This is a genomic window from Pyxidicoccus sp. M15 (assembly GCF_056858435.1).
This window is the reverse complement of the sequence record NZ_CM166495.1, coordinates 6,878,014-6,935,684: the sequence shown is the minus strand read 5'-3', so window position 1 is coordinate 6,935,684 and position 57,671 is coordinate 6,878,014. Positions and strand designations below refer to the sequence as shown.

Annotated in this window: 33 protein-coding genes and 3 pseudogenes (1 of these 36 running past the window's edge); 18 read left to right on the top strand and 18 right to left on the bottom strand. The window is 69.4% G+C overall.

Features of this window, described 5'->3' with window-relative positions:
* Nucleotides 1-24: 24 nt before the first annotated feature.
* The 3 genes from ACX9TP_RS25540 to ACX9TP_RS25530 all read right to left on the bottom strand — a co-directional run bounded on the left by ACX9TP_RS25540 (nucleotide 25) and on the right by ACX9TP_RS25530 (nucleotide 3,085).
* A complete protein-coding gene (locus ACX9TP_RS25540) occupies nucleotides 25-405 on the bottom strand; it encodes a very short patch repair endonuclease (protein ID WP_482973222.1) in 381 nt (126 codons plus the stop codon).
* 62 nt (nucleotides 406-467) lie between these two features.
* Nucleotides 468-1,655: an McrC family protein gene (locus ACX9TP_RS25535; protein WP_482973221.1), complete on the bottom strand. Its 1,188-nt coding sequence runs from the start codon at nucleotides 1,653-1,655 to the stop codon at nucleotides 468-470.
* A gap of 8 nt (nucleotides 1,656-1,663) precedes the next feature.
* Nucleotides 1,664-3,085, bottom strand: a complete 1,422-nt coding sequence (locus ACX9TP_RS25530) for an McrB family protein (RefSeq protein WP_482973220.1) — start codon at nucleotides 3,083-3,085, stop codon at nucleotides 1,664-1,666.
* Nucleotides 3,086-3,549: 464 nt separating this feature from the next.
* Here ACX9TP_RS25530 and ACX9TP_RS25525 point away from each other — a divergent pair.
* From ACX9TP_RS25525 to ACX9TP_RS25505, 5 genes and pseudogenes are all read left to right on the top strand, one after another.
* Nucleotides 3,550-4,789, top strand: a pseudogene (locus ACX9TP_RS25525) (IS3 family transposase).
* A gap of 146 nt (nucleotides 4,790-4,935) precedes the next feature.
* Nucleotides 4,936-5,046 (top strand): annotated as a pseudogene (gene deoD / locus ACX9TP_RS25520) (purine-nucleoside phosphorylase); the annotation flags it as partial.
* A gap of 286 nt (nucleotides 5,047-5,332) precedes the next feature.
* Nucleotides 5,333-7,417, top strand: coding sequence for a Z1 domain-containing protein (locus ACX9TP_RS25515; RefSeq protein WP_482973219.1), 2,085 nt, complete (start codon nucleotides 5,333-5,335; stop codon nucleotides 7,415-7,417).
* On the top strand, nucleotides 7,414-8,400 hold the full coding sequence (locus ACX9TP_RS25510) for a PD-(D/E)XK motif protein (protein WP_482973218.1): 987 nt from the start codon (nucleotides 7,414-7,416) through the stop codon (nucleotides 8,398-8,400). Before ACX9TP_RS25515 ends, ACX9TP_RS25510 begins: the two co-directional genes overlap by 4 nt.
* 11 nt (nucleotides 8,401-8,411) lie before the next feature.
* Nucleotides 8,412-9,740, top strand: coding sequence for an SAP domain-containing protein (locus ACX9TP_RS25505; RefSeq protein WP_482973217.1), 1,329 nt, complete (start codon nucleotides 8,412-8,414; stop codon nucleotides 9,738-9,740).
* Between the two features lie 133 nt (nucleotides 9,741-9,873).
* On the opposite strand, the pseudogene ACX9TP_RS25500 reads toward ACX9TP_RS25505, so the two are convergent.
* Nucleotides 9,874-10,074, bottom strand: a pseudogene (locus tag ACX9TP_RS25500) (DNA polymerase beta superfamily protein); the annotation flags it as partial.
* Nucleotides 10,075-10,178: 104 nt separating this feature from the next.
* Complete coding sequence (locus ACX9TP_RS25495; RefSeq protein ID WP_482973216.1) at nucleotides 10,179-14,921, bottom strand: metallophosphoesterase; 4,743 nt, start codon at nucleotides 14,919-14,921, stop codon at nucleotides 10,179-10,181.
* A gap of 92 nt (nucleotides 14,922-15,013) precedes the next feature.
* On the opposite strand from ACX9TP_RS25495, the gene ACX9TP_RS25490 reads away from it, so the two are divergent.
* Nucleotides 15,014-15,145, top strand: a complete 132-nt coding sequence (locus ACX9TP_RS25490) for a DUF5953 family protein (protein ID WP_482973215.1) — start codon at nucleotides 15,014-15,016, stop codon at nucleotides 15,143-15,145.
* Between the two features lie 404 nt (nucleotides 15,146-15,549).
* Nucleotides 15,550-15,939 (top strand): hypothetical protein, encoded by a 390-nt coding sequence (locus ACX9TP_RS25485; protein ID WP_482973214.1) that lies wholly within the window; start codon nucleotides 15,550-15,552, stop codon nucleotides 15,937-15,939.
* A gap of 25 nt (nucleotides 15,940-15,964) precedes the next feature.
* Here the strand turns inward: ACX9TP_RS25485 and ACX9TP_RS25480 are convergent, their stop codons facing one another.
* Nucleotides 15,965-16,888 (bottom strand): helix-turn-helix domain-containing protein, encoded by a 924-nt coding sequence (locus ACX9TP_RS25480; protein ID WP_482973213.1) that lies wholly within the window; start codon nucleotides 16,886-16,888, stop codon nucleotides 15,965-15,967.
* Nucleotides 16,889-17,128: 240 nt separating this feature from the next.
* Here ACX9TP_RS25480 and ACX9TP_RS25475 point away from each other — a divergent pair, with 240 nt between their 5' ends.
* Both ACX9TP_RS25475 and ACX9TP_RS25470 read left to right on the top strand, forming a co-directional pair.
* Nucleotides 17,129-28,519 carry a PKD domain-containing protein gene (locus tag ACX9TP_RS25475; protein ID WP_482973212.1) on the top strand — a complete coding sequence of 3,797 codons (11,391 nt, stop codon included), beginning with the start codon at nucleotides 17,129-17,131 and terminating at the stop codon, nucleotides 28,517-28,519.
* A complete protein-coding gene (locus tag ACX9TP_RS25470) occupies nucleotides 28,516-29,076 on the top strand; it encodes a hypothetical protein (protein ID WP_482973211.1) in 561 nt (186 codons plus the stop codon). The genes ACX9TP_RS25475 and ACX9TP_RS25470 overlap by 4 nt, the downstream gene beginning before the upstream one ends.
* A gap of 47 nt (nucleotides 29,077-29,123) precedes the next feature.
* On the opposite strand, the gene ACX9TP_RS25465 is transcribed toward ACX9TP_RS25470, so the two are convergent.
* Entirely contained in the window at nucleotides 29,124-31,058 is a 1,935-nt protein-coding gene (locus ACX9TP_RS25465; RefSeq protein WP_482973210.1) for a serine hydrolase domain-containing protein, read from the bottom strand.
* 399 nt (nucleotides 31,059-31,457) lie between these two features.
* Nucleotides 31,458-32,234, bottom strand: coding sequence for a glucosaminidase domain-containing protein (locus ACX9TP_RS25460; RefSeq protein WP_482973209.1), 777 nt, complete (start codon nucleotides 32,232-32,234; stop codon nucleotides 31,458-31,460).
* A 485-nt stretch (nucleotides 32,235-32,719) separates the two neighbouring features.
* On the opposite strand from ACX9TP_RS25460, the gene ACX9TP_RS25455 reads away from it, so the two are divergent.
* Entirely contained in the window at nucleotides 32,720-33,190 is a 471-nt protein-coding gene (locus tag ACX9TP_RS25455; protein WP_482973208.1) for a hypothetical protein, read from the top strand.
* On the opposite strand, the gene ACX9TP_RS25450 is transcribed toward ACX9TP_RS25455, so the two are convergent.
* Nucleotides 33,155-33,730, bottom strand: a complete 576-nt coding sequence (locus tag ACX9TP_RS25450; RefSeq protein WP_482973207.1) for a hypothetical protein — start codon at nucleotides 33,728-33,730, stop codon at nucleotides 33,155-33,157. The two genes, ACX9TP_RS25455 and ACX9TP_RS25450, sit on opposite strands and share 36 nt — an antisense overlap.
* 971 nt (nucleotides 33,731-34,701) lie before the next feature.
* Here ACX9TP_RS25450 and ACX9TP_RS25445 point away from each other — a divergent pair.
* Nucleotides 34,702-36,576 (top strand): GNAT family N-acetyltransferase, encoded by a 1,875-nt coding sequence (locus ACX9TP_RS25445; protein WP_482973206.1) that lies wholly within the window; start codon nucleotides 34,702-34,704, stop codon nucleotides 36,574-36,576.
* 6 nt (nucleotides 36,577-36,582) lie between these two features.
* Here the strand turns inward: ACX9TP_RS25445 and ACX9TP_RS25440 are convergent, their stop codons facing one another.
* Entirely contained in the window at nucleotides 36,583-37,710 is a 1,128-nt protein-coding gene (locus ACX9TP_RS25440; protein ID WP_482973205.1) for a hypothetical protein, read from the bottom strand.
* 134 nt (nucleotides 37,711-37,844) lie between these two features.
* Here ACX9TP_RS25440 and ACX9TP_RS25435 point away from each other — a divergent pair, with 134 nt between their 5' ends.
* From ACX9TP_RS25435 to ACX9TP_RS25410, 6 genes are all read left to right on the top strand, one after another.
* Nucleotides 37,845-40,601, top strand: coding sequence for a cation-translocating P-type ATPase (locus ACX9TP_RS25435; protein ID WP_482973204.1), 2,757 nt, complete (start codon nucleotides 37,845-37,847; stop codon nucleotides 40,599-40,601).
* Nucleotides 40,602-40,762: 161 nt separating this feature from the next.
* On the top strand, nucleotides 40,763-42,370 hold the full coding sequence (locus tag ACX9TP_RS25430) for a phytoene desaturase family protein (protein ID WP_482973203.1): 1,608 nt from the start codon (nucleotides 40,763-40,765) through the stop codon (nucleotides 42,368-42,370).
* Between the two features lie 111 nt (nucleotides 42,371-42,481).
* Nucleotides 42,482-43,333 carry a caspase family protein gene (locus ACX9TP_RS25425; RefSeq protein ID WP_482973202.1) on the top strand — a complete coding sequence of 284 codons (852 nt, stop codon included), beginning with the start codon at nucleotides 42,482-42,484 and terminating at the stop codon, nucleotides 43,331-43,333.
* Between the two features lie 23 nt (nucleotides 43,334-43,356).
* On the top strand, nucleotides 43,357-43,848 hold the full coding sequence (locus ACX9TP_RS25420; protein ID WP_482973201.1) for a hypothetical protein: 492 nt from the start codon (nucleotides 43,357-43,359) through the stop codon (nucleotides 43,846-43,848).
* 71 nt (nucleotides 43,849-43,919) lie between these two features.
* On the top strand, nucleotides 43,920-45,119 hold the full coding sequence (locus tag ACX9TP_RS25415) for a hypothetical protein (protein WP_482973200.1): 1,200 nt from the start codon (nucleotides 43,920-43,922) through the stop codon (nucleotides 45,117-45,119).
* Complete coding sequence (locus tag ACX9TP_RS25410) at nucleotides 45,119-45,739, top strand: hypothetical protein (RefSeq protein ID WP_482973199.1); 621 nt, start codon at nucleotides 45,119-45,121, stop codon at nucleotides 45,737-45,739. The genes ACX9TP_RS25415 and ACX9TP_RS25410 overlap by 1 nt, the downstream gene beginning before the upstream one ends.
* 18 nt (nucleotides 45,740-45,757) lie before the next feature.
* Here ACX9TP_RS25410 and ACX9TP_RS25405 read toward each other — a convergent pair whose 3' ends face one another.
* From ACX9TP_RS25405 to ACX9TP_RS25380, 6 genes are all read right to left on the bottom strand, one after another.
* On the bottom strand, nucleotides 45,758-49,171 hold the full coding sequence (locus ACX9TP_RS25405; protein ID WP_482973198.1) for an nSTAND1 domain-containing NTPase: 3,414 nt from the start codon (nucleotides 49,169-49,171) through the stop codon (nucleotides 45,758-45,760).
* The gene (locus tag ACX9TP_RS25400) at nucleotides 49,168-51,165 is read right to left on the bottom strand and encodes a CHAT domain-containing protein (protein WP_482973197.1); all 1,998 of its coding nucleotides are present in this window, start codon (nucleotides 51,163-51,165) and stop codon (nucleotides 49,168-49,170) included. The genes ACX9TP_RS25405 and ACX9TP_RS25400 overlap by 4 nt, the downstream gene beginning before the upstream one ends.
* A gap of 23 nt (nucleotides 51,166-51,188) precedes the next feature.
* Entirely contained in the window at nucleotides 51,189-52,091 is a 903-nt protein-coding gene (locus tag ACX9TP_RS25395; protein ID WP_482973196.1) for a hypothetical protein, read from the bottom strand.
* Nucleotides 52,092-52,106: 15 nt separating this feature from the next.
* Nucleotides 52,107-53,162 carry a zinc-binding dehydrogenase gene (locus ACX9TP_RS25390; protein WP_482973195.1) on the bottom strand — a complete coding sequence of 352 codons (1,056 nt, stop codon included), beginning with the start codon at nucleotides 53,160-53,162 and terminating at the stop codon, nucleotides 52,107-52,109.
* Between the two features lie 257 nt (nucleotides 53,163-53,419).
* Nucleotides 53,420-53,959: a flavodoxin domain-containing protein gene (locus ACX9TP_RS25385; RefSeq protein ID WP_482973194.1), complete on the bottom strand. Its 540-nt coding sequence runs from the start codon at nucleotides 53,957-53,959 to the stop codon at nucleotides 53,420-53,422.
* A gap of 160 nt (nucleotides 53,960-54,119) precedes the next feature.
* Entirely contained in the window at nucleotides 54,120-55,565 is a 1,446-nt protein-coding gene (locus tag ACX9TP_RS25380) for an ELWxxDGT repeat protein (protein WP_482973193.1), read from the bottom strand.
* Nucleotides 55,566-55,893: 328 nt separating this feature from the next.
* On the opposite strand from ACX9TP_RS25380, the gene ACX9TP_RS25375 reads away from it, so the two are divergent.
* Complete coding sequence (locus tag ACX9TP_RS25375) at nucleotides 55,894-56,892, top strand: patatin-like phospholipase family protein (RefSeq protein WP_482973192.1); 999 nt, start codon at nucleotides 55,894-55,896, stop codon at nucleotides 56,890-56,892.
* 250 nt (nucleotides 56,893-57,142) lie between these two features.
* Here ACX9TP_RS25375 and ACX9TP_RS25370 read toward each other — a convergent pair whose 3' ends face one another.
* A complete protein-coding gene (locus tag ACX9TP_RS25370) occupies nucleotides 57,143-57,379 on the bottom strand; it encodes a hypothetical protein (RefSeq protein ID WP_482973191.1) in 237 nt (78 codons plus the stop codon).
* 51 nt (nucleotides 57,380-57,430) lie between these two features.
* Nucleotides 57,431-57,671, bottom strand: the 3' portion of a protein-coding gene (locus ACX9TP_RS25365) for an ELWxxDGT repeat protein (RefSeq protein WP_482973190.1). 1,214 nt of this gene lie beyond the right edge of the window; only the last 241 of its 1,455 coding nucleotides appear in the window; its start codon lies off the right edge, out of view; the stop codon is at nucleotides 57,431-57,433.

Here is a 57,671-nt window from a genome sequence, read left to right as displayed (position 1 = left end):
CCCGAGACCGAGAAGGCGTCTAATTCAACGGCTGCTTCGGCGTCCACGTACCAAGCCGGCGACTCGCCCCGCGGCCTCCTCCATCGGCTCGTGCTCCCAAACTCGCACTGGCAGCCAATCTGCTTCCCGGAGGCTCGCGTCCGTGCGCTGGTCGCGCTCCTGATTCGCGGCGAGCTTCGCACGCCAGAAATCCGCGTTCGCCTTGGGGTAGGTTCCATGGAGCGGACAGGCGTGCCAGAAGCAGCCGTCCACGAAGACTGCCACACGCTCCTTGGCGAAGACGACGTCCGCCCTCCGGCGCGTCCCCACGACGGGTTGCCCCACTCGGAAACGGAGCCCCAGCCGATGGAGCGCGGAGCGCAGTTCGAGTTCGGGCCTGGTGTCCTGCCTCTTCTGTCGCTTCATCCGCTGCTCCGCTTCCGGGGAGGAGGGAGCGGGAACCCCTGCGGGGCGGAGCCGCGTCGTTGTCACGCGGCTACCCTGTCCGAGACGACGAGCCCGGCGAGGCGGTCCGCGAGCTGGCGCGCCCGTTCTCTCAACTCGGCCGGCTCCCCATTCGGGTCGAGGCGAACGATGTGGAGCGCGACACCTGCGGCCGAGACATGATGGATGGCCTCCAGGGTCTCCGCGTAGACGAGGACCCCCGTCCTGAGCCCGAGCGCGGTGCAGTAGGCGAGCGCCTGGTAGAGGTCCGCGTGCGTGCCCTGGTGGGAGGCCTTGTACTTCGCGTCCACGACGAGCCGAGGCGTACCGCGGGCCGAGCTCCAGAGGATGTCTGGCTCCAGCTTCACTCTGCGGGCCTGATCGAGGTACACGTCCACGGGGTGGCGCTCCCACCGACCTCGTGACGCGAGCACCTCTCCGAGGGCGGTGAAGACGAAGCTCTCATAGAGCGTCTCCATGTCCACGAGGAGGCCGGTCGTGCTGACGTCTCCCTCCCGTAGCTCGATGGAGGAGTTGCGCAACACCAGGTCGGCGAGGTCGAGCGCATCGTCGAAGGATGCGTAGCGCCGGTCAGGAGGGAGTCGCCGCATTCCCGGCCCGTAATGCACGAGGCGAACGCCCTCCAGCCGCCGGACGAGCTCACGCAGCCTTCGCGCTAGGTCCTGCCGGCCGCCGGGAAGAATCGCCAAGCGCACGGCCGCTGCCAGCAGCCGGCGGTTCGGCTCCGTGTCGCTTGTGAGCTCGTCGAAAGCGCAAGGGAGGGGAGGGACGACTCCGAATCTGCGGAGCACCAGGGTGCCTACGTCCAGGCGCCCGCGCACCACGGACAACTCCTCCTCGTGCGATACGTACCCACGGACGAGGCCCGTCCTCAGGGCACGCTCCAGGGCGTTCGCGTAGAGGAGTTGCATGACCTCGGTGAGCTCGGCCGCCTCTCCGAGAGTGGTCTTCTCGTCAAGCTGGAGAGCCCCCCGCACGTACCCGAGCAGGTAGAGGACCCGTCGCACCGGGAGCTTGGGCTGGATGAGGAGGCGCAACGTGGGCCCGACGAGCGTGCCCACCACTTGGCTTGCTTCGAGGTCGTACACCCCCGCCTTTCCGGACGCGAGCACACTGACGCCGGCGCGGGAGTTCCGGAGGAAGCGCACCTCCTCCGCGGAGAGTTCGACCTCGTAGGTGGTCCCGCGCTCGACGAGGGAAATGGTCCGCATCTCGGTCCTCATTCCTCGCGTGCGCGCTCGCGGGCCTCCTCGATGAGACGCGGGAGGGCGAAGTCGTCGAGCCTCTGGCGGTTCGAGAAGAATTGGTCCTCCAGCGTGGGGAGGATGTTGTGGCGCCACACGCGGCCGAGGACGGCCTCGGAGAGGTCATTCCGCATGAAGTGGCTCGGCCCGACGGCGCTGTTGCGGTCGTCCAGCTTCTCGTTCACTAGGTCGAGCAGGTCCGCCACCCATCCCATCTCCGGCACTCTGCGCGACAGGAAGGTGCGCAGCATCCTGTCGACAGGGGGCTCACCTGGGAAGAGGGAGATGAACGCGAAGCGGCGCCGCAGCGCCTGGTCGAGGAGGACGATGGATCGGTCGGCCGTGTTCATCGCCCCGAGGACGACGAGGTTTGCGGGCAGCTTGAAGGGCTCGTCGGGTGAGTACATGAGCGAAACGCTCTCTTCGCGGTACTCCAGCAGGAAGAAGAGTTCGCCGAACACCTTCGGCAGATTGCCCCGGTTCATCTCGTCGAGCACGAGCACCACCGTCTCCGATGGGTTCTTCTCGGCCTGCTCGACGAGCTTGCGGAGCGGTCCCGGTCTCTTGGCGAGCGAGATGCCCCTGGTGCTCGGCACAGGCCGATAGCCCTCGAAGAGGTCCTCGTAGCCGTAACTCGGATGGAGTTGGACGAAGGCGCGGAGCTCGGGACGGGGCTGGAGGGACTCGGCAAGTCGGCGAGCGATGAACGTCTTGCCCGTGCCCGGGGGCCCGTAGAAAACGAGCGCCTTCTTCTCCTGGAGGCTGGCGCGCACTTCCTCCAGCCAGGGGGGAGGGACACCGAGCGCGTCCGCAAGCGCAGTCATATCCGAGCGGCCCCCGAGCGCGCGCGGTGCCACTTCGCCTGCCTGCGGAAGCGGAAGCCCGTGCTGAGCCGCTGCGGTGTAGTCCACCTTCCCGTCCCGGGCGGTTGCCTGGGGGCCCGCCGCGGCGGGGCGGTGGACTTCCAGCCCAGGGAAAAGGGGACGCAGCCGCTTCTCGAAGGGGCCACCCTCCGGCTCGACTAGGCCGGCGACGCGCCAGGGCGGCTCGTCGAGGGCCCCGACCAGGACGAGAGCGCCCATGGAGTGCTCGGCGCCGGAGCCGACCTCGAACTGGACACGCTCGAAGCAAGCCTCCAACTCGTGGAGCCGCCCGAGCACGGCAATGGTGAGCCGGGGACGAGTCCTCTGGATGCCCGGCGTGAGGAGCCGGGGGCCTACCTGCTTTCCGCCACTGATGAAGGTGGCCTTCATCGCATCCTCGGGAATGCCGAGCGCGCGGGAGAACCAGCCCTTCAGGTCATCGTAGCGCGATTCAGTCCGGGCGCTGTGGTCCGGAACTGCGCGCAGGATGCGGTCGAGCTCAGCCTGTTCCTTCCCTGCCACGTTGCGAGTCACGCGAGAGCGCCTCCAGCTTCAGCATACGTTGAGGTGCGCTTCGACCGCGTCCAGAAAACCGGGCTCGAAATGAAGGCCGCTCTTCCGGGCCTGCGACAGGAAACCGACGGTCGCCCGAGCGGATAAGGGGCTGGGCTCGTACTTGATGAAGCAACCGAGGCCGGCCCCATGATAGCCACCGGCCACTTGGAGAGCAGGCATCCTACCACCTTGCCGTTCTCTCCCCAGGTCGCACGCGGTCACTTGAGTCCTTTCACTGGCACTTCCCGACTCGGGTCGTACGTTTCTGGCTCGCGCAGCCGCTTGTCGACCCACTCCGCCACAGGGCCACTTACCGCGTTGCCCACGAGCTTCCAGTGAGGACTGCTCTTCTTCTCGGGATTATCCATCGAGGGGGCGCGGGTCTCCTCCACCCCAGGATTTCTTGAGACACCTCTCTGGGGGAATAACCTCCCCCTCGTGAGGTGGATGTGAAGAAGCAGCAGAAGCAGGACAGGACGGCGGAGCGCGGTCGGTTCTCGGCGAAGCGGAAGAAGGAGGCCGTACTCGGACTGCTCAAGGGCGAAGAACTCGACGCGCTGTCTCGGGAGCTGGGCGTCACCGCGGCGGTGCTGAGCGAGTGGCGGGAGAAGTTCCTGGCTGGGGCCGAGGCCAACCTCAAGAGCCGTGAGCCGGAGCAAGCGGACGATGAGGTGCTGCGGCTCAAGGCCATGGTGGGCGAGCTGATGATGAAGAACGAGCTGCTCGCCGAGAAGGCGCGGCTGCTGGAGGGCAACGCCCCGGTTTTCCCTGGAGGAAGTCGAGAGGATGAGCGCCAGTCTCTCGCCTTCCAGCGGCAAGCCGTACGGACTGGCGCTCGTGACGGCCACCTGGCGCGTGCCTCGCGCCACGGTGTACCGGCATCGCGCCCGTCGGCAGACATCGCTCCCTCCGGCGGCCCGGCGCGGTCCCAAGACGGCACTGACGGATGAGGCGCTGCTGGAGGCCATCCGTGGCGTGCTGACCCGCTCGCCTTTCCTGGGCGAGGGGCACCGCAAGGTATGGGCTCGGCTGCGCGCTCAGGCCGTGCGCACCTCGAAGGCCCGCTGCCTGCGGCTGATGCGCCAGGCGGGGCTACTGGCACCGGGCCGTGCCCGCCGGGTGCTCGGGCCGCGCTACCACGACGGCACCATCACCACCGACAAGCCTGACGTCATGTGGGGCACCGACGCCACCTGCACCGTAACCGCGCTGGAAGGCCAAGCGACCGTCTTCATTGCCATCGGCCACGGGACCGCCGAGTGCGTCGGCATCCACGCGGCCAATGTAGGCACCCGTTTCGAGGCCCTCGAGCCCATCCGCCAGGGCGTCAAGGCTCGCTTCGGTGCGTACGGCCGGGGCGTGGCAACGGGGCTGTCCATCCGCCACGACAACGGCAGCCAGTACACCTGCGATGCCTTCCAGAACGACCTGCGCTTCCTGGGAGCCGAATCCAGTCCGTCCTTCGTCCGCAGCCCCGAGGGCAACGGCTGCGCCGAGCGCTTCATCCGCACCCTCAAGGAGCAGCTGCTTTGGGTGCGCACCTTCTCCACCGTGGAGGAACTCCGGAAGGCCCTGCTGGAGTGGGCCCACCGGTACAACGAGCACTGGCTGCTGGAGCACCACAACTTCCTCTCGCCGAGTCAGGCCCGGCGAGAGCTGATGCAGTCGAAGCGAGCGGCCTGATTACGACCAATCTGGTGTCTCAACAATCCGGTGCGGTACAGCCTGCTGGGTGACCTCTGCCAGGAGTAAGAAGCAGGTCTCCTCCTGGGCCTGGATGGAGCGATGGAGCACACCGCCGTCGGCCTCTTCCTTCGTGGTGCGCCCAAATGTCGGACCAGATCCGCACCCACGAGGCGCTGTCTCAGGCGGAGCGCCAGACGTCCTTCAACGAGATGATCGAACTCGCGCTGGACGTCGCCGTGGCGGAGAGCGCCTAGCAACCCCCATCACTTGCTTGCCTTGCTGAACTGGAGATAATCGCTCTCAGGGGGCGAGAGCGCATCCTGTCCACGGATCCCCACAATGTAGGCTCGTTCGTGGGGAGCTGAGCGTGCTTTCCAAGGAGAGACAACGGTGAGTGGAGCGATTGGTACGGCCACGGTCAATGCAGCGGAGCCCACGCTCTTGCCTCGCATCGACGGGCCGGTCCTCTTGGAGACCCTGGGCGCGCTGAGGGCAGGAGCAGGCGACTCTCAGGGGATGCCTGAGGAGACGCTTGAGCGCGTGAAGCAGCAGGTCACGCGGCTGATGACCTCAATCCTACAGCACTACGAGGCCAATGTGGGCCGCGGCGAGGTGGGGCCCGCCAACACCGGGCGAGCCTCGGCCGCCCCTCCTTTGCGTGAGGGCTATCCCACGGGATTGCTGTACGGCCGGGTCCAGAGCGGCAAGACGCTCGCAATGATCACCACCGCCGCCATGGCGATCGACAACGGCTTCCGGGTCATCGTCGTGCTCACGTCGGACAACGTGAGCCTCGTGAAGCAGACCGCCAATCGGTTTGGCATCCTCCAGGGCGTGGTGGTGAAGGAGTCGACCGACATCGGCTCCTGGCTCTCCGACGCCGCTCACGTGCGCGCGTCGATTGCCGAAGCGGGGCTGGTGCTGATCACCGCGAAGAACACCTCTCACCTCTCTACTTTCGTCGAGTTCCTCCGGGAGGTGGGAGCGGCGAACTACCCGGCGTTGATCCTCGACGACGAGGCGGACCAGGCCTCGCTCGACACCAGCGTTGCCGCACGCTCTCGCGCGCGCGCAGCCGGTAAGGCAACGGAGCCACCTGCGAGTGCGATCTACTCCAAGACGAACATCAACGAGCGTGTTGGGGAGCAGGGGCTCTCTATCCGCCAGACGCTTCGTCACCATCTCTACCTGCAGGTGACCGCGACACCGTACGCGCTGCTCCTCCAGAACACGGACAGTCCGCTGCGCCCGCTTTTCACCGAGGTGCTTGAGCCAGGGCAGGGCTACACGGGCGGTGAGTTCTTCTTCAAGAAAGACGTGGTCGACGAAGGGCGCGCGCCCCTCGTCTACCTGGCGACCGACGAAGCCGACCGGCTCGGCAACGGCGAGACGCCCGAGGGCTTGCGCAACTCGCTGTACTACTTCCTCGTTGCGGCGGCGGCCCAGGGACTGGCCGATGGGAAGTCCAAGTTCAGCGCTCAGAACTACCTCTGTCACACCAGCGTCCGGAAGGACGACCACAAGATCGCCGCCACCCGGGTGCGCGAACTGCTCATGGAGATCTATGACTCCCTCCGGGGAGATGGGAAGGTCGCCCGAGTAGCCTTGCAGCGGGGTCTCCAGGAGCTGTCACGCAGCGTCTCCTCCCTGCCTTCCCTGGAGAGCGTCGAGGGATATGTACGGCACCGGCTGCGCAACCGCGAGGTGAAGGTCGTCAACTCGGAGCAGGACGACGCGAACTTCGGGCCGAAGCTCAACTTCATCGTTGGTGGGAACATCCTGGGGCGCGGCCTCACCATCGACAACCTGCTGGTCACCTACTACCTGCGCTCCGCGAAGATCGCGCAGATGGACACGATGCTCCAGCATGCGCGGATGTTCGGCTATCGCGCTGCGGGGAGTCCCTTCCTGCGGGTGTTCGTCCCTGAGCTCCAGGCTCTGCGCTTCCATCAGATCTGCGCTGCCGAGGAGCGGCTCCGGGAGCTGCTGGGGAGCAACAGCACGCGCGCCAAGGTGCCGGTCCAGGTCGCGGGGAAGCTACGCGCGACTCGAACCGCCGTGATCGATACGTCTCACGTCGAGGCGTACATGCCCGGTGAGCACCTCTATCCCGCCGCTCCCATGTTCCGCGAGAAGAACGCAGCCGCAGAGCACAAGAAGGCCCTTGAGAGAGTCGGGGCGCTTTTCCCGAAAGGAAAGTTCGAGGAGATCGAGATCGATGCGCTCCACTCCATCAGTCTCAAGGAGATCATCGCCGCGCTGGACTACCTGCCCTACGAAAACTTTGGGACGAGGCAGTGGGATCCAAAAGCGATCAAGAGCGTTCTGGAGAGTTCCGCACCGATCTTCGACAACCGAGGGTATTTGTACGCACGTACCGCCAAGCGCAAGAGGCTGACCGAAGGCATGGTGGGTGGTGAAGAACTCAGGAAGCTGCGTGCGGCGGGTCTCCCCGTCCTCTGCATCTTCAAGGACGACTCGCAGAAACTGGAGATGATTGGGAAGACCGTTCCAGTCAATATCGGCTTCCCATACATCTTTCCGGAGCTCATCCTGCCCGAGCGCGAGGATCTCCCAGCGCACGTGTTCAATGACGGCGACGACGGCGCTGGCTCGGACGAATGAGCTGGGCGGCTTCGGACTTTCGGCGCCTGCTCGGAGCGGCAGTTGCTGCGACACCTTGCTCGGGCGACAAGACCTACCATGTCGTCGACAAGGTCGCGGTAGGCCCGGCCCGGATGTTGGTCGCACTCAGCCCTGCCAAGGACGCCACGATCCTGGTCACGGATCTCCCGGGCAAGCCCATCGAAGGCTTCGTGACGCGTGCCCTTAGGGTCAACGAGCATCCTTCTGTGGACTTCGATCTCGGCGGGCAGCAGTTCTCCGCAGGGGCCCTGTCCATTGCCTGCTCCGAGGGCCGCTTTCTGGACGTGTTCGCATCGCTCGGCGCGGAGCTGGCCAGTTTGCTCTCATCGGCGACGGCACCTAGCACCGAGCTCGTCATCTCGTTGCTGCAACGATGGAACCGGTTCTTCGCGCCTCCACGTCCCTTGAATGAACTGGAGGAGCTGGGGCTGTGGGGTGAACTCTGGACGCTGACTCAGAGTTCCAAGGCGGATGCTCTCGCGCGAGGATGGCGGGGGAGCGATGGGGGAACCTTCGACTTCTTCGTCGAGGATAGAAGGCTGGAAGTGAAGGCCTCGCGCCGGCCCGGCGTCCACCATGTCTCGGTCACCCAAGGCTCTGCTTTCGACGACGCGGGGTTTCTGCTCTCGATTACCGCTGAGCGTCACGCCGCGGGTCAGAGCGTCGCCGAGCTCGTGCAGGTGCTCGTCGGCCAGCTTTCGGATGCGGCGCCGCTTCTCGATGCGCTGGCTCGGCATGGAATGTCGTTGGCTACTGTCCAGGCCGCATCGAATCGGTACAGAGTGCTGCTCTCGCCGATGCTCTTCCTCGTCTCGAAAGTCCCGCGGATCCACGGAATGGATCCCGGTGTGTCGGCGGTCCGGTACGAAGTCCACCTCCACGACACACCTCATCTCGAAGGCGAAGCCTTGCTGAGCGCATTGGGACGATTTGGTCTCGGTACGCTTGCCGATACCATTTGAGGACAGCCCCCATGCGACTCGTGGATCTTCTCACCGGTCTGGATCAGGACACGCTCGACGGCCTCGCGCACGAACACCTGGAGGTGGGTGAAGCGGAGAACCGTGCCGTGATGTGCGTAAACCTTGAGAACGTGCTGCGCAGTCCCAAGCACGTCCGGGAGACCATCTACAATCTCCAGCCGCCTACCTTCCGGATCCTTGAGCGGCTCCTGGAAGCCGAGGGGCACGCCATTCCGCTCGACGGCCTCAAGGAGAGTGCCCTGAAGGACACGCTGGACCTTGCTCGGCAGGTCAGCAGCGGACAAATCCTGGCCAGGGACAACGGCATCTCCATCTACCGGCGGGTTCTGCTTGAGGCACGCAGAAACGAGCTTGAGATCGATCCATCCGAGGCGCAGCTGCTCGGAGTGCTCCGCCGAGAGCTCAAGATCCGCCAGGTGGAACATTTCCTCATCGAGCACCACGAGGAGTTCCATTCGTTCTGGAATACGGATCACGCCTTCCTGGCGGCATCCACCGGACTGCGCTCGGGTGGGCTGGCTTACGTTGCCAAGCAATGGCTGATGTTCCCGGAAGATCTCGTCGCGATCGCCCGGCAAGTACTGGGGCTTGAGGCCAGTGCCTCTGCCCGGAGACGACTCTACGAGCGACTGAGCGGCAACGATACGAGTGCCGCTCTTTCCGCTGCGGAGCTTCGGGCGACAGGGACGAAGGACGAGAAGTCTCAGCGGTTGGTGGACAACTACGTACAGCCGTCCGAAGTCCTTGCGGCCATGTCGCTCCCGTCGCTGCGCGAGCTGTGTCGTGACCTCGGGCTGAGTGCCACCGGTGCGAAGGAGGAGCTCATCACGCGGCTCGTGCGCTCTTTCGCGCTTGACCATGACATCCGGCCGAAGCCGGCCGAGCCGCCACCACCGCCGCGTGAGCCCCGCGTTCTGACGCAGGACGCCTTCGAAGCTCTCTTTGGAGCCTTTCGCAGCCAGGACCTGACAGACATCCTTTCTGGGATCGACGCGAGTCGCGTGACGGGCTCGAAGGAGCAACTCGTGCAGTTGCTCTGGGACTCGCTCCACGGCGAGGTGTCACTGCTCATGAAGCTCGACTTGAAGCAGCTCGAAGCGGTTCTGACCAAGAGCCGGCTGAAGACGGGTGGGCCGAAGCGGGAGAAGATTCAACGGCTTCTGGATCTGTTCGCCAAACCGCCACAGGCACTGGCGAACACGCACGGGCAGCAGTTGGGGGCAGCGGCCCTACATCCCCCAGACAGAGCAGACGCCGATACCCATGCTCCCGTCGAGCCCGGGGTCGCGGGAAGCCCCCCGAAGGGCCCCCATCACTGAGCTCCGACGAACTCGACCACGGTGGAGCTGTTCTCTCCGGCTCGCCCTCCGGATCTCCAGAGGCATAGTCGTGGGACTCGGGCGCATAGCGGCCGAAGCGGCCGAAGCTGTTGCGCGAGACGAAGGCCTCGCGCTCGGCCAGCAGCCATTCACCGAGGACATCCTTGGCGCGCACCAACGGTACGGAGAGCAGCTCCAGCGTGTTCGGATCCGCGCGGAGCGCTTGGTCGATGACCTTGCGGAACTCCCTGTAGGTGGTGCTGCCATCGGCGCTGGCGAGCTCCCTCGGCGCTTCATCCATCCCCCACGTCCAGGACGGCGGCAGGGCGAACACGCCGCGCGAGTCCGTGTCCGAGCCCTCGTGGGCGAAACGTTGAGCAACGTGTCGGACGGCGTCACGGCCGTGGGCATCCCGGCGAAAGTCGTCGGCAAGCCCAGTCAGGGCAGCTCCACGTCGTAGTACGTGCGCCTCTCGTCCCGAGTTGGTCCCGGCCAGACGGCCCAACCTTCCCAGGCCCCAGCCTGCTTCCGTAGGCAGCGGGTGCGAACCCGGAGCTGACGCAGGTCCCTGCTCACCTCCAGGAGGTTGACCAAGCGCGGCACCGACTCCGGACGCTGGTACGTAGGGGCGCCGAAACTGCCAGCTCCCACGATGTGGATCTTCCGCTTTGGGTGGAGGTGGTTGACCATGGCCGTTCGGTCCTCGTGGACGTGGCCGTGCAAACAGACACGCACATCCTGCTGCGCCAACTGCTCCATGAAGGCGTCACTCTGGATCTTCTCGTTGCCCGTGATGGGGTGATGCCAGACGGCGATGCGCAGCACCTTGGCATCAGCGAGTGTACCCTTCTCGCACGCGCTCTGGATCTGCTGCCGCGCGGTCTGGATCCCTCGGGCCAAGGCTCCGGGATGCATGCTGGAGCGCTCCTGGAAGTACTCGTCAATCTCCCAGGCCGAGTTCATCGCCAGGAACTGCAGACGCGTCTCGCTGAACAAAGAGGGGATGCACTGCTGCTCGGGATGCAGTGGGTACTCCTTCTGGATCAGCGGATGATAGAAGTGCTGAGAGAAGTTCCGGAAGCGCTCCGGGTATCGGGCCTCGTCGCGGATGAGGTAACCGTCCTCTTGCTCGTGATACCGGCCCGGCTTCAGCTCAGCCGCACTCACTAGCCGCTTCTTCTTGTAGGTATAGGCTCCCTCGGTGTCCCAGTGCAGATCGTGGTTGCCTGGAACGATGATGCACCGCTCGGACGTCACCCCGAACTCCTCGTTGAGCTTGGAGACCAGCTCGCGCGCCCGCTCGAACTCCTCGGGCGTCGCCCGGTTGGTGATGTCCCCGGAGATGACCAAGTAGTCCAGCCGCTCCACTCCCAGGCCGTCTTGTACATCGCGCAGGTCGGATTTCAGCGGCTCAAGCAGCGACATCGCGTCGTCCCCGGCCCCCACGTGTAGATCACTCAGGTGGAGGATGCGGATGGGCGTGTCCTGCCGCAGGGGCACCCGCTGCGCCTCTGTCATGCTCACCTTCGTCTCCGCGATGCTCTGGGAGCGCTGATCACGGATGTGGGTACGAAGCGCCCGGAGCTGACCGACGAGCTCCGGGTTGCGCGCCTGCGCCTGCTGTGCGCCCAGGGTCAGCGGTGTCCGGTGCTCACAGGCCGGGCAGATGATATCCGCCTTCCTCGCGTCGAAGCGGGCCTGGACGATGTCCTCCGCGAACACCCGCCCGCATACACAGGTGATGTCCAGCTTCTCCATCAGGTCCACGCCTTGCTCACGCAGGTGCTCCTCGATGAAGCTCACGAAGAGATCCCTCGTGGACTGGGGCGTGTTGGCGGCGAAGTAGACGTCGAGCCGCGCCTGTCCCCGGGCTCCTTGGCCGGCCTGTTGGACCCGGCGCACGCCCGAGGCATCATCCCCCGCGCGCCCGAACTCGGCGCGGTTCTTCCACATCCGCAGTGAACCGAAGCGCTGGCTGATGGCCAGCGAGGTGACGAGCGAGGCATAGACGTTGTCGATGGCCCCGGAGAAGTCGTACAGGAGCGAGACGGCATGCGGGAAGTCGGTTCCTGTCTCTTCCTGGGTGGGCTGGAAGAGCGTGGGGAAGATCAGCAGCCCCTCGTGCCTCAAGCACAGCCCGTGCTCGAGCAGCAGCTGTGTGACGCAGTCGAGTACAATAAGCTCCTGGTCACGGCGCAACCTCGCCTCCTGCTTGATGCGCGGGAAGTGCGTCGTGGTGGACTGCATCTTCGCCATGTCGATGGCGGGGACCCCGTGGGGGTTGTCCCGTGCGGCCAGGATGAGAGAGCCCGCGTAGCGCTCCACCTGCTCCACCTCAAGGATCAGCGCTCGCGTGCCGTCCGCCATCCGAGTGTCGGCGACCAGTCCCTGCCGCGCCAGCTGAGCCACCACGGCGCGCAGCGCCAGCGGATCGAACAACTCCTTGTCCTCGCGGCGCAGCTCGTCCTCCAGATCGGGGAAGGTGAGCACCACCCGCTTGGCCTCGCGCAACCGCTGGATGTGCTCTCGCAGGCGTTGAAAGAGCTTGGGCTGGCTGATCTTCTCCATGTCCTCCCAGTTGATGGCCCGAGACAGGGCGGCCTTCAGCTCGGGGATGCCCCGGCCGGTCCGTGCGCTGGTCAGCACGTAGTTCACTAACTGGTGCTGCTTCACGAAGCGCTGAATGGACAGCTCGTGCACCGGTGCATGCTCATCATCCACCTTGGTGCCGACCAGGATTTTACGGACGGTCCGCTCGCGCGTCTGCTCCACCAGGTGCTGGTTCCAGCCCTCCAGCTCGTCCAGGGCGGCCTGGCCACGCCCGGGCTCCATCACCATCAGGGCCGCAGTCGAGTCCCTCAGGAAGAGCTGGTGCACGAGCCGGTACTCCGCCTGTCCGCCCATGTCCCACAGGATGAGCTCGTGCTGCATCCCGTCCGGAGCGCCCCCCTCGGAGTGAGGTGCCTCCGCTGGGAGCGTCCAGAACTGCATCCCATGCGTGGAGTCCAGCGCCTGGTACTCGTCCTGGGCCATGCGCAGCGCCAGGCAGCTCTTGCCAGCACGCCCCTCTCCCACCAGCACGACCTTGGCGCTCACGGTATGGACGGTGGTGGACTTCGGACGATGGGTGAGCAGGACCTCGACGTCGAGGTCCCAGAGCCGCACCGCGCGGCCACCCGCCCCCATCGTGGCCAGCAGGTGGCTCGTGGGAGAGAAGGCAACCCCTCTCCGGAGCAGTATTGGCGAAACCGGATCCTCGAACTGAGCGACCTCCTCCCAGATATCCGTCCGAAAGAGGCGCACCGTCCCATCGAGCGACTTGGAGGCAAGCAGCCGTCCATCAAAAGAGAACGAGACGCCGAGGACCGCATCCGTGTGGGCCTGTAGCATCGCCACCTGCTTGGAGTGCTGGGTATCCCAGATGCGCAAGGACCGGTCCCGGCCAGCCGTGGCAAGAAGAGGGGATGCTGGCATCCAGGCCATGTCGAGAATCTTTCCCTCATGGCCCAGATGGTTCATCCGCACCTGGCCGCTGCCATCTGCCTTGGCACTGGCAGCCCAGAGCATCAGCCTGGGGCCAACTCCTTCACAGACCGCCAGAGTGCGTCCGTCCGGTGCCCAGGCCATGCAAGAGAGTTTGCTCAAATTGGTATCGAGGGTCAGGTTGATACGCCGCTCTTGGGTGGATGTCTCCAGGAATTGGATGACTCCGTCCTGTCCACCCACGGCCAGTGTGTCGCTGGGCGCCCATGCCAAGGTGCCGCCCTGGTTTTTGGCCAGAGAGCGGACGTGGATCTCCTCACCATTCTTGGTGGACCAGAGGCGAGTCTGGTCGCGAGAGATGGACGCCACTTCCTGACCATTGCGCAAGAAGCAGAGGTCCAGGATCCCCGACGTATGAGCCTGAATCGTCCATCGGGGAGTCTCGTCTCCCGGTTTCCAGTACACGAGGCGCCCATCGGACAGGCCCGCCGCGAGCGCGTCTCCAGAGGGGGACCAGGCCAATGCACGCACCCCTTCTCGACCGGTGCGCAACATCCTCTGAAAGCTCACCCCGGCGGCACTCTGGTTCTGCTCCGGTGTCCTCTCGACGACCCGGAAATCCGTACTGTCCGCAACGTTCAAGCCTTGGCCGGTGGGAGGGGGCTCTTCGTTAATGACTTCCGGCTCTTCCGCGCGGAAAAGGCTCAGGGGCATCACGTACGCCTCGTCCTCATCCAGCGCCCCTGAAGGATCCGGTGCCACGATGACTGCGCCCGCTGATTCCGAGGCCCACCCACTGCGAGGAAAGAACCGGATCCGCCCTTCCCGGTGAGAGTCCTCGAGGTCCACGGCTCCTGCGGAATAGCCCCAGAGACCTGAGGCGCCTTTCTCTTCGCCCTCCAGCCCGAAGAGGGACCTGACGGGGAGCGGGAGTGTCCGCCTCGCCATCTCAAGAGGCCAGGTCGAGCGTTGCCCCCCTCCGCTACACAGGTGCAGGGCAAAGCCGGACGTCGGCACCACCGTGTCCAGGAGCTGCTTCAGTGAGTGGCGTTGGAGGCCAGCCGGAGGCTGATGCGTCAGCAGCAGCAGCAGGTCATGCCCATCGGCCCAGTCTTGAGCCCCATGCTCCATGGCCGCCTCAAGCTGCTTCAGGTCAATCCCATGCATACTTTCCTGAGGGTCCCCGGGGCCGATTCGGAACAGGGAGTTGAGGCCCACCACGCCCACTTTCAGCTTCTCCGCGCTCAAGGTAGCGAAGAAATCTCCTGGCAGCAGGCCTTGGTGGAAGGCTTGGAGCCTGGGGGAGGAGTGGTCCTGCCGCCACTTGGAGGACCAGTCTGAAAAGGACGCGAGTCCGCCCTCGACGACCTGCTTGAGATGGTCGGCTCCTTCGCCCTGGAACGCCCCTCTCACCTGGGCGAACCAGAACGGGTGCCCTAGCTCGCCCAGCGGCCTCAAGGAAGAACGGGGCCCCTGGAAGTCACTGCCGCCGGGCACCACGAACAAAGTGGGATCCGAGCCCAGGCTGTTCAGATACTTCCAGAGCGAGTCCAGCGTGGAGTCCAGTAAGCCAAACTCGCGCAAGCTTCCTGTCCGCGTGAGGTTGCCCGAGATGAGCACCACGTCCCAAGGCCCCGATTTCGAGTGCAGCCCTCGCAGATCCTGCTCGAAGGCATCGCGGTACTCGGGCTGAAGCAACCGTGAGCCACGAGGTCCAATCAGAAGATCCGAAAGATGAAGCCAGCCCAGCCGAGCCACGTTGACCCCAGGAGAGAGCGCTAGGCCCAAGCATGCATCGGTGGACTCCGGGCGCAAAATTCGACGAAGTCCCGCTGGAACTCAACAAGCTCGCGCACCTGGACGTGCTTCTGCGCGCCTATGAGCACTTCCCGGCTATTGGCGGGCGCCTCTCTTCGCGCTGAAGGGAGCGGCTCAGCGAGCCTTCGCGGGGCTGGAAGTAGGCAACTCCTTCCGGCGAGGTTCGAGGACGGGGGTGTAGCACTTGCCCTTGCGGAGCACGTAGCCGCTTTCTGAGCACGCCTCTGCGATCATCAAGGGTTGCTCCACCCAGCAGCCTCCGTCGAAGGCCACCTGAGTGCTCCCCAAGTGGGAGCGGAGGAGACGAGCGTGGCGCCCAAAGCAGCGGCCAGCAAGGAGCCGATGAAACAGAAGACGCGCGAGTAGGCTGGGCCCAGTTGCTCAGGAGGGCGTTCGACTTCGACGTGTTCGCCTGCGTGAGGTGTGGCGGCAGGCTTTAATATGCTTGGTGGCGCACCACATCGACTATGACCACGCGGAGGGGATGGATACTGAGGAGGGAGAGCGCGTGGTCAAGCAGACCCTGAAGGTCATCCGCCGGTGGGGAGAGGAGGGCGTGGCTGCCTTGCTGAGCCTAATAGAGGCCAATGAGGTCGAAGACCACTACGACTTCTTGGAGGTGGTGAAGGATACGGCCCGGCGCAGCGAGTCCTTCCGTGAGCTGCTGGGGAAGCGGGCGGCCGGGAGTTGTGGGCCAGCCCAGCGCGCCTACACGGAGATGTGCGAGGACTTGGAGCGCACGGACCTGCATGGGCTGGCAGTTCGTCTCTCCGCCGAGGTGTTCCCGGAAGGCTGGCCGATGATGCCCCCATCGCTCGGTCGGGCTGAAGATTCGTCGTGGGTAGAGGCTCTTGCTGCCTGCCGGTTCCAAGAGCGCGATTTCCTCCGGCTTGGTTGAAGCAACAGGGACTAACCTACGGCACTTACTCTGTGTGCTTCCGCAGGAACTGATCTAAGGTTTCCACGCTGACTCGAATCGAGTTGGAGACGCTGATGTGGGGTAGTGTGCCCTGTTCGCACAGGCGGTACACGGTGGCCCTGCACACGCCCAACCGTTCCGCGACCTCCCGTATGGTCAGCAGCCGACCTGAACCGGAGGTCACCGGTAGCGCCGAGGCAGAGCCCAGCAGCAAGATCGCAGCAAAATTTTTGGGATCCTGGAGTACTGGATGGGACGGCTGGACAGTCCCAGGCGAAGAAATCCGAGTAATTGCGAAGGGTTGTGAACCGCTGGTGACGTCTGGACGGCCTTCGAGGTTGCTTGGGGGGCAAGTGGTCGCAGGTTCAAATCCTGTCGCCCCGACCAACTGAAGGCCCTGGAGTTTCCGGTGAAAGCCGGTGACTCCAGGGCCTTCGACTTTTGGGCTCCCGGACTGCAGCAGCAAACCAGCAGCAAGCGGAGCGGGCTGAGTCTCAGCAGCAAGCAGGGCCCTGGCGGGGCCGAAACCGAGGGCCCGAACGCGAGCAGGTTGCGTCCCTTGCACATGTCCTACACGTCGAGGCGGCCGTAGATCTCCGAGGTGATGGCCGGCCAGGGCCCGGCGCAGCACCTTGTGCAGCGCGGAGTCCGGCGCACGCTGCGAGCCGTCCTCCGCAGGGAACAGCAGCTCCGAGGAGGAGGTAGCCAGGGCCTCGCGCAGGAAGGGCACCAGTCCCTCGGCGATGAGAAGCAGGTCCGCGTGGCCGCCCTTCGTCGTGTCTCTCGCGTGCGACCGGGCCACCACGACGGTGCCCGCCGTGAGGTCCACGTCCGACTTGCGCAGCGCGAGCAGCTCGCCCTTGCGCATCCCGGTGTAGACCGCCGTGGCGAACAGCGGGCGCCAGCGACGCTCCAGGGCCGCGAGCATCAGGGGGACCTCCTCGGCCTTGAGGTACTGCGGGAGCTTCTTCGGCTTCTTGACGCGCGGGACGGCCTTGGCGGGATTGAGCTCAGTCCGAGGACCAAATCACGAAGCTCAATCTTCTCAGCGGGTGACGCCCAGGAGTTTCAGTCTGCCTGCAATTGGACAGAAGCTTGCCTGCCAGTGTACGAAGCGGGCGACCTTGGCCACACCCCCGGTGTGGCCGTAAGGCTTGAGGGGGGCCCCATGTCGATGTGTGCGTCCTGGTTGCGGTCGTATGCCGTCCTTGTCCTGGTGATGGGAGCTGCGTGCAGCGAGCGCTCCGCCACCCCGCAGGCCCCCCCGGAGCAGCAGCGCTCGAGCGCGGCGCTCGTCGCGAGCGAGGCCGAGTGCACGCCGGCGCCGGACCTCGAGCCCTCCGAGCTCGTCTACGTCGGTGCGGTGCGCGCGACGTATGGCGAGCACGTCAACGTCGCGGCGCGCCTGTCGGATCGGGGAGGTCGGCCGCTCGTCGGCCGCGCGGTGGTGCTGCGGCTGGGCACCGTCGAGCAGCAGGTCACCACGGACGCGGTCGGAGTGGCCCGCACGCAGCTGCGGCCGCCCGGGCCCGCCGGCGAGCTCGAGGTGAGCGCGACCTTCTCCGGGGACGATCACTACGCCCCCTCGCAGGTGAGCGCGCCCTTCACGCTCGAGCGCGCCCCTACGCTGCTGAGCCTGCAGGGTCCCACGCTCCGGCCGAGCGACGTGGCCCAGCTGCTCGAGGCGCGCCTGATCCGCCTGGACGACAGCCAGCCCATCCACGGGCGCACGCTGACCTTCACCGCCGGCGCCTTCCGCGCCAGCGCCATCACCGACACCATGGGCACCGCTCGGGTCACGGTGCCGCCGTCGGCGAGCGCCACCGGGCGGCTCGACGTGCAGGCGACGTTCGCGGGCGACGGGTACTACGCCCCCAGCGAGGACGCGGCCGAGTGGCTGCGCTACCTGCCCACCGCGTTCACGATCTGGGGCGGCAACACGCCGGGCTTGAAGCTGGGTGACACCGTCAACTTCTGGGGTCACTCCTGGGCCAAGCAGGTGACGGGCGGCGAGTACGACGCGCACGCCGAGCTCAAGGGCTGGGCCTACGAGCTCTCCGACTTCGCGCTCTGCCAGCCCGACGCGCGCGTGGGCGGCGCGCCGAAGCTGACCGCCGGCTGCTGGACCACCAAGGGCGGCAACTCGTTCCCCCCCGCGACGCTGCCCGAGTACATCGGCGTGCTCGTCACCACCGCGGTGGACAAGGCTACGGGCAAGGTGTTCGGCAACGTGGCCTCGCTCGCCGTGGTGCGCGTGCACCCCGAGCCCGTGTACGGCCCGGTCCCGGGCAAGCCCGGCTGGGGCACGCTGGTGGCCGTCGTCGACGGGGGCGGCCGCGTCGGCCTGCCGGTGCCCGCGCAGGTCACCGCCGCCCAGAAGCAGCCCAGCCTCGTGTCGCCCGGCGAGGCGTACGACGTGACGCTCGACGTGGGCAACGCGTCCGCCTCGCCCGCACTGGACGTGGCGGTGGTGGAGCACTTCACGGGCGCGGGCATGCCCGGCAAGGCGAGCGCCGAGCTCGGCACCGTGGCCGGTGGGGCCACGGTGGCACGCGTCTTCCCCCGCCAGGCCCCGGCGCTCGCGCCCCGCGGCGACGACGAGGACGAGTCCGCCTACCTCGCGCGCCTGGCCGCGCTCGACGGTCAGCCGCTCCTCTCCAGCGGCCGCGTCACGTTCCGAGACTCCTCGGGCGCGCCCACGCTGCCGGTGGACGCGCGCTCCTGGAGCCGGGTGCGCGTCCCGCGGCTCGCGCTCGGCCTGTCGGCGGCGAGCTGCGCGGCGCCCTGCAACCGCATCGTCTACACCGTGAGCGTCGCCAACCTGGGCCTGGGCAAGGCCAAGGCCGCCACCGTCACCCTCACCCTGCCGGACGCCACCCGGCAGGAGCTGGCGCTGGGCGCGATCGACCCAGGCGGGGCCACCTCACGCACGGTGGAGTGGGTGCTGCCCGAGCTCGCCCCGCGCGGCCCGGACGAGGACCTGCAGGCGTACCTGGAGCGGCTGCGCAACGCCGAGGGTCAGGTGCACGCCGCGGGCGCGACGCTCGCGTGGACGGACGCCAAGGACGGCGCCTACGGCCCGCTGATGCGCGAGGTGAGCACCACCACGCGCCTGCCCGTCCTCATGGTGACAGACGAGCGGCCCCTGTCCGTGCTGCCCGGCGAGACGTTCACCGCCACCTTCACCATCACCAACTTCGGCACCGCGCCGGTGGCCGACGCGCGCCTGCAGGTGGAGGGCGCGCAAGCGCTGCCCCCGCTCACGCTCGAGCCCGGCGCCGCGGTCACGCTGCCCGTTGCACTGACCGCTCCCGCGGTGGCGCCGCGGGGCGCGGGCGAGGACGACGCGGCCTACCTCGCGCGGCTGCGCGCCTCGGACCGGCAGCAGCTCGGCTTCCCGTTCAGCCTCGACTGGGCGTCCGCGTGCGAGGCCCGCTACGGCCCGCTGACGGGCAGCGTGAGGACCACCCGCGTGCTGCCGGTGGTGACGCTCGCGCTGCAGGCGCCCGAGGAGGCCGAGGCCGGCGACACGCTGCAGTACGTGGCGCGGCTGGAGAACGTGGGCAGCGCGGCCGCCCACGGCATCGTGCTGACGGCCCTGCTGCCCGACGGCACCACCCGCGAGGTGGCGCTGCCCGGCGGGGTGCTCGCGCGCGGCGCGGCCTTCAGCATCCCCTTCGACCACCGCCTGCCCACCACCGCGGCGGGCCAGGCGACGACGTCGGCCCAGGTGCGCTGGGCGGATGCGCGCGCGAGCGCCTACGGGCCGGTCTCCGCCAGCGCGACCACGCAGGTGCGGGTGACGAACGCCCCGCCCCTGGTGGACGCGGGCCCCGACCTCACCGTGACGCTGCCGGGTGCGGCCGCGCTCGCCGGCACGGTGGTGGACGACGGCAAGCCCGAGCCCGTGAGCCATGCCTGGGTGCAGGTCGGCGGCCCGGCCCCGGTCGCGCTCGGGGCCCGGACGCAGCTGGCGACCTCGGCGACCTTCAGCGCGGCGGGTGACTACACCTTCCGCCTGGTGGCCACCGACTCGCAGTACTCCGCCCAGGACGAGATGGTGGTGCGCGTGCTGCCGCGTGAGGGCAGCGGCACCACGCTGCCCGGCGGCACGCCCACTCCGGGCGAGGACGCCATCAACGTCGTGCGCGAGGGCAACGGCCTGCGCCTGGACGACACGACCCGCGCATTCAACTTCATCTGGGTCGCCGTCTCCTCCAAGGGCACGGTGGTGAAGCTCGACACCGAGACGGGCGCGGTGCTCGGCGAGTACTGGACCGCGCCGGCCAACGAGAGCAAGGACCCGTCGCGCACCACGGTCGACAAGAACGGCAACGTGTGGGCGACCAACCGCGCCAACAACAGCCTGGTGCACATCGGCCTGGTCGAGAACGGCCAGTGTGTCGACCGCAACGGCAACGGCGTCATCGACACCTCGACCGGCTACGGCAACGTGCGCCCCTGGGGCAGCGCGAGCAGCACGGCCAACAACGCGGCCGTCCAGACCGCCCAGGACGAGTGCATCCTGCACTACGTCAAGGTGCGCTCGAGCGGCACGCGCCACGTGTCGGTGACCGAGGACAACGACATCTGGGTGAGCGGCACCGGCGGGCGCTACTTCGACCTGGTCGACGGGGCCACCGGCGTCATCAAACGCCAGGAGCCGAGCGTCGGGTACGGCGGCTACGGCGGCCTCATCGACCGCAACGGCGTCATCTGGTCCACCAACCCGCTGATGCGCTGGGACACCGCCAGGCCGCTCTCCGGCGTGAGCGGGGTCAACTGGCGCGCGCTGCCGTACACCTCGTACGGCGTGTGCCTCGCGCCCGACAACAACGTGTGGGTGACCGAGTACGGCCCCTACGTGCGCAAGTTCGCGCCGGACGGCACGCTGCTGGGCACCTACTACCACGGCGCCGGCGGCGCCCAGGGCTGCGTGGTCGCGCCCGACGGCGACGTGTGGGTGGCGCACTCGCTGAACGGGTCCTCCGTGGGCCACCTCAAGAGCGACGGGCGCCACGTGGGCAACGTGCCGGTGGGCTCTGGCCCCACGGGCGTGGCGGTGGACGGCAAGGGCAGGGTGTGGGCGACGAACCACTACTCGCAGACGGTCAGCCGCATCGACCCGAAGCGGGGGACCCTGTGGAGCGGTGACGGCTTCACGCGCGTCGGCCAGGTGGACTTCACCAGCCGCGACCTCGGCGGCTACCTCTACAACTACTCGGACATGACGGGCTCGACGCTGTCGGGCGCGCCGGACAACGGCACCTGGTCGTACGTGTACGACAGCGGCAAGGCGGACAGCGCCTGGGGCAAGGTGGCCTGGCAGGGCGCGGCGTGCGGCGACGCAAGCCTCAAGGTGAGCGTGCAGAGCGCGGCGGCCGCGGCCGGGCCCTTCAGTGCCCCCGTCGTGGTGAAGAGCGGCCAGGACTTCGAGGTGCCCACCGGGCGCTACCTCAAGGTGTCCGTCGCCTTCAAGCGCTCGAGCAAGGGCGAGAGCCCCGTCCTCTACAGCCTCAGCGTGGGCACGGACAGCTACGTGCTGGAGGCCCCCGTCAACGGCGCCCCCAGCGTGAGCGCGGGCCGCGACCGCGGCATCACCCTGCCCAACGTGGGCCACGTGACGGGCAGCGCGTGCGACGACGCGCTGTTGCAGGGCGGCCCCCTCACGCTCGCCTGGAGCCAGGTGAGCGGCCCGGGCACGACCACCTTCGCCCACCCGGCCCAGGAGTCCACCGACGTCACCTTCAGCGCCCCGGGCACCTACGTGCTCAAGCTGACGGCGAGCGACGGCACGCACTCGGCGAGCGACGAGACCACCTACACGGTGGAGCCGCTCAACCTGCCGCCCGAGGTGAGCGCCACGGGCCCGGCCTCCATCACCCTCCCCGACACCGCGGGCCTGTCCGCCACGGCGACCGACGACGGCCTGCCCGAGGGCGGCGGCCTGAGCACCACCTGGAGCAAGGTGAGCGGCCCCGGGACAGTGACGTTCGACGCCCCAGCCGCGCTCGCCACCCAGGCGAGCTTCTCGGCCGCGGGCGCCTACGTGCTGCGGCTGACCGCCTTCGACGGCCACCTGACGCGCACCGCGGACGTGGCCGTGCAGGTGCAGGCCCCGCCGCCGACGAACCGGGCGCCCCAGGTGAGCGCAGGGCCCAACCTGTCGGTCGCGCTCGGCGCCCCCGCGGCGCTGCAGGGCAGCGTGCTGGACGACGGCCTGCCCCAGGGCGCCGCCGTCACCCAGCAGTGGACACGCGTGAGCGGCCCCAGCAGCGTGTCGTTCGCGAACGCCGCCGCGGCGAGCACCACCGCGACGTTCGGCGCCGCCGGCACCTACGTGCTGCGCCTGAGCGCCACCGACACCGCGCTCACCGCGAGCGCCGACGTGGTGGTGGCCGTGGGCGCTCCGGCGCCGCTGAACGCGCCCCCCCAGGTCTCCGCCGGGCCCAACCGCGCCATCAGCCTGTCGCAGGCGGCGCAGCTGGACGGCAGCGCGGCCGATGACGGCCTGCCCCAGGGCGCGGCCTTCACCACGCAGTGGAGCAAGGTGAGCGGCCCGGGCACGGTGACGTTCGCCACCGCGTCCTCTCCCGCCACCAGCGCGACGTTCAGTGCCGCCGGCACGTACGTGCTGCGCCTGAGCGCGAGCGACACCCAGTTCATCGCCTGGGCCGAGATGGCGGTGGTGGTGGGCTCCGCCACGCCCGGCAACAAGGCCCCGGTGGTGAGCGCCGGCCCCAGCCGCACCCTGACCCTGCCCACCCGCACGACGACCCTCAGCGGCAGCGCGGCGGACGACGGCCTGCCGCAGGGCAGCCCGCTGACGTACCAGTGGACGCAGGTGGCCGGCCCCTCGGGGCTCGCCTTCACCGCGCCCACCCAGGCGTCCACGGGCGTGTCGGTCACCGCGCCCGGCACCTACCAGCTGCGGCTGACCGTGAGCGACTCGCGGCTGACCGGCTCGGCGGACACGTTCCTCACCGTGCTGGCCGAGCCCGGGACCAACCTGCCGCCAGACGTGGACCCCGGCCCCGGCCTCTCCGTGATGCAGCCAGCCGACGACGTCGCGCTCGCCGGCAAGGTGACGGACGACGGCCGGCCCTCCGGCGGCACGCTCGCCATCCAGTGGAAGAAGCTCAGCGGCCCGGGCACGGTCACCTTCCGGGACGCGGCCGCGGCCTCGACCCCCGCGGCGTTCGGCGCCGCGGGTGACTACGTGCTCGAGCTGTCGGCCTCCGACGGCGAGTGGATCGCCTTCGCCTCCAAGGTGGTGCGCGTCACTCCGTACGTGGAGAACAAGGCGCCGGTGGTGGCCGCCAGCGCCCCGGCCCAGGTGGAGCTGCCCGCCACCGCGCTGCTCAGCGGCAGCGTGCGCGACGACGGCCTGCCCGCCGCCGGCGCGCTGGCGATGTCGTGGACCGTGACCAGCGGCCCCGGCACCGTGACGTTCAGCCGCCCGGACATGGCGGTCACCCAGGCCAGCTTCTCCGGCCCGGGCGCCTACGTGCTGCGCCTCACCGCGAGCGACGGCGAGAAGAGCGCCTGGGCCGAGGTGAGCGTACGCGTGGTGCAGACCAACCGCGCGCCCAGCGTGAGCGCGGGGCCCGCCCAGGCGCTCGCGCACCCCGAGCGCGTGACACAGCTGCAGGGCAGCGCCTCCGACGACGGGCTGCCCGAGGGTGGCGGGCTGCAGCTGGCGTGGAGCGTGGCGAGCGGCCCCGGCGAGGTCGTCTTCTCCGACGCGGGCTCGGCCACCAGCCATGCCACCTTCAGATTCCCTGGCCGCTACGTGCTGCGGCTGACCGCCAGCGACGGTGAGCGGAGCGCCCAGGCGGACACCGTGGTGGACGTGGCCGCGCCCCCGGGCGCGCTGCCCGTGGCGTCGCTCACGGAGCCGGTGGACGGCGTCACCCTCACCACGCTCACCCCCATCCGCGGCAGCGTGAGCGAGGGCGCCTGGCGGGTCGAGGCCTGCCCCGGCGCGCCCGGCACCGCCCCGGCCGGCACGTGCACGGTGTTCGGCTCGGGCACGGGCCCGGTGACGAACGGGGTGCTCGGCACCTTCGATCCGACCCTGCTCAACAACGGCGCCTACACGGTGCAGGTGGTCGCCGAGACGAGCGCGGGGGTGACTGTCGCCACCGCCAGCGCGGTGGTGGACGGCAGCCTCAAGCTGGGCCCCTTCAGCGTCGCCTTCTCCGACCTGGAGGTGATGCTCGCCCGGCTGCCCATCGACATCATCCGCAGCTACGACAGCCGCGACCGGCGCTCGGGCGACTTCGGCCACGGCTGGACCATGGGCGTGCGCAACGTGCAGGTGACGACCACCGGCAAGCTGGGCCGCAACTGGGAGCAGTACAAGACGGGCAGCTTCTTCCCCAACTGGTGCATGCGGCCCACCCGGGCCAACCTCGTCACCATCAGCTTCCCGGACGGCACGCTCTACCGGTTCCAGGCCTCGGTGGCGCCGGACTGCCAGCTGATCTACCCCATCACCACCGCGGACCTCACCTTCGAGCCGCTGCCGGGCACCGACGGTGAGCTGGTCGCGCTGGACGGGCAGGGCCTGTACGTGGAGCGCAGCGCCGGGCTGCCCGGCCCGGTGACGCTCACCAACTTCGACTTCGAGCCGGTCGACCCGCAGCACTTCCAGCTGACCACGTCGGATGGGACTGTCTACGAGATCGACCGCAGCTTCGGCGTGCGGCGGGTGCGTACCCCGGCGGGCGACGTGATGGCCTTCTCCGCGCAGGGCATCACGCACTCGACGGGCGCCGCGGTCGCGTTCGAGCGTGACGCCCAGGGCCGCATCACCCGCATGACGGACCCGGACAAGCGGTCGCTCACCTACGCCTACGATGCGCGCGGCGACCTGGTGGCAGTGACCGACCGCGACGGGCACACCACCCGCTTCGAGTACGACGGCGCCCACTACCTGACCCGCATCGTCGACCCGCGCGGCGTGGCGGTGGCCCGCGTCGAGTACGACGCGCAGGGCCGCGTGCTGCGGCAGGTGGACGCCGCTGGCAAGGCGGTGACGTACGCCCACTCCACCGCGGCGCGCCAGCAGGTCGTCACCGACCGGCTCGGCCACGCCCGGGTGCTCGAGTACGACGCGGCCGGCAACCTGGTGCGCGAGACGGACGCGCTGGGCCACACGACCGAGCGCAGCTTCGACGAGTGGGGCAACCTGCTGACGCAGACCGACCCGCTCGGCCACACCACCACCTATGCCTACGACGCCAGGGGCAATGTGCTGAGCGAGACGGACGCGCTCGGCCACACCCGCACGCGCTCGTACGACGGGCGGGGCAAGGTGCTCACCGAGACCGACGAGCTCGGCAACACCACCACCCACGGCTACGACTCGAACGGCCGGCGCGCCCGCACCACCGACGCCACCGGCGCCACCGTGAAGATGGCGTACGACCCGGTCGGCAACCTGCTCGGCCGCACCGATGCCCACGGCGTCACCACCTCGCTGGACTACAGCCGCGACGGGCGAGTGACCCGGATGAGCGAGCCGGAGGGCAAGGCGACCGACTACACGTACGACGGCAAGGGCCGCCGGCTCACCGCCTCCACCACGCTGAACACCCCCGCCGGCCCGGTCACGCTCACCACCCGCTACGCCTACGACGGCGCGGGCCGGGTCACCGAGCGCGTGCGCCCGGACGGCACCGTGGAGCGCTTCGCCTACGACGAGGCGGGCAACCGGGTGCGCGAGGAGGACGCGGAGGGCAATGCCACGCTCATCGAGCGCGACGCGCTCGGGCGCGAGGTCAGGCGCGTGGGTCCCGACGGCGCCGTCACCCGGCGGGCCTACGACGCCGAGGGCCGGCTGGTGCTGGAGGTGGACCCGGAGGGCGGCGAGACGCGCATCACCTACGACGCGGTCGGCCGCATCACCGCCATCACCCACCCGGACGGCACCGCCGAGCAGCGTGAGTACGACGCCGCCGGGCGCCTCGTCGCGGAGACGGACGGGCTGGGCCGCACGACCCGCCACGAGTACGACGCGGCCGACCAGCTGGTGCGCACCACCGGCCCGGACGGCGCCGTCACCCGCTACGCGTACGACGCGGCCGGCAACCGCACCGAGCTCGTCGACCCGCTCGGCCGCACCACCCGCTACGAGTACGACGCCGCCGGCCGCCTGACGCGCACGCTGCTGGCGGACGGCACCCAGACTCGCGCCGGGTACGACGTCGAGGGCCGCAAGGTTCTGGAGGTGGACGCGGCGGGCCGAGAGACCCGCTTCGGGTACGACGCGGCCGGGCGCCTCGCCTCGGTCACCGACGCCCTGGGCGGGGTGACGTCCTTCGCGTACGACGCGGCTGGCCGCCGCGTGGCCACCACCGACGCGGCCGGGCGCACCACCCGGCGCGTGCTCGACGGGCTGGGCCGCGTGCTCGAGCACCGGCTGCCGACCGGTGAGACAGAGAAGCGCGAGTACGATGCGCTCGGCCGCCTGGTGAAGCGCACCGCGCCGTCCGGCCGTGCCACGACCTACGCCTACGACGTCGCCGGCCGGCTGGTGCGCACCACCGCGGCCGACGGCGAGCAGGTGGAGTACGCCTACACGCCGGGCGGCCGCCGCGAGAGCGTCACGGACGCACGCGGCACCACCCGCTACGCCTACGACGCGCGCGGGCGCCTGGCCCGGGTGACGAACCCCGACGGCACCGCGCTCGCCTACGGCTACGACAGCGCAGGCCGCCGCACCTCGCTCACCGCCGTCGCCGGCGGGCGCGAGTACACCACGCGCTACACCTACGACGCCGCCGGACGGGTGGCGGGCGTGGTGGACGCGGAGGGCCGCCCGTACGCGTTCGAGTACGACGCGGCCGGCGCCCGCACCGCGGTGCGCTTCCCCAACGGCGTGGAGACCGGGCTGGGCCGCGACGCGCTCTCTCGCCTGACCTCCGTGCGCACCAGCCGCGCCGACGGCACGGCGCTCGCCGGCTTCGACTACGCGCTGGGCGCGGCGGGCGAGCGCCTGCGGGTAGACGAGGCGGACGGCACCTCGCGCGCCTACGCGTACGACGCGCTCCAGCGCCTCACCGGCGAGCGGGTCACCACCGCCGCGGGCGCCGCCGAGCGCACCTTCGCCTACGACGCGGTGGGCAACCGCGTCCTGGTGAGCGCCGGCGGCGCGGAGCGCACGGCCCAGTTCGACACGCGCGACCGGCTGCTGCGCCAGGGCGGCGCGGACTACGGCTGGGACGCGGACGGGCGCGTGGTCTCGCGCTCCGGCCCGGGCGCGGCCACGCTCGAGTGGTCCGACGCGGACCGGCTGCGGCGCGTCACGCTCGCCGACGGCACCCGCGTGGAGCACGCGTACGACGCGGCCGGCAACCTCGTGGAGACGCGCACCACGCCCGCCGCGGGCGCCGCGCAAACCACCCGCCTGCTGGTGGACGCGAGCGGCGAGCTGAGCCACACCGTGGCCGAGCTCGACGGCGCGGGCCACCTGGTCGCCCTCTATACCCGCGTGGGCGACGAGCTCCTGTCCGTCATCCGGCCCGGCGGCACCCGCTACTTCCACGCCGACGCCCTCGGCTCGGTGCGCGCGCTCTCCGACGAGTCGGGTGCGGTCACCGACACCTGGACCTACGACGCCTTCGGCGAGCTGATCGGCCGCACCGGCACGGACGCCAACCGCTACCTGTTCGCGGGCGAGCCTCGCGACCCGACGACCGGCTTCGCCTACCACCGCGCCCGGTGGATGGACCCGGAGACCGGCCGCTTCCTCAGCGTGGACCCGGCCCCCGGTCGCCCCGAGGCGCCGCTGTCCTACCACCGCTACGCCTACGCGCACGCCGACCCGGTCAACAACACCGACCCGAGCGGCCTGTTCATCGGCAGCTTCGGCGCCTCACCGGTGATGTGCATCGCCATCTCGGTGCCGCTGCGCCTGCACGCGAACATGAGCATCGCGCGGAGCATCGCGTACATCGCCGCGGGCGCCTGGCTGTACGGGGCGATCCAGAGCTTCGTCCTCGGCGTGGAGATGGGCGAGGAGGGCGGCACCGAGTTCGGCGAGTACGGCGCCTACCAGCTGGAGACCGCCGACGCGCTGTTCGCCTTCGCCACCGACGGGCTCGAGGGCCTGATAAACTCCGCGTCGGCCGGGTTCGCCGCCAGCGCGGCGATGGCGCCCAACCCCAATGGCCGGCGCGGCTCCAAGCCCCACACCGACGTGGTCAAGTGGGTGGAGGACTTCTTCCTCCAGTGCTTCGAGGGCTGGGAGCTCGTCTCCGGTGGCAGCGTGCCGGAGCGGGCCGCGGTGGGCGGAACGCGCAAGCGCTTCGCGGACCTCGCCTTCCGGCGGCAGTTGGCGGGCGGTAGCTACCTGTACATCGCCGTGCAGGTGGGCCGCGGCACCAAGGGCGGGCTGCCGGTGTCGCGCGAGCGCCGGGCCATCGTGGACCTGTACACCGCCAAGACATTCGCTCCGGAGGACTTCGACAAGCCGGGCTCGGTGCCCACGGTCAAGTATGCTCGGGTCCTGTACGTGGACTACCAGTCCAAGAAGTTCCTGAAGAAGCGATGACGCGATTCTCGGATGCACAGTGGCGGAGAGCGGGGGGCAGCCGGCTGGAGTTCGGCGCCCCGCTCGACGTGTTCCAGGAGTGGCTCGGGCGGGGCCTGCCGCCCGAGTACGCGCCCTATGTCGTCGCCGGGGAGGACCGCATCTGGTCCGCGTCGGCGCGGCGCACCGACGGGTACCTGTACTGCTACCCGCTCGAGCAGCTGGAGCGGGCGCTGGCCGAGACCCCGGCTGGCGCCGGCTACCGCCGCGCGGTGGTCTACTTCGGCTCCACCCGCCTGACCCCCGAGCTGCTCGCGCCCGACCAGGGCAACGTGCGCGCCTGGCTGAGCCTGACCGGGCTGCCCAGCGTGGAGGTCGGCCCGCCGGACGCGGAGGGCCGCCGCCACGCGGGTGGGCTGGTGGCCGTGGAGAAGGTGGTTCACCTCGAGACCGGCCAGCAGCTCGCGCATGAGGACTACTCGAAAATCTACCGCTCGCTCCGGCGCGTGGTGAGCGCGGGCATGGCACAGCGCCGGCGCGCCGCGAAGAAGGCCGCCGGGGACATGGACAAGGCCTGAGAGGCCAGGAGTTTTTCCGACGCAAAGGGTAGGTAGAGGATGGAGGCTCAGGAGGTGACACCCAGCAGGTTCCAGCTCGCGAGCCTCCACACCAGGGCCACGGCGGCCAGGGTGACGCTCGTGACGTGGAGGCGCGCGGGCACTCCGCCCGAGTGCTTCCACCAGGCACGCACGGTGAGCAGGAGGGCCACGGGCGTGAGCACCGCCACGGCCTGCACGAGCAGGAGCAGCACGCGGGCGAAGGGCGGCATCCCGAAGAAGGCCAACCATGTCACGTCGGCCGCATGGCGCGTCATGTACACCTGCCCCAGCAGCAGGAACAGGCCGAGCACGCTGAGAATGCCCGCGGCCCACCGCTCGGGGTGGCGGGAGCGTGTGGCGCCTTGCGCGCTCCGCGCCCGCCTCCAGAGGGCCGCCAGGGGCCAGCACACGACGGCCGATGCGAAGAGCAGACTCACGGCGGCCAACAGCCCCGTGTTGAAGCGCTGGGTCTGGTACCAGGGCAACCGGTCGAACGACTCCGTACCAGCGGCGAGGTAGCTGGCGCGCTCGTCCGCCTCCACGCGGAAGGCCAGCAGCTGCTCGGGCAGGCCATCCTCGGCCGGGGCGAACAGGGCCGGGGACACCTCCACGAAGCGGATTGGAGACGAGCCATTGGTGGAGATGAGCAGGGAGCCCTGGGGTCCGGCACTCACCTGGAGCTGATTCTCCAGCACACTGCCCGCCTGGAGGTTGGTGTAGCCGCGCCGGGTCGGTCCGTAGACCCCGGTGTACCGCCTCGTCCGCTCCGCGCTCCCGGCCATGGGCGTGGGCGGAGGCAGCGGCGGGTCCTCGGGGTAGTAGCGGTCCAGGAACACCTTGATGAGCTGCTCCGTGGCCGCGTCGATGGGGCCGCCCACGTCCCGCGCATTGAAGGCGACGAACAGCCCCACGCCCGTTTCCGGGAGGAGCACCAGGTCCGCGCGGAACAGCCCCGTCCCGCCGTCGTGCGACAGCAGCCGCTGGCCGTGGGAGCGGCCCTCCGCGAAGCCGTGCGCCCAGCCGTCCAGGGCCGGATGCGCGCTGAAGGAGCGGCGATGCATCCGCCTCGCGGTGTCCTCGCGCAGGATGCGGCGGTCTCCGTACCGGCCCTCCTGCAGGTGGGCAATCATGAACCTCGCCATGTCGGGCGCGCTCGCGCTCATCGCGCCGTCTGGCTGCGTGTCGAGGTACTCGAAGCCTCCTTCCCAGCTCATGCCTTCGCTCCGGTGGTAGCCGGTGGCCAGGTGCTCGGCCAGTCCGGGCGGGAGTGGCTGGCGGAAGGTGCTGTGCCGCATGTCCAGCGGCTCCAGGATGGCTTTCTCGATGTAGAGCTCGAACGGCATCCCCGACACCCGCTCGACGATGTGGCCGGCCAGGGCCGTGCCGTAGTTGGAGTAGCTGGACGCGATTCCCGGGGGGCGTACCCGGGCGGGGAGCTTTCGCGCCAGCACCTGCGCCAGCGGCTCGAGCTGGGATGCCTCCCGCAGGATGCCGCCCAGGCTGTTGTCCTCGAACCCGGCCGTATGGGACATCAGGTGGCGGAGGGTGATGGGCTCGGGATACGTCGCGGGTATCTGGAAGTCCTTCAGGTACTGGTTGACGTCGGCATCCAGGTCCACCCGTCCCTGCTCGGCCAGCTGCATGACCGCCGTCCACGTGAACAGCTTGCTGATGGAGCCGATGCGGAAGAGCGTCTCGTCCCGGACGGGGCGGTGCTGCTCGAGGTCGGCGTACCCATGGCTCCGGGCATGGAGGACGCGGCCATCCCGCACCACCACCAGCGCGGCCCCCGGCACGTTCAGGGCCTCCAACTGGGCGGCGATGGCGCCGTCCAGGAAGGCCCCCAGCTCCACCGGGTCCCTGGGCCCGAGCAGGCGGGCCTCCTGACCCACCGCCTGCGTCTGGCCCCATGCCGGAAGTGAGAGTCCGAGTACGAGCCCGAGGATGGCGATGCCGAGCATCCGGACAGGATGACGAGCGCTCCGGGCGAGGGCCTTCGTCCGCGGAGGCCCTTGCGTGTCCAGCGGCTAACACAGGCTCCCAGCTTCAAAGGGGATTACCGCGCACTCTTCCTTCGAATGCTGAGGAAGATGGCCCCCCACGCAGTCGCCGCGGTACTGGGAACGGCTCACCCAGGACTTCGGCCTGTTGGACGACGAGGAAGGCAGGCCGGGGAACTCGACGAGGCCCGGCAGACGTTGGAACGCCTCCTTCCGCCGCTCCGCCCTTCTGACGGAGGAAGGCAGGCGAGACATGTCCGGCGAGGCTGCCTATCCGGAGCGCACCCAAATAGAAGAAGCAGATGCCTGCGCCACGGGGGCCGCGCGCAGGCGAAGTGGCGCTCGCGAAGTCCGTGGGGGTCAGGCGTAGAGGTTTCTGCCCGGCTCGGTGATGAGGATCTGTCGATTCGCTTCATTCCATGACACGTTGAAGGTGACGAAACGCACGATGTCGACGACCTTGGCCCATGTCCTCGAAGCGTTGTCCGCCCAGTAGGTGAAGCTGACGTACTGGCCGTTGACCTTGACCTGGCCGTCCCAGTCCACGCGGAAGCCGAGTTGTTCAGCGAGCTTCCGGATGGGGGCGAAGGAGGAGCCGCCTATCAGCACCACCGGGCACTGCAAGGCGCTGCCCTCGTACATGAGGGTGGCCGGCTGGGCATCAAAGAGGGTCAGCACATACTGGTTGATGATGGAGATCAGCTTGGTTGAGTACTGTGGGTCGGTCGCATAACCGGCGCGGTGGATTTCCTGCGCGAATCGCGCGGCATCGCCCGTGTAGTTGAAGGCGTTCGCATACCGGCTGTTCTGTCGCAGGAACCACCCATGGTCCGCGAAGGACTCCGAGGCAGTGTTGTACTTGCGGAATGCCGCATTCACGGTGCACCACTGTCCGTTCACATATTCACTGGTGGGCAGGGTGATAGAGCCGGCAGGGCCTGTTCCCTTGATGCCGAAAAAGTTGTTGGCGAGGCGTGAGAGGTCGGACGCTCCATACGCGCTCTCGAGGCACGCCTGGGCAAGTGTGACGGAGGCCGGCACCCGCGTTTCGCTCTGGCTCATCATCGCGTCGACTCGGACACGATCGATGAAGGCTTGGCCGGTGGCTGGAAGGAGTGATTCGAAGCTGGCTGGCATGGTGCACCTCCTGACTGTTTCCATCAAACGGTGTGTACGGAGTGCCGCGTTCGCCAGCACCCGCAGTCAATGTGGGTTGGAGCATCCGCCTCTCCCCGGTGCGAACCGGGCGCGTGCTCAGATGTCCGTGAGAAGCGCAGCGTGGACTGGCCGCGCTTGCGAGCGCCTCCGCCGTCGAGACGCGGCCACACCGCTTGCCCCCGTGCTGGTTGCTCGATGGATGTCGAACGAGGCCATTTCTACCCCTGTCCTGACGCTTTGGAGCGAGGGGAGGGGGACCTGTCCCCTGTTGCGTCCGGAGCCGCGAGGGGAAACCCCATGACGGCCAGGCCGCGTCGTACCCGGAGAAGCGGCTCGTGAGAGTGCCGGACTCGAGCGGAGCCGGAAGCTGGCTTCCGTCCCGGGGCGTGCCCTGGGCGAAGTTGCATGGAATGGAGTCCACGCTGCGCTTCCTCCAGCTGTAGGCCTCACCGGAGGAGCAGCGGATGCTCGACCAACTCCTCTACCGGCTCGGGCTGGCGAAATCCTGCATCACGGGCCCTCACCGTGGCCCACGATTCCGGAAGGATGAGCCGCAGCTCTGGGAGCTCGTCCATGGAGTGTCCGCGAACCTCCTGCTCCTCATGCCGCCAGACATGCCGGCCACGCAGGCGCTGGATGAGCGCACGGAGCCGGGCATTTGGGGCACACCGGTGAGTTGCGGCGGTGACGTGCGGGTCCCCGGAGGCTTTCGCATGACCCCCGACGTCTCCGGGCTCAGCCAGGGTTCGCCAGAGATGACGGCGCTGGGAAGCGGCTACTTGCTCGTGTACCGCATCACGCGGTTCGGGAACTTCTTCTTCTACGAGGCGTCTGAGCAGGAGGCTGGAGGCCAGCGGCATCCAGACGGCCTACAGCCTCATGCCGGTAGCGACAGCAGGTCACTCACATGGAGACGCACGCTCAGACCACGATGACCTGGGCTTCGATATTTGCTTGAATATTGTTCTCGCCATCAACAAACGCGGGTAACAACGTCGTCGGAAGGGAGCCCTGGGGGCGCACCTCAGTTGATGCTTCTTGTTCGAGGAGAGGACGGCTCCATAGTCGATTTCTGATGCGGATCTGGCGACGAAGATGAAGGTCCATTTTCCGTAATTGTCGTCCGTGTTGAACTTTTGGCCCTGGTAGAAACGATAAAGAATGTCGGAAACGCCGGCTGCTGCAGCCACGACGTTGCCGCCCGCAATCGCCATCACGTCGGTGACGATTGCATCAGGAGGCAGGTGGTAGTCGCTCAATGTGGGAACCTTCATTTGCTGGAATGCACGAGCTACATAGGGTGTCGTCTCGTCCGACTCGTACATGTACAGCTGGACTATCGCGAACTGCCCAGCAGGTATCGGAATTGAGAACAGAAAATCGTTGAAGACGCGCGACTTCGACCCGGAGACCGTCAACCCGCCGTGGGGTCTTGAGACGTTGGCTTCCTGGCGTACGGGCTTTGGATAATCCACGCAAGATACAGGTCGACTCCATTACCGAAGGCGCCGTCGTCTTCCTTCTTGATGCTGTAGCTCCTGAGCTTGAGTAGTGCAGTAGGCATGACGGCTCCTCCGGTTGGCGGCCCTGTCGAAACCTAATAATCATTTACAGCGAAAAGCATCCACGCCTCGCCTGTCGAACTGGCCCTCGCGCCCTGCCCAAGTCCCTCGATGGAGGAGAGAACCGAGGCGGACACCGCAGGGAGGTACGGGCATCGCTCCCCACGCGGACAGGATTGCAGCAGGGCAATGAGGCGGCGTATTCGCTCCTTGCCGCCCATGCACAGGGTGGTGTGACGATGCGCTGGTCCCCAGCCCGGCCGCGAGCGCGTCGTAGGACAGCCGCAGTTTGCCGGAGTACACACCCAGGCTGGAGAGCGTGCCGCCGGGCCTCAGCATCCGCAGCGCGTTCTCGAAGGTCTGCTGCGTCCGTGTTGCGCAACCGAGACCGCGGCCGTGGAGCCAAACGCCCCCACGCCACCCGCGTTCCGCTACCGCTTTATGTCGAGCCGGACATCATCCAGCGTGACGTCCAGCGGGGCGTCGTCTGAGCCGAGCCGGAAGCGGTTCACCCGAGTCTCCGTCTGCCGCACGCGGCTGGACGCGAAGGGACAATCGAACTCCGCGCCCGGGCCCCGGAGGTAGAAGTCCAGGATGGAGTAGCGCCCTCCGACGTCACGCTGCCGTAGGGCGACGCTGTATACCGCCCACCGCCCGACTCGTCGCGAGGGAAGTCCCGCACCTTCCCCGTGCCGCCCGCTGTCGCGTCGCTCTTCCAACGCGCGGTGTCCACGACGAAGAACCGCGGGCCGTCCACCTCCGTCAGAGGGAGCAGCGCAACGTCTGCATGGCTGCCTCCGGCAATGCGCACGGCTTGCGTCCGGACGCTCCCACGCGCGGGTCACGCCGGTGGAACACGCAGTGCTTACCGCAGAGGTATGCCCATGCAACGAGACTGGCGTCAGCGGTACGCGGACAAGGTGGTCACCGCCGAGGAGGCGATTGGCAGCATCCCTCCGGGGAGGCGCATCCTCATCGGCTCGGGGGCGGCGGAGCCGGTGACGCTGGTTCGGGCCATGGTGGAGAAGGGCGAACACCTGGCCGACAACGAGGTGGTTCACCTCCTGACGCTCGGCCCGGCGCCCTACGTCGAGGCCGCCCACGCGCGGCGCTTCCGACACATCGCCTTCTTCATCGGCCCCAACGTGCGTCAGGCCGTTCAGGAGGGCAGGGCGGACTTCATGCCGGTCTTCCTCTCGGAGATTCCGGAGCTCATCCGCAGCCGCCGCGTCCGCATCGACGTGGCGCTGCTCCAGGTGAGCCCGCCGGACTCGCATGGCTACGTCAGCCTCGGCGTGTCCGTGGACGTGGTGCGCAGCGCCGTGGACGCGGCAACCCTGCTGATGGCCGAGGTGAACCCGAACATGCCGCGCACGCATGGGGACTCGTTCCTGGACGTGCGCCGCATCCACCACCTGGTGCCGGTGGACGCCCCCCTGCTGGAGGCCCACGCCGAGCCCGGGGATGAGGTCTCGCGGCGGATTGGCGCGCACATCGCCCGGCTCATTCCGGACGGGGCCACGCTGCAGACGGGCATCGGGAAGATTCCGGATGCGGTGCTGGCGCAGCTCGGCGGCCACCACGACCTGGGCATTCACACGGAGATGCTGTCCGACGGCGTCATGCGGCTGGTGGAGGCGGGCGTCATCACCGGGCGCAAGAAGACATTGCTGCCGGGCAAGCTGGTGACCTCCTTCATCATGGGCAGCCACCCGCTCTACGCGTGGGCGCACGAGAACCCGGCCATCGAAATGCGCCCGAGCGACTTCACCAACGACCCGATGGTGGTCGCGGGCAACGAGAAGATGATTGCCATCAACGGCGCGCTGGCGGTGGACCTCACCGGGCAGGTGGCGGCGGACACGCTGGGCGGGTGCTTCTACTCGGGCATTGGCGGGCAGGTGGACTTCATGCGCGGGGCGCGCCGGAGCCGGGGAGGAAAGCCCATCATCGCCCTGCCCTCGACGGCGAAGGGGGGCACCGTGAGCCGCATCCAGGTGGCGTTGGAGCCGGGCACCGGCGTCGTCACCAGCCGGGGTGACGTGCACTACGTCGTGACGGAGTATGGCGTGGCCGACCTGTGGGGCAGGAACATCCGCGAGCGCGCCCTGGCCCTCATCGACATCGCCCACCCGGACTTCCGGGGCGAGCTGATGGCCTCGGCCAAGGGGCGCAAGTGGGTGTTGCCGGACCAGGTGGTGCCCCGGGCGTGCTACCCCTGGGCCGAGGCGAGGCAGGAGCGCACGCTGTCCGGGGACGCGTTGCTCATCCGCCCGGCGCGCATCACCGACGAGCGCGCCTTGCAGGACCTCATGTACGGCCTGTCGAGCGAGAGCTGCTACCGACGCTTCCTGGGGCTGAAGAAGGAGCATCCGCACGAGGAGATGCAGCAGCTCGTGGACCTGGACTACGAGCAGAACCTGGCGCTGGTGGCCTGCCCGCCGGGAACGGACGAGGTGGTGGGCGTGGTGCGCTATGTCGTGGACCCGGCCACCCGGCTCGCGGACGTGGCCTTCGTGGTGCGCGACGACTGGCAGGGCCGCGGCGTGGGCACGCTGCTGATGCGCCGCATCCGCGAGGCGGCCATGGCCCGAGGGCTTCCCGGCTTCCAGGCGGACGTGCTGGTGACGAACAAGCCCATGCTGGACGTCTTCCACGAGAGCGGTCTGCCCATCCGCTCGCGCCACGTGGATGGCGTCTACCATCTGGAGATGCTCTTCCCCAGGGGGCCACCGGCGGAGTCGAGTCCTTCCAGGTGAGGCGCGTCAGGCCATGGAGGCAGACGGCCCGACGACGCGCCTCCCCAGGTTGCGAAGCTGTACCCGCTCCATCAGCGCGTGCGCCGCAACCAGGAGGAGCGTCATGAGCGTCATGCGAGGACCTGGCCTGTAGTCGGCGCGCACCCGGACCACCAGCCGGGTCGCATCCTTGCCCACGGGCTGGAGCACGAACCCCCAGGTCGAGCGATTCTGCACCTCCCCCGCGCCCCCCGGTCCGCCTGAGAGCAATGACGGAGTGCCCAGGACGAGCAGGCGCTCCGGCTCCAGGCGGAGCACGCCGAACCCGTCGGAGCCCGTAGGGCGCGCGGGGAGGATGTCTCCGACAGACAGGTGCTGGAACCGCGGGAGGATGCGGTCCGCGCTGGGGATGCCCGCATTGTCCAGGCGGTCCAGGCTGTACCAGCCCCCGCGCTGGCAGCCCATCTGGACGAGCCAGGGCCAGACACGGCTGGGCGGTGCCTCGAGGGTGCGTGCGTGGGTCCGCTGCAGCCGCGCCTCCGGGAGGAGCTCATCGCCAGGCAGGGCCACCTGCTTCTCGGACCGCGCAGGGCCCAGCTCCCGCCGCAGCCTGTGGAGCTCGCCCTTGCGGATGGCCCGGGAGAACCGGCCAATCAGCCCCCAGTACCGCCGGAAGCGAGCCCATGACGTCGCATCCGTCGCCGTCACGCGCAGCTCGACGCCAATCCAGGCGCCGCCTCCTTCGCGCGGGTCCACCCGCAGATTCCAGGTGAGCTTGCCGAAGCCCGGCGCCTCGAACGCGGTGAAGCGCGCGGGCGTCACCTCCACGAAGTCGATGCGAGGCTGCCAGAAACGGCCGATGGAGCCGACCACCAACTCGCGCCCGGGCTCCTCGCCCAGCAGGATGAAGCCATTGCCCGGCGCGACGATGTCCTCGATGCGCATGGAGGGGCTCCGCTGGAGTGGCTTGTCACGAAGCCGGGCGAGGAGGCGCTCGGGAAGCAGCCGGAGGGCGAAGAGCCAGCGGATGAACGGGATGTGGCTCAGGTCGATGGCGCGCACCGCGGCCCAGGCCTGCTCGGGAGTCGCGGCAACGGCGACCCGGTCCACTTCGCGCAGCGAGCAATCCGGCATGAATTCGTGGATGAGCGACATGCACTCATCAGGTGTGCCGCGCGCCCGGGTGTCGCAAGCAGGGCAGGGGCGAACGGACAGGGCCTCCAGCGCTCCCTTCCCGGAGCCTTCCGCCTCCCTGCTCGCATTGCGCAACATGTGCTGGAGATGGGCCCATGAAGATTCATCACCTCACGGTGGCGGAGAGCCTGCTCAGCCTGGGCAGCGGGGCCGGGGGGCTCACCCGCGCCGAGGCGGAGCGCCGCCAGCGGGAGTTCGGCCCCAACCAGGTCTCCCATGCCCGCCAGGAGTCGCTGGCCCGCCGGCTGGTGCGTCAGTTCACCCACTTCTTCGCGCTCGTGCTCTGGGCGGCGGCGGCCCTGGCCTTCATGTCGGCGTGGCAGGAGCCGGGGCAGGGAATGGCGACGCTGGGCTTCGCCATCCTGGGGGTCATCCTCGTCAACGGGCTGTTCTCCTTCGTCCAGGAATACCGCGCGGAGCGGGCCCTCGCGTCGCTGCGCCGGCTGCTGCCGGGCGAGGTGAAGGTGCTGCGCGACGGCCAGGTCTGCCTGCTGCCCGCCGCCGCGCTGGTGCCCGGGGATGTGCTCGTGCTGGAGGAGGGCGACCAGGTGCCCGCGGACGCGCGCGTGCTGGAGGCGCATGGGGCGCAGGTGAACAACGCCACCATCACCGGTGAGTCCTCCGCGGAACCTCGCGAGGCCGCGCCCAGCCAGGAGGACGACCTGGTCCACGGCGCCAACGTGGTGCTGGCGGGCACCTTCCTCACCACCGGCCGGCTGCGCGCGCTCGTCTTCGCCACCGGCATGCAGACGGAGTTCGGGCGGATTGCCCACCTCACGCAGGTGACGTCCGTGGAGCTCTCCCCGCTGCAGCGGGAAATCGTCCGGTTGGGCCGCATCGTCGCGGCGCTGGCCACGGCGCTCGGAGTCGTCTTCTTCCTCATCGGCCGAGCGCTGGGGCTGCCGCCCTGGGAGAACCTCCTGTTCGCCATCGGCATCATCGTGGCCAACGTGCCCGAGGGGCTGCTGCCCACCGTCACGCTGTCGCTGGCCATGGCTTCGCAGCGCATGGCGAAGCGCAACGTGGTGGTGAGAGACCTCGTCTCCGTGGAGACGCTGGGCTCGGCCACCGTCATCTGCACCGACAAGACGGGCACCCTCACGGAGAACCGGATGGAGGCGCGCACCCTCTTCGTCGCCAGCGGGCGCCACGCCACCTCGCCCCAGGCGCTGGGCGCGCTGGCCGGCCCGCACCGGCACCTCTTCGAGGGCGCGCGGCTGTGCCACACCCTCCAGGAGGTGCGCCGCAACGGCGAGCTGGAGCTGGCCGGAGAGCCGATGGAGGTGGCGCTGTTGCACCTGGGGACCCGGGCGCTGCACGGGCCGCTGGAGGCGCCGCGGGAGGACGAGCTGCCCTTCGACTCCGAGCGCAAGCGCCTCTCCACCCTGCACCGCATGGCTGGAGGCCGCGTCCTGTACACCAAGGGCGCGGTGGAGGCGGTGCTGCCCCTGTGCCGGGAGGTGGACGCCGAGGAGGGCGTGCGCCCATTGACGACCGGGGAGGCCGAACGCTTCCGGCGCGCGGGCGAGGCGCTCGCGCAGGAGGGCCTGCGGGTGCTCGCCCTTGCGTACCGGCGGCTCGCGGAAGGGGTGGAGCCGTCGCACTGGGAGGAAGGGCTGGTGCTCTCGGGGCTGGTGGGACTGGAGGACCCCATCCGTCCGGAGGTGCCGGAGGCCATCCAGCGCTGCCGCGAGGCGGGTATCCGCGTCATCCTCGTCACCGGAGACCACCCGCGCACGGCGGAGGCGGTGGCGCGGCAGGTGGGACTGGTGCGCGCGGCGCGGCCGGTGGTGCTCACCAGCGCGGACCTGCGGCGGTTGTCGGACGCCCAGCTCCAGATTGCCCTGGACGCGCCAGAGGTGCTCTTTGCCCGCGTGGCTCCGGTGGACAAGCGGCGCGTGGTGATGGCCCTCAAGCGCAAGCATGAGGTGGTGGCCGTCACCGGGGACGGGGTGAATGACGCGCCCGCGATGAAGGAGGCGCACATCGGCATCGCCATGGGGCTGTCGGGCACGGATGTGGCGCGCGAGGCCGCGGACGTGGTGCTCGCGGACGACAACTTCGCCAGCATCGTCGCCGGGGTGGAGGAGGGGCGCGCCGTCTACTCCAACATCCGCAAGTTCCTCACCTACATCCTCACCTCCAATGTTCCAGAAATCATTCCGTATCTGGCCTTCGTGCTGCTGCGCATTCCGCTGCCGCTGAGCATCCTGCAAATCCTCGCGGTGGACCTGGGCACCGACATGCTGCCCGCGCTGGCGCTGGGAGCCGAGCCGCCCCACGCCCGGGTGATGCACCAGCCGCCCTCGGACTTCAGGAAACGACTGCTGGATGGGCGGCTGCTCGTGCGCGCCTACCTCTTCCTGGGGGTGATGGAGGCCACTGCCGCCATGGCCGCCTTCTTCTTCGTGCTGGAGCGCGGCGGCTGGCGCTACGGCGAGCCATTGCCGTGGAATGCCCCACTGCACCTCCAGGCCATGGCCGCGTGCCTGGGCGCCATCATCGTCATGCAGGTGGCCAACGTGCTGCTGTGCCGGACGGAGCGTGCCCCCACCTTCTCCGCGCGGGTGCGCGACAACCCGCTGCTGCTGCTGGGCGTGGCGGTGGAGTTGCTGCTGCTCGTGTTCATCCTCTACACGCCGTGGGGCAACCACGTCTTCACCACCGCCCCGCCGCCCGCGGCGCTCTGGCCCTTCGTGCTTCCGTTCGCCCTGGGGATGCTCGCGCTGGAGGAGGCGCGCAAGGCGTGGGTCCGTCACCGTCCTCATCATCCCCTCCGCCGACTGCAGGCCCAAGATCGTGCTTCACGTCGTTGCGGACCCTCCGGCCGGACGGGCGACGGGATGTCGTGAGCCCATCCCCATGCCGCCCACACGCTTCTCGCCTGCGAAGGAGGCGGGGCTTGCTGTGCCTGGCCGGCCCTCGCGGGTTGCATCCCGGGACGGGGGTGCGCTGCCTACGTGCAGGGCATGCGCCAACAGGCCGCGAGGTCCGGAGACAGAAGGGGGAACCCATGGACACGACACCCAGGGCGGTGGTGATTGGTACCGGCGCGGGTGGCCTTTCGGCGGCGACCTTCCTGGCCCGCGCGGGCTTCCACGTGACGGCGCTGGAGCAGGGGAGCCACGTCGGCGGCAGCCTTGCCCCCTTCGAGCGCGAGGGCTTCACCTTCGACGTCGGCATCAACTACGTGGGCGGGTGCCGTCCGGGACAGCTCATGTACGAGCAGCTCGCCGCACTGGGGCTCGACGCCTCGGCGCTTTTCAGCGAGGTGGAGCCCGACGGCTTCGACATCTACCGCTTCCCGGACTTCGAGGTGCGCAACTGCGCGGGGCTGGAGCGCTTCCACGCCCGGCTCCACGCGCTCTTCCCGCATGAGGCCGCGGGCCTCGCGGAGGTCTTCGACACGCTGACATGCGTACGGGATTTGATGACGCTCACCTTTCGGCCCCAAGGCGCGCCCCACCATGCGTCCGACTTGAAGCCGCTGCGCGTGCTGCCCCGGCTGTGGCGTCTGGGCCGGGTGACGTGGGGCGACTACCTCGGGCGCCACCTGAAGGACGCGCGGGCGCGCGCGGCGCTGTCCGCCATGTGCGGCGACTGGGGGCTGCCTCCAGGCCGGGCCGCCGCGCTGGCCGCGCTCGCCGTCATCGCGGACTATGGCGATGGGGCCTTCTTTCCCAGGGGAGGGGGCGGGGCCCTGCTCGCGGCCCTGGTGCAGGTGGCCCGGGCGCAGGGTGTGGAGCTGCGCACCGGCGCCGCGGCACAACGCATCCACACCGCGAGCGGCGCCGTCATCGGCGTGGAGTTGGAGGATGGCGAGGCCTTCGAGGCGGACGTCGTCGTATCGGACGTGGACCCCACCGTGACGCTGGGCCGCCTCGTGGGGCCCGAGTCCATTCCCGCGTCGCTCCGCGCGCGCGTGTCCCGCACCGAGCCGTCGACGGGCATGGCCGTCGTCTACCTCGGCCTGCGGCGGGATTTGCGCCAGTACGGGATGAGCGCGGCGAACCTGTGGAGCTACCCCTCCACGGACCTGGACGGGCTCTCCGAGCCGCTCTCGCGGGGCACGTTGCCTCCACAACTGCCACTCTTCCTCTCGTCCAACTCGCTGAAGGACCCGACGGGGCGCCTGGCGCCACCCGGCTGCTCGACGCTGGAGGTGACCACCTTCGTGCCCGAGGCAATGTTCGAGCGGTGGGCGTCCGTGCCACCTGGAGCGCGCGGCGTGGGCTACACCGCGCGGAAGGAGGGGCTGGCGGACCGGATGCTGCGCGAGGTGGAGGCGCGCTTCCCGGGGCTCGTGGGGGACATCGCCGTGCGCGAGGTGTCCACGCCCCTTACCTGGATTGACTCGCTGCGCGCCCCGCATGGAGGCCCCTACGGGCCGGCGATGACGCCCATGCAGGCGGGCCGTCACCGCTTCCGCACGCGCACGCCGGTGCAGGGACTCTTCCTCGCGGGGCAGGGGGTGCTGGGCCACGGCGTCTCGCCGGTGCTGCTGTCCGGACGGCTCGCCGCGCGTGCCGCCGCGCATTACTTCGAGCGGCGCGGCAGGCTCCGCCACCACCTGGGTTGGGGCCGCTCGTGGAGCGCGGAGGCGGATGCGCCGCCGCTGTGAGAAGGAAGGACCCAAGGAGGCTTTATCTCCATGAATCCCCGGGCTGGCCGCTCACGTTGACGGGCTCACTGCGTCTGGACGCGCCGGCCACAACACGAGAGGAGGCCCGCCATGCAGAGGGGCGTCGCACTGACTATCGGCCTGAATACCCTGGACCCGGCGCACTATGCCGGTGCCAACCCCACCCTGGGCGCAGCCGAGGCCGATGCCATCACCCTGGCGGGCATTGCCCGGGCCGAGGGACTCGAGGTTACGTGCCTTCTGGGAAGCGACGCCACCCGTTTCCAGGTGCTTGCCGCAGTGGAGACCGCCGCCGCGACGTTGATGGGTGGCGACCTCTTCTTCATGAGCTATTCCGGCCTGGGAGGCCAACTTCCCGACTTCACCGGGACGGAGGCGGATGGCCTCGTCGAAACGTGGTGCCTCCATGACGGAATGCTTCCCGTCCGCGCCGTCTACGCGAAGCTCGCGCTCCTGCGCGACGACGTCCGCGTCTTCCTTCTCACGGACACCTGTCACTCGGGAACCGTCTCGCGCATTCCCTATGATGTCCTGCGCTCCACCCTACAGTTGGAGAAGGAGGCAAGAGCGCGACCGCCTCCTCGACCGACGAGCGTCTTCCGGGCGCTTTCGATGGCCGTCGCGCAGCGCACCTTCTCCCAGCATGGGGACGCGTACCGGGCGCTGCTCTCGCAACTCCCCCCGGAGCCCTTCGCGGGCATCCATGCGAAGGCGATTCATCTGGCGAGCTGCCAGGACAACCAACTCGCCGAGGAGGGCGCACAGCACAGCGCCTTCGTCAGCCGACTCCTCGAGGTCTGGAAGGGGGGAGAGTTCAAAGGGGATTACCGCTCACTCTTCCGTCGAGTGCTCAGGAAGATGCCCCCCACGCAGTCGCCGCGGTACGAGGTGTTGGGCACCCGGGCTCCGGAGTTCGAGCACCAGAGGCCCTTCACCGTGTGACTGCCGCAGCTGGGTGAGCGCCCATGGAAACCTTCGAGGAGAAACTCATCCTGATGCTCCTCGACAAGGGGCTGCTCGCCCTGGTGGCCGGGGTCCTGGCCTACTTCGCGAGCAGGGCTCTCGAACGCTACCGAAGGAACCAGGCTGTCACCCTGGAATTGGGCAAGGCCCGGGCGGCGGCGTTTCTGCGTGTCCGCACGAGCCTGGGTGCCTGCGACTTCCTGGTGGCATGCCTTGAAGTCGAAGGGGGCGGTGTGGACTCGGAGAGATACCGCGACCTCCTCGCCCAACTCGATACGGCACGCGCCGCGCTGTGGGAGCGACTCACCCAGGACTTCGGCCTGTTGGACGACGAGGCGGGCGCCGCCGCTTTGAAGTACCAGCACGCATTGACGGCCAGCTCCCTCATCCTCTCGAAAGGGGGCTCCATGCGTGAAGGACGTCTGGCCGGGGAACTCGACGAGGCCCGGCAGACGTTGGAGCGCCTCCTGCCGCCGCTCCGCCCTTCCGACTGAGGACGGCGGCCCTTCGGCCCTGTTGCGGCTTGCGGCGCATGGACACATTTGCCCCGCGAGGGAGAAAGCCGATGACGACCCGTGCCGCGATGCACCCGGAGGAGCGGTTCGTGACGATGCCGGAGTCGGGCGGATTCGGCAGGGGCTTTGCCTCCCGGGGCGAGTTCTGGTCGAAGTTGCAGGGCATGGAGGCCACGCTTCGCTTCCTGCAGGTACATGCCTCGCCGGAAGAGGAGCGGTTGCTCAAGCAACTGCTCTACCGCCTCGGGTTGGCGAAGGCCTGCATCTCGGGCCCGAACCAGCGCCAGCGCATCCGCAAGGACGACCCCCAGTTCTGGGGCCTCGTGCACGGCGTCGCCGCGGACATGCTGCTGCTCATGCCGCCCGCCATGCTGGCCACGCAGGCCCTGGAGGTCGAGGAGCAGTTCCGCCGGAACGTCCAGGAGCCCATCTCCCGTCAGACCTGGCTGGGAGTCGACGGCAACTCGGGTCCCCTCCCGCAGGCGGTGAAGCAGGTGTTGGAAGTCGCCGGCAAGCTCGACAACCCGGGCCCCGGGGACGGACGGGGGCTGACATACGAGCGGAACGTGCTGCGTGGAGCCCTCCGGCTGGTGAATGAACAATCGGACCAGCACTTCCGGCAGCTCGCCTTCGCCCTGCTGGTGCGCGGGTTGAGCGGCGCGCTGCTGGTGCTGCTCTTCGTCGCGGCCTTCCTCTTCAACATCGACGCGTGGCTCCCCGCGAGCACCAGCGCTCCCGAGTTGTCGACACGCGCGGTGCCCCTGCCGCTGGTGTCGCTCCTCCTGCTTGGCGCCGCGGGGGCCATCGTCGCGAACATGAGCTCGGAGCCCCCCGTGCTCGCCGCCCGGGGGCCCGCCTGGAGGCAGTTCGGCTACTACCTCTTCGTCCGTCCGGCGATTGGCGCCTTCGCGGCCTTCCTCTTCTACCTGCTGGCCAGGTCGCAGCTCCTCTTCGGAATCGAGTCCTCCGGCGAGACGCCGGCGGCACAGCCTCCCGCCATCCGCATCGTGCTGAGCGGGCCCCTGGCCGTCGAGTACACCTACGCCCTCATCTCCATCTCGGTGGGGTTCTTCGCGGACCGCGTCCTGGGCTCGACCATGGACAGCGTGCTCCGCCGCCTGTTCCACCTGGCGGACAAGGGCGAGCAGTCGCCCGACCTGCCACCGACGGTGCTCGCGCAGCGGCGGGAGTCGAAAGAGCCACCGCCCACTTCCCGAGGCAATCTCGCGGAGAGTGGTTCCCCGAAGTGATGTCAGGGCGAGCCCTCGCGGCGGCCCTGGGCCTGGGCTTCGCCGGGCCCGCGTTCGCGGAGGAGGTCTCCGAGGAGAAACCGCCTCCGGTGTCCGTGGCGGGCGAGGTCCTCTACCACCGCCCCCTCGACGGGCTGGACTACCTCTACGGGACGGTGCGCGCCGACTCGGGTGCGTTGCACCTGGAGGCCCGCTACAACTACGAGGACCTGCGCACGGGCTCGGTTTTCGTCGGGTGGAACCTGGGCGCCGGCGAGCGGTTGCGGCTGGAGCTGACGCCGCTGCTCGGTGGCGTGGCGGGAGAGACCGCCGGCATCGCGCCCGGACTGGAGCTGGCGCTGTCCTACGGGCCGCTCCTGCTCTGGTCGGAGAACGAGTACGTCTTCGCGGCGTCGGACGCGGACTTCTTCTACACGTGGACGGAGCTGTCCGTGTGGCCCGTGGACTGGGCGCGTGCCGGCGTCAACCTCCAGTGGACGCGCGTCAACGGCGAGCGCCCCGCGCCCGAGCGCGGCTTCCACCTCGGGCTCGCGTACCGGAGCGTCTCCGTGGCGGCGTATGTCTTCAACCCGGGCGCGGAGGACGCCTCCACCAACCTCCTCCTCGGCCTGGAACTGTAGGCCGCAAGCGCGCGCCGCTCAGTCCAGCTTGATGGCCACCAGCATGCCAGGCCGCGACCCGTAGAGGTCGGGCTCGGAGGGAGACCACAGCTCGATGGGAATGGGCGCCTCGCGGGGAGGCTGACACTGCGGGGGGCGGAACTCCACGATGGGAGAGACGCGCAGCGTGGTGGACCAGGCGCCTGCCGTCGCGGGCAGGAGCCGAAGCCCCTCGACGAAGCGCTCCGCCTCGATGTCCGGCCTGGGCACATGGCCGATGTTCGCCCGGTTGGTGAGGACGAAGGTGTCCATGTTCCTCGGGTCTCCCGTGGAGGGGACGGAGATGCCCATGCACTCGCCCGGATCGAGCCCGGCGACATTGACCAGCACAGGGTAGATGTGGACGCTCCGAGCCGTCTTCAGCTGCTCGGCGGACAAAAGCCCCTTCAGCGTCACCTGCCACGAGGGCGTCCTCCCGGCACCGCCTTCCACAGGGACGAGCGGCAGCTGGACGAGCGCCCAGCGGCCCGGGCTCAGCTCACCCGGGTCCCCGCTGCGGATGGGCTCGCGGTGCAGCACATATCGATAGTCCGTCCACAGCCCCGGCTTGCGCGGTGTCGAGTCCATCAGGTCCGTGCCCGGCTCGGATGCGACGACCACGGTGACGCGCGACCAGGGCGAGATGACGAGCATTCCATCCGTCACCTCCTGGCCGTTGACGAGCATCCGGGTGAGGGAGCCGCGCCCATCTCCAATGGAGAGCGCGAACGGTGCCTCCACGGGGGCTTCGAGGAAGAAGTACTCGACGTCCCACTTGTACTGCGCGATGCGCCCCGAAATCGGCACCTCCTGCTCGAGGTGCACGCGACTGGCGAAGCCGGGCAGGGTCCTGGGCTCGTGGACGGAGAAGATGAGCACGGCGGCGACCACGCCCCCCGCGAGGATGATGCCGCGGGCGGAGCGGGTGACACGCCGGGGCACCGCCGGGCGCCGGGCGCGATCCGCCGCGAGGACGCAGAGGACGATGAAGGACTGGAAGGTGACCACGAACACCGAGCTCACCAGCGTCCGAATCATGACGAGGTACAGCTCCCGGGGGCGGGGGGCCGCCCATCCCACCCCCATCATCGCCAGCTCGCAGACGAGCAGCGGGAGGGCCGTACAGCCGAGGAGCCCATAGACGAAGAGCGTGGAGAGCCTGGTGTCCGGTGCGATGCCGCGGCCGCTCAACCACACGACGCCCAGGGTCATCACCCACTCCACGAGCGCCGATACCAGGAGGACCGTGACGAAGATGGAGCCCCGGGAGACGCCCCACACCCGTGCCAGGGCGGCCTGCTCCTCGAGGTTGATGGGGAAGGTCATCAGCGCCACCACCTGGAACAGCATGCAGCTGATGAGCAGCGTCCCGCTCCGGCTCACGGGCGCGCTCCAGCGCTCGTGGCCCGAGGCCGCGGCGGACCTCGCGAGGCGCCGGGCCAGCCGCCAGCCGAGGATGAGCCCCCAGGGCGCGACGGCGAAGGGGATGTTGTCGATGATCTGCCAGACAATCTGGTTCAGGAGGAACCGGGGCCAGCGGGCGGAGATCTGCTCCGGGTAGATCATCAACATCCAATAGGAGATGACGAGCACGCCGACGGTGAAGCCCCACACCAGCGCGCTGACGCTGCCCACCTGCGCGCCCAGCAGCGTGCGGGCGCGGATGGTGGGTGACTCGCGCTCCAGCCGGCGCGCGCGGACGAGCCCCGTCGCCTGCCGCACCTGGTGGTCGGGGATGCCCTCCAGCGAGCGTCCGGCCTCCATCCGGTCCGCCAGCAACTCCAGCGCGAGCGCCCGCCGCGAAGGGTCTCCCATGGCGCCCCGCAGCTGCGCGAGCTCCTCCGGCCCCGCGAGGTGGGAGAACGAGCGCCTCGCCGCGCGGCGCACCGCCTCGTCGCGGTCCGCCAGCGCCAGCTCCAGGCTGCGCGAGGCGAGCCGGCCGTCCATGGCCTGGAGCTGGCCGCAGGACGCCGCCGCGCCCTCCCGCACGCGCGGGTCGGGGTGTTCCAACAGCTCCAGCATCAGCCGCTCGGAGCGCTTCGCCCCGAGCGCGTCGAAGCGCTCCGCCCAGTACGCCACCGACTCCGACTGTCCGTGGATGCTGCTGCGCAGGAGGAACTCCACGTGGCTCTCGTCGAGCCGCAGCCACTCCCTCCACGGGTCCACCCGCTCCTGGAGCTGGCGCGCGGTGAGCAGCCAGTCCGGCGTCTCGCGCCACCGCGGGTCCTGCGTCAGGCTGCTCACGAAGTCGCGCGTGCTGCGGAAGCGCACGAAGTCCACGTCGCTGGAGAGCCAGGACGCGACCGTGGGAACGAGGTGCTCGTGCAGCAGCTCGTACCAGCGCTCGCCAAGACGTTGTTCCACCCGGAGCAGCCCCTGCTCCGTGAGGTGGTCCAGCAGGGCGCGAATCTCCTCGGGCTTCGCCCGCACGGGGCCGGCCAGCACGTCCTCCACGCGCAGCGCATAGCGGGTTCGCTCGGAGGAGATGAGCGCGTCCATCACCACCCGCAACAGGAGCAACCGCTCCTCCTGGAGCCCGCCTATCACCCGCTGGAAGTACCCGCGCAGGATGCCGTCCACGCCGCCCAGCCGCTCCAGGTCCTCGCGCGTCAGGTGTACGGGCAGGCCCCGGCGCTCCACCACGTCCCGGTACAGCTCCGTGCAGACAATCTGCAGCACCGGCGGCGCGAAGGCCCAGTCCGCGAGCAGGTCCACCAACCGGTTGACGAACGCCTCCTCATAGGTGACGTGCGCGTGCTGCAGGGGGTGGACGATGGCCTGCCGTGCACCGTAGGCGGTGAGCGGCTGGAGCCGCATCCCAAAGTCGGTCAGCTCGGGCAGCTCCTCGCGCAGGTCCCCCAGCTCCGCGTAGTAGTCCTCGCGCAGGCTGAAGACGAGGCGGATGTTGGCGCCGTGTTCCCGGTGGATGTGACCCAGCAGCGCCTCGAACTCGGCCCGCTCCTGGGGACGGTCTCGGAAGCGGACGAAGAACTCCTCGAACTGGTCCAGCACGATGACCAGCGGCTGCCGGGCGGACAGCTCCTCCAGCAGGTGGGGGATGCGCTGCTGGCGCTCGCCGCGGGGCATGGGGCGCACGAGCTCCGGGCACTGGAGCTCCGCGGCCAGGGCGGCGCAGAAGTCCTCCACCGGCGACTCCAGCAGGCGCACGCGCAAGGGGTGGTAGCCGCGCTCGCGCAGCCGGGAAAAGAGGCCCGCGAGCAGGAGCGACGTCTTGCCCGTGCCGGAGCGGCCATACAGCACGTACGTGCGCCCGCGGGTGAGCCCGGCGAGCACCTCCTGCACCTCGTCATCGCGCCCGGCGAAGGAGGCGTGGTCCGCCTCCTCGAAGTAGTTGAGGAACTTGTAGGGAGGCGCGGCCGGCGTTTCCACGTCGTCGGGACGCTCCTGCATCATGGCGCCACCGCCTCCGCCAGCCGCGACGTCAGCACGTCGATGACCTCGGCCGGCTCCTCGTGGACCCAGTGGACGTTGAAGGGCTTCCAGTAGGCCGCGTCCACGCCGGTGGCCTCGGTGGAGACGAAGAAGCAGGGGCCCTGCATGGAGGCCTCGCCCACCTCCAGCAGGTGCGCCAGCCGCCGGGCGATGCCGTCGCGCGGGGACACGCCGAGGAAGAGGAAGCTGCGGCCCATTTGGTGGATGACGTCCACCACCTCCGAGCTGGCGCGCGGAAGCCGGTTCCAGAGGAGGTGCTCATGGTCGATTTCGGTGAGCACCAGCGAGCTGGCCTGGGTGAGCGTCCCCAGGACGTTGAGCAGGAGCGGCTCGGCGTGCTCGCCCGGCAGGGACTGCTCCACCGCGTTGAGCACGCGCGGCACCCGGTGGCCGCGCTTGAGGGCCTCCTCCATCAGCCCGTCGAAGTGCAGGTAGAAGATGCCGGGCACGTGCCAGCCGGCCAGCTGCTGCATGGGGCCCGGCGGCTCCGCGTGCCCGCACGCGTCCTGGAGCGACTCGATGAGCTCGTAGCGCTGGCTGTTGGACTGGTAGTGCTGGCAGATGCGCGCCAGCAGCAGGCCCAGGTACCAGTCCCGGGCGCGCTCCAGGTTCAGCAGCTCGTCCTCCTCCGGGTACTGGCACTCCCGCGCGAGCCGGACGATGAGCTGCCCCAGCGTGGGGGCGAGCATGCGCGTGTCCGGGCCGCGACGCCGCATCGCCGGAGGGAGCCGGTGGATGCCGGGGCCCACCACGGGAATGCAGCGCCCGTGCACCAGCCCCCGCACCAGGGCCTCCGGAAGCCGCACCGCGGGCGCCGCGCGAGCGGGCGCCACCCGCGCGGCCTCGGGCACCGCCTGCGCGACGTCGAAGAGCCGCTCGCAGCCGGGGCTGAGGTAGAGCGTGGGAGTGATGAAGCCGCGCACGGTGTCTCCGCTGGCGTTGATGCGCAGCGAGCGGCGCGCCTGCTGCGCGGCGATGGCCACGTGGCCCGGGGCGCTTCCGGTGAGCAGCTCCCGGTAGAAGCTGTCCGCGAAGCGGATGGAGACGGTGTCCGCGATTTCGTACCGCATGGCGATGACGGCGGGCACGCGGGCCGTGCGCATCAGGTGCGGGCCCAGGCCCGACAGCGTGCGCGAGAGGGAAGGGGAGGCGCCCAGGCAGCAGTTGAGCAGCGCGAGCCGCAGGTGCTGGCCCTGCACGAGGCTGGCGAAGGTGGCCGCATCCATCCAGAAGTCGCCCTGCTCGGGCGTCTCGTGGTTGAGGCGGATGGTGACGCCCTCGTCGCTCACCTCGCCATGGCCGATGTAGTGCAGCACGTCCCACGCCGACGCGCGCAGCTCCTCCAGGAGCCGGTCCGGCGTCACGCGCCCCTCCACCAGCCCCAGCCGCAGCGCCTCACCCAGGCCCCGCGCCACGCCGCGCAGGTTGTTCCACTCGTATTGCACCTGGAGCCCGGAGCCCTCGGGGATGACCACCAGCACGCGCAAGGGATGCGGCTCGCGCGAAGGGGACAGGCACGGCGGGCAGCCGGGCGGAGGCGGGCGCAGCAGGCAGTAGCGCAGGTCCGTTCCCAGGAAGCTGCTCGTCAGCTCGTCGTGGAGGGCCTCCCAGGGCAGGCGCTCGACGTCGGCCTCGGGGGGAACATCCAACCAGACGTGCAGGGGGTGGCTCTCGTCGGCCTGCCGCTCCAGCGCGTCGAAGGCCTCGCGGATGCCCGGGGGGCGCAGCGCGTTCCAGAGCTGGCTGCCGAGGTCCTGGAGGTCCGGCCGCGTGCAGATGCCCTCTTCGATGCGGGCGATGACGCCCCGGGCGCGGGCGCCGGGCGGCAGCTCGAAGCCGAAGGGGCGCTCGATGGGGGGCTCCCCACCGGCCACGAAGCGGACGCGGAGGCCCGTGTCCGCGTGGACCAGCTCGAAGCGGCAGGTCAGCGTCCTGGCGTCGTGTGCCGTGTCCATCCGCGGTGTTCCCCCGTTGCTGCTCACAAGGCCCGGGAGGGTGGCTGTTCCCGGGCGTGCTCCCGGAGCGAGCGCGGAAGCACGTCCTTCCATTCGCCATAGGCCTCCACCGGCAGGCCGCTCTTGAAGAAGTCGCGCAGGCCGGCCTTGAGGTTCATCCAGAAGCTGCCGAGCGTCGCCGTGAGCCAGTGCACGTCGCTGTACGCCTGGAGGTAGCCGGCGGCGTCGATGCGCGGCGCGCCCTCGCGGACCTCCAGGATGGCGGCGAGCTGGTGGCTCTCCGCGCCGACCTTCCGCGGCGCCGAGGTGTCGTCCAGCCGCCAGCGCCCGCCCGTGCCCTCCACGACTTCCGCCAGCACGCAGTCCCGGGTTGCCTCGTACACGAAGGGGCCCACCTGGCCCGTCGCGTAGAGCCGCGCGCCCACCTGGTCCGCGAGCAGCGTCGGTGGAAGGCGCATCGACAGCCCCACCCGGGCGCTGGCGTCGAACTGCAGCTCCCCGCCCAGCTCCGCCTTCGCCATCACCCGGCTGCGCTCCTCCGGGAGCAGCTTCACCACGCGGAAGGACTCCCACGCGTCGTCCCCGGCGCGGAAGTCGACGATGCACTCCACCCGCGAGAAGCCCTGGTCCCTCCTGGGGAAGAGCGTCACCGGAATCTCCACGCACCACAGCGAGGCCCCGGGAGACGGCGTGAGGTCGCTCCCGTCATAGGGGCGCACGGGCAGGCGGCGGTGGAAGGAGACCAGCTCGCCCTGGATTCGCTCGCGCAAGCCGGCCATCAGCTCGCCGGGAGGGGGGCCTCCAGCGCGGCTGGGGCGCTGGTGCCACGCGGCCTCGACGGCCTCGTCGAGCAGCCGCTCCGAGTCCCTCGGCTCGTGCCGGGAGACCAGCTCGCGAAGGGCGCGGCTCATCCGCGGGTCGTCCATGGTCTCCTCCCGGCCTCAGGGGCGGATGGCGACCTTGAGGACGCCGTCCTTGCGCTGGCCGAAGAGCGCGTAGGCCTCGCGGATGTCCTTCAGCGCGAAGCGGTGGGTGAGCAGGGGTGTCAGGTCCACGCGTTTTGCCTGGACCAGCTCCATGAGCCGCCGCATGCGCTCCTTGCCGCCGGGACACAGGGTGGTGACGACGCGGTGGTCCCCCAGGCCCGCGGCGAAGGCGTCATATGGGAGCTGCAGCTTGCCGGAGTACACGCCCAGGCTGGACAGCGTGCCCGCGGGCCTGAGGCAGCGCAGCGCGCTCTCGAAGGTCTGCTGCGTCCCCAGCGCTTCAATGGCCACGTCCGCGCCGCCGCCTGTCAGCCGCTTCACCTCCGCCACCACGTCCTGGCTCCGGTAGTCGAGCACCACGTCCACGCCCAGCTTCCGCGCCATGGCCAGCCGCGCCTCGTCGCCGTCCACGCCGATGACGCGGGCCGCGCCCATCAGCCTCGCGCCGATGGACGCGCACAGGCCGATGGGGCCCTGGGCGAAGACCACCACCGTGTCGCCAATGCGCACGCCGCCGGACTCCGCGCCGCTGAAGCCCGTGGAGGCGATATCCGCCAGCAGCAACACCTGCTCGTCCGTGAGCCCGTCGGGGACTGGCGCGAGGTTGGCCTGCGCGAAGGGAATGCGGACGTACTCGGCCTGCGCGCCGTGGAGGGTGTTTCCCAGCCGCCAGCCGCCCAGGGCCTCGTACCCCTCGCCGTGCCCGCACTGGGACAGGTGTCCGGACAGGCAGGCGCGGCACTGGCCGCATGGGGTGATGGCTCCCACGAGCACGCGCTGGCCCGGACGGTAGCCCGTGACGCCCGGACCCAGCTCCTCGATGACGCCGACCAGCTCATGGCCGATGACGAGGCCCTGCTTGACGGGGTACTCGCCGCGGACGATGTGCAGGTCCGTGCCGCAGATGGTGGTCAGGGTGACGCGGACGACGGCTTCCCCGGCGCCCGCGCGCGGCTGCTCGACGTCTTCGATTCCGAACGTGTCGACCCCGCGGAACACCGTGGCGCGCATGGCTTCACCCTCCCATTCGAAGCTCGGGATGGCGCCCGGCATGCGCAACCCGAACCCGGCCTGGGCTCCGAGCGCCGCCCGCGTGGGTGGGGCGGGCGTGCGCGCATGAAGCCGCCCCAGCCTCCACGGGAGGTGGCCGCGCCTGGCGTGGCGTCTGGCATTGCATGGGCTTCGACTGGGAGGGAATGAATGAGCAGGCGAAGCGAGGGCTGGTTGCCCCGGGCGGAACGGGTCGGGCTGCTGGCAGGGACGGCGCGTCAGTGGAGCTCGGTCTCCGGAGATGCCTCGGCCGGACCGGAAGGTACGTCCCGCCGCGGCTGCAGCTCCTCGGCGATGGTTCGCGCCCATCGTCGGATGTGGTCGGCGCTTCGCCAGTCACCGGAGTGCTGGCGGGCCATGGCGCGGGCGATGAAGCCCTTCGCGTCCGGCTCCAGCCGACCGCCGAAAGTTGTGTGCCCCAGCGCATGCACCTGCTCCATGAGGGCGCGGACCTGCGCGGTGGGGGCGAGGGTGCCTTCCGCCGCGGAGTCGTCGAGCGGTCCGCTGGAGAAGAACCACACGGGCCGCTCCCGCAACTCCTGCAGGTGCCGGTGCACGAAGCGCCGGGCGGCCCGGTACCAGCGGTTCGCATACAGCGCCCCGCCGACGATGACCGCGTCGTAGGCGGAGACCTCTTCGATGTCGCCGGGCGGAAGCACCACCGCCTCGAGGCCTTCGGCCCGAAGCTCCTCGGCGACCTGCCGGGCAATGCCCTCGGTCCCTCCTCGCTTGGAGCCGTAGGTAACCAGAACCCGCATCGCTGTCCTCCCCAGGGTGAGTCCTACCGTCATGCATACGGCGGACCAGAGGTGGTTGCGACGTGCCCTCAGGAGAGCGGGCCTCGCGCCGCCCGCGCAGATTCTGCGCGCCTGGCATCGTCAGCGCCGTGTGCTTCGCCCCCGCGAAGCGCTTCGCGCGCTAACGCGCCCGCGCGCAGTGGCCGTCGGGGCGGAAGGGCAGGGCGTACAGTTCGCGCCAGCTGCCTTCGTTCTCGGCGGTGAAGAACACGTCCCAGCCGGACCGGATGAAGTCGCGCGGGGAGGACGAGGCCGGACCCGGAGTCACCTCGTCGAGCGCCCGCGTGCCGGAAGCCGTGCCGTCACTCACCCACGGTTCGGCCCCACGGCCCGGCGTCGTCGCACTGAAGAACACCCAGTCCTGGAGGGCCGTCACATTCGACGGCGAGGAACCCGCCGCGCCGGGCACGAGGTCCTTGAAGAGCCGCGTGCCGGAGGACGTGCCGTCGCTCACCCACAGCTCGCGCCCGTGCAGGCCATCATCCGCGGCGAAGAAGAGGCGCCCTCCGGCTACCGCCAGGGACGCGGGCTCCGCGCCCGCCGCGCCGGGGCGAAGGTCCTTCACCCGCCGGGTGCCCGAGGCCGTGCCGTCGCTCACCCACAACTCTTCTCCCTCCGGCAGGCCCGAGCCGGCGCTGAAGTACAGCTTGCCGTGGAGCGCCACCAGGTCGTGGGGATGCTCCCCCGGGAAGAAGCGGAGCTGGCGTGTGCTCGCGGCGGTGCCCTCCGTGACGTAGAGGTGGGCCTCGCCCTCGTCGAAGTCCACGAGGAAGAAGAGCTTGCGCCCCACGGACTTCATGCGGAAGACGAGCGTGTCCTCATAGACCTTGAGCACGGGCGTGAAGCCCGGCCCGCCGTCACTGCGCACGAGCCAGTTCTCGTCGCCCATGCTGATGACGAAATAGAGGAACCCGTCGTGGACGATGAAGCGGCGCGGGTAGGCGCCGTCCGGGCCGGGGACGGTGTCCTCCACCATGAAGGTGCCCGCCTCGGTGCCGTCGCTCGTCCATAGCTCGTACCCATCCGTGCCCTCGGGGACCACGGTGGAGAAGTAGAGCCGGTCCTTGTAGGCCACCAGGGTCTGCCCCTCACCGTAGCTGGCGTCGATGGGGAGCACCCGCTTCACCAGGTACGTGCCCGCCCCGGTGCCGTCGCTCGCCCACAGGGCGCGGCCCCGCACGTCGTCATCCGCGAGGAAGAAGAGCCGGTCCCCCACCAGGGTGAGGTCCGTGGGTCCCGAGCTCTCCGACCCCCGCGCGATGTCCCTCACCATGACGGTGCCGGCGCCGCCCGTGCCGCTGCTCTTCCAGAGCTCGGTGGCGTGGGTGCCGTCGTTCGCGGCGAAGAAGAGGACGCCGTCCCCATGGACGAGGTCATAGACGTAGGAGTTCGGATGGGCGGGGTCGCCGAGTTTGCGGGCCGTGGAACCGCAGGGCTCCCATTCGCGCCGGGCCAGCGCGGACCCTTTGGTGTCGTCCGCGGAAGGACCGGGCTCGTCCTCCACCATCGGGGCGCAGCCGGCCAGGAGGGCCAGCAACATCGGGAGTGGACGCCAGGACGTCATCATCGGTCGCTCCATGGAGGCGCGGCACGGGCCGCGATGGAGCGGCAATCTGGGGACGGAGGGCTCGCTCTCCACCTGCGCGTCAGTCCCGTGCACCGCTGTCCGCGCGACAGTGCCCACCGCTGCCGCGCGGGCGGGCCCCGTCCGGCGAGGCTGCCCATCGGGGAGCGCACCCACGCGTCGCCAGTCCCCCAAGGGGTGTCGTGGCAGGCGGCGCACCCCCATGCTGAGACAGGACCCGAAAAGAAGAGGCGTCGCGATGGAAGAGCCCGGTCGATGCAGCAGCAGTCCGAGGGAGTCTTGTTGCGACCTGGTCCTCGAGGGAGGCGGGGTGAAGGGCATCGGCCTGGCCGGTGCCTTCTCCGTCCTGGACGAGAGGGGTTACCAACCCCAGAACCTCGCGGGGACCTCCGCGGGAGCCATTACCGCGGCGCTGATTGCCGCCGGCTACCGGGGAGAGGAATTGAAGCAGACCGTGCTCGGGCTCGACTTCCGTCAGTTCAAGGACGAAGGCTGGGAGGACAAGCTTCATCTCGTTGGAAAGGGGCTCAGTCTCCTGCTCGACCAGGGCATCTACGAAGGAAGGCGCTTCAGCGAGTGGATGGACGAGCGTCTCGCGGCCCATGGCGTGCACACCTTCGAGGACCTGCGCACGGAATGGACCGACCCCCGCTGGAGCTCCCGGCTGCAGGTCATCGTGTCGGACCTCACCGCCCACCGGTTGCTGGTCCTTCCACGGGATGCGCACCTGCTGGGGCTGGACCCGCTCGCGTTGAAGGTCTCCGAAGCGGTCCGGATGAGCATGAGCATCCCCGGCTTCTTCGAGCCCGTGAGGGTGACGAATCCCAGCACCGGGGAGGAGCATGTGCTCGTGGATGGGGGCTTGTTGTCGAACTTCCCGGTCTGGCTCTTCGATTGCGAGGACGAAGAGCCGGCCTGGCCGACCTTTGGGCTCATGCTCGTCGAGCCCGAGCCGACGCACCCCATCCGGAAGACGCAGCACGGACCGGATGGGCTGACGGGGCTCTACACGCTGTTCCGTGAGCTGGTGGAGACGCTCCTGGAGGCCCACGACCGCCAATATCTCGAGCGGGCCCAGTTCGCCCGGACCCTCACCATCCCGACCCTGGATGTCGGGACGACGGAGTTCGACATCTCGCCCAGGCGGGCGCTGGAGCTCTTTGACTCCGGCCGCGCCGCCGCGGAGACGTTCCTGGCGTCCTGGAACTTCCAGGCCTACGTGGAGGAGTTCCGCAGCGGCAAAGCCTACGTCCGCCGTGAATCAGTGCGGACGCAGCTCGCACGCGCTGAAGCCATGGTCCCCGCCTGAGGCCGCGCGGTTTGACCCGCGCCGAGCCCCGCCGGAGTCAGTGAAGAGGGGCGTCGTCAGGCCGGGGCGGCGGCTGGACATGCGACTCGGGGGCCCGAGCGGAGATCCCAGGCTCCTAGCCAGCGGACCTCCAGGTCGAAGCGGACGCGTCCGCGCTCCGTGTAGAACCGATAGAGGATGGCGGCAAGACTGCCAATGCCCGCCCATGCGATTACCAGGGAGGGAATCCCCAGGACGTTGGAGTCCGGAATCACCACCACGTTGGAGTCCGGGCGGAGGGGAGCCATCCAACGATGGCGATGGAGAGCCGCCGCCAGTTTCGCTGCTCGCGCAGCTCGTTTTCCTCCCTCAGGACGAGCTCATTCAAGATGTTCAGAGAGACCTGGGCTTCGCCCAGGTCTCCAGCCTCAAGGACCTCCTGGGCCCGCTCACGCCACAGGATGCGCATGGCGATGCCGGCTGCATCCCTCCCGGCCGCGCGGCCCATGGGCGCCGAATCGTTCTGTCTGATTCGTGCCGGGAGGGATGTCCGCAGCCGTCAGGGCGTGCCGGACGGCGGGCAGTAGGCGCCCGTCAGCATCGACCAGAGCTGGTGGGACTCGGTGGAGAAGAAGAGGTAGCTGCCCGCGCGGGCGAAGACGTCCGTCTCGCCAGACCCGGCGCCGAAGAGCCCGGGCGCCGAGCCCATGGGCCCGGGAACGATGTCCTCGACCAGCCGGACGCGGCCCTGGAAGACCTTCCACGGCTCGTGCCCGTGCTCGCCGTCGTCCGCCGCGAAG

What these genes read in the sequence shown, in the direction of transcription:
- ACX9TP_RS25540 (WP_482973222.1), bottom strand. Translation starts at nt 405, where the DNA reads ATGAAGCGACAGAAGAGGCAGGACACCAGGCCCGAACTCGAACTGCGC.
- ACX9TP_RS25535 (WP_482973221.1), bottom strand. Translation starts at nt 1,655, where the DNA reads ATGCGGACCATTTCCCTCGTCGAGCGCGGGACCACCTACGAGGTCGAA.
- ACX9TP_RS25510 (WP_482973218.1), top strand. Translation starts at nt 7,414, where the DNA reads ATGAGCTGGGCGGCTTCGGACTTTCGGCGCCTGCTCGGAGCGGCAGTT.
- ACX9TP_RS25505 (WP_482973217.1), top strand. Translation starts at nt 8,412, where the DNA reads ATGCGACTCGTGGATCTTCTCACCGGTCTGGATCAGGACACGCTCGAC.
- ACX9TP_RS25490 (WP_482973215.1), top strand. Translation starts at nt 15,014, where the DNA reads ATGCATCGGTGGACTCCGGGCGCAAAATTCGACGAAGTCCCGCTGGAA.
- ACX9TP_RS25480 (WP_482973213.1), bottom strand. Translation starts at nt 16,888, where the DNA reads ATGCTCGCGGCCCTGGAGCGTCGCTGGCGCCCGCTGTTCGCCACGGCG.
- ACX9TP_RS25475 (WP_482973212.1), top strand. Translation starts at nt 17,129, where the DNA reads ATGTCGATGTGTGCGTCCTGGTTGCGGTCGTATGCCGTCCTTGTCCTG.
- ACX9TP_RS25470 (WP_482973211.1), top strand. Translation starts at nt 28,516, where the DNA reads ATGACGCGATTCTCGGATGCACAGTGGCGGAGAGCGGGGGGCAGCCGG.
- ACX9TP_RS25465 (WP_482973210.1), bottom strand. Translation starts at nt 31,058, where the DNA reads ATGCTCGGCATCGCCATCCTCGGGCTCGTACTCGGACTCTCACTTCCG.
- ACX9TP_RS25460 (WP_482973209.1), bottom strand. Translation starts at nt 32,234, where the DNA reads ATGCCAGCCAGCTTCGAATCACTCCTTCCAGCCACCGGCCAAGCCTTC.
- ACX9TP_RS25455 (WP_482973208.1), top strand. Translation starts at nt 32,720, where the DNA reads ATGCTCGACCAACTCCTCTACCGGCTCGGGCTGGCGAAATCCTGCATC.
- ACX9TP_RS25445 (WP_482973206.1), top strand. Translation starts at nt 34,702, where the DNA reads ATGCAACGAGACTGGCGTCAGCGGTACGCGGACAAGGTGGTCACCGCC.
- ACX9TP_RS25440 (WP_482973205.1), bottom strand. Translation starts at nt 37,710, where the DNA reads ATGTCGCTCATCCACGAATTCATGCCGGATTGCTCGCTGCGCGAAGTG.
- ACX9TP_RS25435 (WP_482973204.1), top strand. Translation starts at nt 37,845, where the DNA reads ATGAAGATTCATCACCTCACGGTGGCGGAGAGCCTGCTCAGCCTGGGC.
- ACX9TP_RS25430 (WP_482973203.1), top strand. Translation starts at nt 40,763, where the DNA reads ATGGACACGACACCCAGGGCGGTGGTGATTGGTACCGGCGCGGGTGGC.
- ACX9TP_RS25425 (WP_482973202.1), top strand. Translation starts at nt 42,482, where the DNA reads ATGCAGAGGGGCGTCGCACTGACTATCGGCCTGAATACCCTGGACCCG.
- ACX9TP_RS25420 (WP_482973201.1), top strand. Translation starts at nt 43,357, where the DNA reads ATGGAAACCTTCGAGGAGAAACTCATCCTGATGCTCCTCGACAAGGGG.
- ACX9TP_RS25415 (WP_482973200.1), top strand. Translation starts at nt 43,920, where the DNA reads ATGACGACCCGTGCCGCGATGCACCCGGAGGAGCGGTTCGTGACGATG.
- ACX9TP_RS25410 (WP_482973199.1), top strand. Translation starts at nt 45,119, where the DNA reads ATGTCAGGGCGAGCCCTCGCGGCGGCCCTGGGCCTGGGCTTCGCCGGG.
- ACX9TP_RS25405 (WP_482973198.1), bottom strand. Translation starts at nt 49,171, where the DNA reads ATGATGCAGGAGCGTCCCGACGACGTGGAAACGCCGGCCGCGCCTCCC.
- ACX9TP_RS25400 (WP_482973197.1), bottom strand. Translation starts at nt 51,165, where the DNA reads ATGGACACGGCACACGACGCCAGGACGCTGACCTGCCGCTTCGAGCTG.
- ACX9TP_RS25395 (WP_482973196.1), bottom strand. Translation starts at nt 52,091, where the DNA reads ATGGACGACCCGCGGATGAGCCGCGCCCTTCGCGAGCTGGTCTCCCGG.
- ACX9TP_RS25390 (WP_482973195.1), bottom strand. Translation starts at nt 53,162, where the DNA reads ATGCGCGCCACGGTGTTCCGCGGGGTCGACACGTTCGGAATCGAAGAC.
- ACX9TP_RS25385 (WP_482973194.1), bottom strand. Translation starts at nt 53,959, where the DNA reads ATGCGGGTTCTGGTTACCTACGGCTCCAAGCGAGGAGGGACCGAGGGC.
- ACX9TP_RS25380 (WP_482973193.1), bottom strand. Translation starts at nt 55,565, where the DNA reads ATGATGACGTCCTGGCGTCCACTCCCGATGTTGCTGGCCCTCCTGGCC.
- ACX9TP_RS25370 (WP_482973191.1), bottom strand. Translation starts at nt 57,379, where the DNA reads ATGGGCCGCGCGGCCGGGAGGGATGCAGCCGGCATCGCCATGCGCATC.